This is a genomic window from Bacillus sp. PPSBB_2 (assembly GCF_045291115.1).
Taxonomy (GTDB): Bacteria; Bacillota; Bacilli; order Bacillales; family Bacillaceae_G; genus Bacillus_A; species Bacillus_A cereus.
Map to the genome: position 1 here is coordinate 3,530,800 of NZ_CP147983.1, position 52,556 is coordinate 3,583,355.

The window sequence follows — 52,556 nt, forward strand, 5'->3', positions numbered from 1 at the left end:
GAAACAAAGTGATAGTCGGCCTTTTGAGCTCAAACTCCTGAGAAAGAATAAAAGCGAAATCAATATTTTTGTATTTTAGAGATAATACCATATCACCATCAAGCTAATAAAAAGATACTCCTTCAAAATAAAAAACGCTATTCTCTCTGTAAAATCATAGAAAAGAATAGCGTTTTTTATTTTGAAATAGAAGGCATTATTTAAACTAAACATGCTAATATTGATTTTGTGCGATTGTCAGTTACCTCATAATAAATTTCTAATCCTTTCCGAGTACCTGTAACCATTTTAGCAGCTTTTAGTTTAGATAAATGTTGACTAATTGTACTTTGAGGCATTTGTAAATCCCCATACATTGTTGTTACATTAGTAGGACCTTTTGCAAGCATTATTTTTACTAAAGATAGACGAACTGGATGCGCCAATACCTTTAACACCTCAGCGATTTCTTGAAACATTTCTTTTTTTTCTTTCATCTTATTTCTCCCCTTTTATATACATATTTATGTTATCCATATATATAATTCGAAGGTATATGCGTTTTTGTGTCCGTCATTTTAAAAAAATATAAAAAAAATTTAATCCGAAACTAAAGGATTAGCTTAACATAATGTCTCACCATTAATGAGGAATAGGAATCTCATTATAGAAGCAGCAGTTTTTATGCTACAACTCTACATTCAACTAACTAAAATCAATGAAAAAAGAGCAAATAGTTGAAGTGACCCCTAAAAGTTAGACACGGTTATTTCATTAGGCAGCTTGATAAAAGTGAGTCCGGTATTGTACCGGGCTCATTTTTAATTTTGCCTTAATCCGTTTCGTATTATAATAATCTATATATTTTTCTAATTCTATTTTAAAGTGCTCTACATTTTCAAATTCTTTTATGTAGAGGAACTCCGACTTCATAATCCCAAAGAAATTTTCTATTACTGCGTTGTCGTAACAGTTGCCTTTTCGAGACATACTCTGGACGATAGCTCTTGATTCAAGTGTCCGGACGTACTGTCTCATTTGATAATGCCATCCTTGATCCGAATGCATCAGTAGCTGGTGGGTTTCAGGTAAACGTTCCAATGCTTTCTCTAACATGTCTGAAACAAGCGAATACGTCGGTCTAGAACCAATTGTATAGGTAATAATTTCACCATTATACAAATCTAATACAGGTGATACATACAGTTTTTCTCCAAACAATTTAAACTCTGTGATGTCTGTTACCCACTTTTGATTCGGTGCATCTGTATGAAAATTACGCTCTAAAATATTAGGTGCAATTCTACCGACTTTTCCTTTATAGGATTTATATTTCTTCATACGCACAACACACTTTAACCCAAGCTCTTTCATAATGCGCTGAACCTTCTTGTGGTTCACTTTCTGGCCACGATTCGTTAATTCATCACGAATGCGACGATAACCATAACGACCTTCATTTTCCTCATAAATCGCTTTAATCTCGGCTTTCAAATCGGCATCTACATCTGGACGATTCATTTTCTTTACTAAATCATAATACGTGCTTCGAGGAATAGTAGCTAGCTCCACGAGTGCCTTCACCGAATATTTATGCCTTAATTCATAGACTACTTGCGCTTTGTCTTGTTTTGTGATTTTTCCTTGTTTTGAACTAAGGCATTTAACTTTTTTAAGTACTCATTTTCCATCTCAAGCTGTTTAATGCGTGCTTCAAGTGCTTCGACTGATCCTTCAGCTAAAGGTTGTTTTACTTGTTTATTTGAATCTTTTTTCATGGATGGACGCCCCTTTTTCTTAGATTGAAGGGCATCAATTCCTTGTGTTTCGAGCTGTTTTTTCCAAACAGAAATCGTTGAAGGGGCAGGAATATTAAAGATAGCTGCCGTCTCAAATAAGGACATACCGTTTTCAATCATAAAGTTTAGTACGTCTAGTTTAAATTGTTGTGTGTAATTTGTACATCGTTTTAGAAAAGCTTCCAGACCATTCTGTTTATATTGGTTTACCCAATTCAAAATGATTGTGTCACTTATACCGAGCGATCTACCCATTTCTCGATAACTTTCATTTCCGTTCAAATAACGTAGAACGATTTGTATTTTTTCATCAGCTGTAAATTTAGCCATAGAAAAACTGCACCCCAATTGTTAGACTGTGTCTAACAATTGGGGTGCAGTTCAAGTCTGCTCTTTTATGATGCCTCCTTATGTTCCGTGGAATGTTTAACACTCCCCAGTCTCTTTAGTTTATTCCACCCTACCGCTACTCCTCGAAGCGATGAGAATATAGATTTAATGACAACATAAGTCATAAATTGACGATAAATAAAACGTTGTAAAATTAACCATGCCAATGGTTTTGGGTTCTCTTCCTCTAATTTAAATGCGAACAGAGAAGCGAGAAGATCCATTAAAAAGAATACAAGATAAAACCCTAAAACTTTTAGCGGATTACTACTAAATAGTCCTATAATCATTAATATATCTGCAAAAGGAGCAATGAATTGCAGAACATATTGGAATAACCACATGTTAGGCAATGCAATAAATCCTAACGTTTTATGCTTTGAATTACACAACGCTTTTCGATGTTTCCAAAGACATTGAAGTGTACCATATGACCAACGATATCGCTGTTTAATGAGACTTTTCACATCCTCAGGTGATTCCGTAAAAGCATGCGCTTTTTCTTCATATACAATTCTATGCCCTTGACGTAAAAATGTAATAGTAAGATCGGTATCTTCTGCTAATGTATCTTCGCTTAAATATCCAGATTCAACTACATTCTTCTTGCGCCACGCCCCAATAGCTCCTGGAACTACTGTAATACAATTTAACTCATCAAAAGCTCTACGTTCTAAATTAAACCCTGTAATATACTCAACATGTTGCCAAGTAGTTAACAAATTCCGTCTATTCCCCACTTTGACATTACCTGAAACTGCAGCTACATTCTGATCTTCAAAGTGTCTAACCATTAAAGAAATAGCATCTTGCGCAATAATAGTATCCGCATCTAAAGTGACAATGATTTCTCCTCGCGATTGTTGAAACCCTAGGTTCATTGCCGATGATTTCCCGCCGTTTTCTTTCTGAATGAAACGAACTTTAGGGTGTTTATAAAATGTTTCTTTCATTACTTTTGACGTACCATCTGTCGATCCGTCATCCACAACAATAACTTCAAATTCTCTATAATTACTATCCAAAATTGAGTGAATCGTCTTGGCTATCACCTTTTCTTCATTATATGCCGCTATGACAACACTAACAAAAGGTTGATAAGACGAATTAATATAGCGAGATAACGTTTTTCTTTTCTGCTTCCATGCAAAATAAATTAAGAATAAAAATCGAAAAATCCCTAATCCAATAGCAATATAAAAAATAGTTGTTAATATATGCTTAAAATATCCAGCTCCTGAAAAGACAGCTTTATTGTAAAGTAAATATTGCTTCCCCTCAGAAGAAACAGGAGGCATAATTTCATCTCGTTCTTTATTCATTAAATCTGAAATTGTTACAAAACTATATCCATGCTTTTTTAAGTCTTTAATAATGATTGGGAGCGCCTCTACTGTATGGGTACGATCCCCTCCCGCATCATGGAGAAGAATAATATTTCCCTCTCCCTTATAAATAGGATTAAGAGCACGTCTTACTAATTCATTTGTTGATGGTGTTGCCCAGTCTTCGGGATCAACTTTTTCCGCTACCATTGTATAGTTCATATTTTGTGCACGTAAAATAGGCAATATTTCATTTGATGAATCCGGGTTAGCATCCGCTTCATATGGCGGTCTAAATAAAACCGTAGAATGTCCAGTTACTTCCTGAATTAAACGTTGCGTCGTATTAAGTTCTACTTTCGTTCGTAGTAAAGACGTATCAGCTATGTTAGGATGCTTGAAAGTATGATTCCCAATTTCATGCCCTTCATCGTATATTCTTTTTACAATACTAGTATTTAGTTGTGCGTTTTCACCAAGTACAAAAAAAGCAGCTTTTATTTGATTCTCTTTTAATATATCTAAAATTTCTGGCGTATATTTCGGGTCTGGTCCATCATCAAATGTTAATACTACTTGTTTCCCATTTGGTTTTCCATATCGTTGCACTTCATATGCAGATGGTAAGGATTGATATACTTCATCTGTAATATAACCATCTTTGCCTACTTTAAAATCTCTCAATCCATTTTTTCTTTCATTCTCAATCTGTAAAATTTCACCTTGTCCAGAATAATTTACTTCATCTAAACTATTGATTTTATGTAATACATTAGGATTTTTTTGTGCCTCAATAGGATTTTTTAAAACTTTCCATATTGTAGGGTCTTCTGCTCCTAGTCTCCATAATGCAAAGCCCTTTGCATTGTTCTCCATTGCAATTTTCACTTGATTATAGAGAGTAACACTGTCTAAGAACCAAGCAGTATGTTCTTTCTCTCCTGTTTTATATCTAAAATAAGGATTTCCACTACTCTTATCCCATTGAATTTTCATATTTGAACCTTGAGCCATTGCCATAACTTCTGAAAAAGTTAATGATTTCGCAGCTTCTTTACTATTTACTTCCCAATCATATCCATAGTTACCGAAAGCAACTATAAGCTTATTAGACGGAATATTCAGTTCTTTCAATGTATGTTGGAACCATTTATTTGAAGCAATTGGTCCTGGTTCCCCGGCTCCATAGTGCTCATCGTACATCATTACAATCATTCGATCTATTATTTTTGCTAACGCACTATAATCAAAAGCCTTATCATTAGCTGGAACATCTTGTGTAACGAGCAAATCATGTTCATGAAATTCCGTAGTAAGTTCTTTCATAAAATTTGTTAAGTTTTCTCTATCACTTTCAGGTACAGCCTCAAAGTCAATATTAATTCCTGAAAAATGATTCTTTTTAACTTGGCTTACTAAATCATTAATAAACTTTGTCTTTACATCATTTGAGGAATTCAGTAACTTATGAATTAGCCCACTATCAGGACCAGAAGCTTCCTCAGTATAGTTAGTAAGCAAAGGCATAATCTTCACTTGATTTTTTTCTGCCAACTTTACTATCTCAGGTTTGATCTCACTTCTAATCGTTAAATCTGCTTTTAAATGATACCACTCTGGTACTAACGTAGTTAAGGAATCGATATTTTCTTTTAAAGAAGCGGTACTATTTTCATCCCAGTTTACGTAAAAACCATACACTTCTTTAGGTTGTTTACTATCCTTCGGCGGATTCACCAAATTTTTATTATCCTTCGTTTCGGTATTTGGGTTAAATTCTTCCTTCTTTAACTGCTGATCACTAAGTTTTTGATTAATTGGTACAAGTTTAGTATCTTGTTGTACAGCGGTATTCATATTTGGAATTTCTGGTGTTGAAAAAATACTTTGAAAGAAAAAATAGAATACAACACCTACACTAACTATTGAGATACATAGAAACGAAATAAAGGCTATGTTTCTCCTTCCTTTCGGATCATAAAAAACAGGTTTTTCTTTATCTTTGTCTTGTTGAATGTTTTTTTCCATTATATTTTTCACATACTCCTTCTTAATAGAACTATAAAATAATAAAGTGTAACTTTAATCAGCCCTCACCAATTGAGCATTTACAAGCAGCCCAACTCCCACCTAACTTCTTTGCCCAGCCAAATTTTGAGATGGGAGTTTTACTGCCCACAATAGCGAGAGAAATCCTTTTAGCTTTGAAATGAATCTCTCACTTCCATATTCTATTGATTCTTCTTTTCATTCCCTTGCTGGTGGCCTCTATTTTCTTGTTGAGACCCCCTACCATTGTTCCCTTGCTCGTTTCCACCATTTTCTTTCTGGGATCCTCTTCCATTGTTCCCTTGCCCATTTCCATTATTCCCTTGTTGAGACCCTCTTCCGTTGTTTCCTTGCTCGTTCCCATTATTTCCTTGTTGTGATTCTCTTCCGTTGTTCCCTTGTCCATTTCCATTATTTCCTTGTTGTGATTCTCTTCCGTTGTTCCCTTGCCCATTTCCATTATTCCCTTGTTGTGATCCTCTTCCGTTGCTCCCTTGCCCATTTCCATTATTTCCTTGTTGTGATCCTCTTCCGTTGTTCCCTTGCCCATTTCCATTATTCCCTTGTTGTGATCCTCTTCCATTGTTCCCTTGCTGATTCCCATTATTTCCTTGTTGTGATTCTCTACTTTTATTCTCCTGTTGATTCCCTCTATTTTCTTGCTGAGATCCTCTTCCATTGTTTTCTTTTATTTGCTTCGATGGCTGTTCCTCTGTTTTCTTTTGTTCTTTCTGCTCTTGCTTTTCATATTTTTTTTCGTCTACAGGAGATAAATCCATTGATGCATCAGGAGATGACTCCGGCTGTGATTGCACCTCTTCTTCATTTCCCACCGGATTAGGCGGCGTGGCAGGAGGAGTAAGCGATTTGTTTTTCTCATTCTCTTGCTTTATATAGACACCTGTGCCAATTCCAGCTTTTCTAGCATTCTCTCGTACTTGCATCGTGCTACTTTGATATTCAACTGTAATATGTTTTAACTCATATTCTTTCTTCAATTCTTTCATTGCCTTTTCTAACTGTGGTTCTAGCGCCTTGTCCTTTGCAACTGCTGTTAGCATAACTTGCTTATCATTCGTTAAATACTTATCCTCTTGACTTTGCTTTATAATAGTACGTATTACTTCTTGTAATTGTTTATTTTCCCATTGCTTCAATTCTTTTAAAATACGCCTTCCATCATCATTACAAGCCTGTAAATCTATAACACGAAAATCCTTCGTTACGCTCACCTCTAAACTTGGATTTATATCAACTGAGACGTAAGCAAATACTTTTTCTTCTGGTTGGTTGTAGAAAAACAGCACTGCAAATAGAAAACAAGCAACAAGTATTGATGCAGGTTTTAAAAAGGAAGGGATCGAAAAATGCGATGCTTTTTGTTCTTGCTCATCAAATGAGATTTCCTCCCCTATCATGCAAGAATCCCCTTTTCTTTTACACGTAATAAACTCTCCATTTGGTGTTAAAACAACTACGCTATGCTTTTTTATATCCATCACAATTCCTTTATTCATCATGCTTTTCCCCTCGTAGAATATAGTTTAGATCAGTATTTCTGCTTTCTAATTACCCTGATTTTAAAAAAAATAGATAACAAGATTCCTTACGGAATTTGTTTCGATATTATTGAATTTCCCAGATACAATGGATGTATGGAAAGGATCCATCGGGAATTTGCTCATTTCCCCTGTAGCTCTGTCTACGATAAAAAGTCTGTTACCCGAGCCATTGCTATCACTACCAACACACTAGCTGTTTCGATAACTGATTGGGCTTTTGGATAGTAGTTCAAAAGGTAGCCCCCAAAAGTTGTCATTGTATTCTCGTAGGCGAGGTTGTGGTTNTGAGGCTGCCAATTCAGTAAGAAGATATTTGCCTGAATATCAAGCATTTTATCAAAAGAAATACAAAGAAACACCCAAACATCAACACAAAAGAGCCATCGTCTTAACCGCAAGAAAATTTGTGCGTCTGGTGGATACGCTACTACGTAACCATCAACTCTACACGCCACCAAGGAGCGTGATAGAAAAATAACACTTTGTTATTGACGCAATCTTGGAAACGGCCCGAAAAAATTTCATTTTTGGTCGGGTCTATTTCCGTATGCTGAAAAAATCGCACCTAGAAAAAATCAGTCTTGTTTTACTCTTGACTTATTACCACTAGACTCTTATGTAATCCAGAATATATGTATAGTTGTTTGCAAAAATAATACACATTGCAATAATGTATTTTCTATGTCGTTCCAACGTTTTACGACTTACCCTAACACGCGGTTCAATATGTTTAAGCGGTAACTTTTTCTTTCGGAACAGCTCTTCCATCATTTCCTCTTCTTTTATAATAATTTTTACAATTTCTATTAAGTGCTCACGCGTATCACGATGCTTAGGAGATTCTTTAGCAAGCTCTGAGAATGTGATTTTAAACTCAGCTAGCACACTTTGAAAATGAAGAATTTCCTCCTTACGGTTACTATTTTCCATCTCTTTCATATACTCCGTAAGCGACACTTGCATTTCTAACATTTCCTCTTGCTCATCTTCTTTTAAAAAGACAAAGTTATGTTTAGACTCCTTACGTATATAGTCAATTACATCTCTTTTTATAAGAAGATCAGCAAACGCTAAAAAGGATTTTCCTTTTGTATAGGAATACTGTTCAATTGCTTCGTTAAATGCAAACAATCCAATGCTATATTCATCATCCTGTTCTGTAATATATCGGCGGCAGACAGATGAGATTGATTTTCTAATAAAAGGCTGATACTGTACGATAAACGCTTCTTTATCTTCTTCGTTGTTTTGTATGTTACATACGATATCTTCTATTTTCGGTTTTCTTAAGATCTTCATTACTAAACTCAACACTTGTAATCTCCCAGCCTCCTTCAAATAGCAAAATGGCCACTACACAAGTGACCATTTAACCAGATTTTCTTGGTACTTTTCTTCGGTCTTGTTTTCTTGCTGTTAGTTATATTTTTAGAGTCTAACGTTTTCTTAATGATTTTTCCTTTTCTCTCGGCACTAAAGTTAAGTTTGTATTTTTATCTACTTTCTTATTTTCTACCGTTCGTTTTGCTTATTCATTTTCTATTTTATCTGCAATCCTTGAATAACTCTTCTCTATATAATTGGTAATTTCATCCTTCCGTTTTGGATGCCACTTAATCTAGTAATTTTATTAATACTTCTATATTCTTTCATAGTCATTTTTCTTCTATTTATTTTTTTCACTATACATATTCGGAGGAGTACAAAGTTTTATGGGGGTCAAAAAATATTTTTATAAAAAAATACATATTTATTTCAAAAATAAAAACCATCAATTTGAAAAAGGGTAATCAAATTGATGGTTTTCTTATAATATCTATTAAATTAAGTTGGATTCTCATTATATCTAAAAAAGTACTAGCTCTCCCCTGCAGATTTTCTCCATTTTCATCTTTCTTGGTTATCATAATATGTCTTATCTGCGTATTTTCTATCATTTCCTTTTAGATAAGCTAAAATTACTTTTGGATTTTTAAGTAAAGTCCAGTCTCCATATGTATCAAATCTTCTGCATGAAGTTATCATTCCATTTTTAATAGTACCGAATTTCTTATTATTTTTCTTTCCCCACTCTTTTAAACGTTTAGCGAAATCTGCATCTTCTGCCATAAGCATGTTTTCATTAAATCCGTTGATTGCCATAAAATCTTTTCTATAGCACCAAAAAATCCCTACAGATATAGCTCCGTACTTAAAAAGTAAGGGGATTATGATTAACATTGCGGAGAGAAATATTCCTAAAGATATTCTTTCAAACTTCCCATTTACCCCACCACCAATGTATTTACCTGAAGCTAAATATTTATCTACATTAGACAACATAGACTCTGTCATTATGGTATCAGCGTCTATAGTGACGATTATTTCTCCATTAGCTATTTTAGCCCCTGCATTTCGAATTTTAGATAAGTTTTTATCGTTATTTTTCAATGTAACACAATTATAAGATTTTGCTATTTCCTCTGTTTGATCTGTGCAACGATTTAAAACAACTATAACTTCCGTTTGCTCTTTATATGCCTCTGATGCCTTTGCAATTGAATCTAAACATTTTCTAATGTACTTTTCTTCATTATGCGCAGGAATTATAATAGAAAACTTCACATCTTTTTTCAAATTAACTTCTAAAGATTCGTTTGTCTCAGTCATAATATTCCCCCCTTATTTTATAAGGTAAATATCTGTTATACATAACGTATATTAAAATTCAATAAATTATATGATAGGAACTGCAGGTAAACTATTACTTGAGTATTAAAAAACAAAAACGTTATTCTTTCTAAATAAGCAAAATTACTAGAAAGAATAACGTTTTTTATTAGTTACATTAATATTTTATTCGTTGCTTTATTTCTTCAAAACGAGCATGTATAATTTTTCTGATATCTGGATGATTCTTATATAAAGTAACAGTATACATGATGGAAGATGCAANTGAATTAGTTAATTTTTTAGATTTATATTCTCTATTTTTTATCAATCGCATTGTAGTAAATGTAGTTATGGATATAAAAAGTACTATACATAATAACATAATGTAAATATTATAATTCATTCTTCCGTACTTACAGTATAAGACCAACTCATAACAAAAAATCCCGTATACAATTATTAGTATTGGATTTGTTACTAATGACAAAAGTATCCTTTTTGTATTTTCTCTAAATATAGAAACCACTCCTAATTACATGAATTACTGATATTAAGTATACTTTATGAATATTCACCATTTTTATCATCGAATTTATACACATTCAAATAATATTTTCCTTGTTTCGCTACGAATTTTCCCTTTATAGTATTTCCTTCATCTTTACCACAAGCTACGTAATTTTACATGTCTGATTCATGATAAAGTACCCATGTCGTCCCAATATTTTGTTCATTTTTCACAGAAATATCTACTTCTTTCGGAACTGTAACATCAAACGTATAAACATCTGTCTGATCAGGAGTAATCAGATTCCCTTTTACAAGCCTATGGGGAGTCCTTCTCCTCTTCGAGGGATCCACCTGTTTGCGGATCTTGTTTTACAGTAACTTTTGTTTGTTCTTTACTATCCTCCACTGTTAGTTCCACAGTATATGCTCCTTTTTCTCCATATACGTGGGTAAGATTCGCATCTGTACTTGTTGTACCATCACTATGAAATTTAATTTCTTCATAAAAAAAGATTTTCAATTTTTTTAGATACTCTTACTGTCGACGTTCAAAAGCTAAACGTACCGCAAGACCTGTCAAGACGCTTGCCATAAGCCAACGCTGCACTCGCAGCCACATTGGATGTGTGCCAAACCATTTCGCAATTTTACTTGCTGTACATACAATTAGAAGGTTAACTATAAAGCTAACAGTGATTTGCGTAAGCCCCAAAACTGCACCTTGAAAAAGCAACGATCCCTTCTCTGGATCTTCAAATTGAGGTAAAAGTGATACATACAAAATAGCAATCTTTGGATTCAGAAGATTAGTCATGAGTCCCATTAAAAATAATTTCCGTGGTGGTTCATTAGAAATCGTACGAGGTTCCATAATAGATATAGCACCCGGTTTAATCGAATTCCAAGCTAGCCAGAGTAAGTAAGCAGCACCTGCCCACTTTACTACTTCATATACAGCGGGAACAGCAAGGAATAGAACTGTAAGTCCAAACATAGTTGCGATTATATAGATTACAAATCCGAGCATGATGCCCAATAAAGAAATAAATCCCGCCATACGTCCCTGCGTAATGGAACGGGAAATGAGATAAATCATATTAGGCCCAGGTGAACAAACCATGCTAAGCGAAACAATTGCAAAAGCTATCAAGGTACTCAAGCTGACCATAAACCTTCCCCCTTTATGTTACATAAAATTTCCTATTGTACATTTTATCATGATTGAGGAGAGAAAAGATTAATATAAACCGATGCAGCTAAGTAATATTATCGGATCGAATGTAGTGTAATCACATATTTCTCATTCTCTTAAGTAAGGACTAAAAATAACCTATCCATAGAGCTACTAAAACCACTACGAATAAAGCAAAGCAACATGTAATATTTCGAATCCACTTTTGTATATCACCAAAATACCTTTCNAAACATTTGCTAAACCAAGGGACAATTCTAATAAAAGGTGATGCCATCATTCAAAATAAAGGAGTATAGTTTTTGATTATAAAATAGAAATTGATTTATATTTCAATGAAAATATTGAATATTTTTAATATAATTATTGAGTTATGTATTTATAGAAACTTAAGGGGTATGATTATGGAGTTTATTACTTTTAAAGTAATTTGTATCTTTTTATTTTTAATGCTTATGACTTCTATAGAAGTTTTAGGATATGGAGTTCGACTTGTTGGGCGAAATTAGCTTTAGTTGCATCGACAAACTTAATATAGCTGAAGAATCATTACCTATCACAAACCGCACAAAACTTTGCTAAACTTTTAACGGCACACATGAATGATTGAGTCAGGTTTAAAAAAGTAAATTAGGGACAGTCATAACTGTCCCTAATTATTAAATGGGAAGAACCCTACTCGATATTTTTATTGACTATAAAGTTAGCCCACCATCCACAAGAACAATTGAACCGATCATATAACTTTCCTTATCTGATGCTAAGTAAGCAACCATTTCAGCGAGTTCTTCTGGATCAGCATAACGATCCATTCTCATATTGGGAAGATTCTTCTGGAGCGTACCCATCTTTCGCAAACTGAGCTTCAACACTTGTTGTTAATGCTATTTTCACACCACTAGGACAGAGTACATTAATACGAATTCTTTTTTTCGTATATTCTAATGCAGCACCCTTGGTTAAGCCAACAACCGCATGTAGTAAAGATAAGTTTTTAACCAATTTGAATCCCCTCCTTTAAATATAATAATACATGGGAATTTAACATGTTTTTTTCGTTTTGGAGGTGACCTCTTTTTTTAGCTTGATAGCGATGTGGCGATACTCGTTTAGAACGATATCTTTGCCCTAAAAAAAATCGAACCATAAATTTTCCAGCAAGCTTATGATTCGATTTAAATTATTTACTTTTAGTAACTATTCAACCCCTCTATGAAAAAAAGCCAGAAAAGCATCTTTTTAAATGGACGAGAGGAACTGGCCATGCATAGAAGCGGTCTGGGCCTTTTCCTGCCACACGCAAAGCTTTAAAACAAAGAAAGGCAGCGAGGTATAGGTCCATTTTTATCTTTATGGCTGGAATTATACCCCTTACCAAACTTCTAAATGAAATGTATAGCTCAGTAGTTATCTTATTTTTTTAAAAAACATTCTGATTATTTCTTTTTCACTTCTTCTACAAATTCCCATGTCTCTCCGTTATCTTTTGATTGATAAAGTGCACTACTATCGCCATTGTAGTCTCCATCTGCCCCTTGTCCAACTAACATATTAAAAACCCCATCTTTCTCATATGGCATACTAGGTGAATCAAAAGGAGTTATTGTGGACTGTGTATGATCTAATTTCACTTCATGCGGCGGATATTCTACCTTTTTGAAAGATACTCCCCCATCATCTGTGCGATATAACTCTCCTTCATTACCAGAAGGCCTAATTGCTCCTAAAAACCCAAGTTTATCATTTATAAAAGTGATTCCTGATACACTACCAATCCCCCCATTAAATGGGTCTGGATTGATAACCTCCCATGTTTTCCCTTCATCACTAGTCTTGCTTAATGAATAAAAGGCGCTCCCTAATGCTTTATCTGTCATATTTAGTTTATAACCAACTTCTTTCGATAGGAAAAACTGTTCTTTTTCATTCTTTAAATCTTGTTGTTCCTTCTCTTTAAGCCTATCTTCTTTTGGAGGCGTCTTTGATTTACTCCAACTTGCGTCACTTATTAAATTATATCTAGCAGGGACTAGCTCTTTCTCTTTTCCAGGGACAAATATAGATACAGTATATCCAATGATATCAGAAGTTGCTTCTTTAACACTCTGCCTCTTACCATCCTCAGTAATATTAATAATTCCCTCTGTATTGGATCCCCAATTTCTTTTTCCATAATAAATCAACCCATACTTACTTTCATTCCATTTTTTGACCGTTTGCTTAACTGGGATCGCCTTAACCGTTTTAATTAAAGGTTCTACTAATTTATCATCATTATAATCAGGCTTTGCATATCCATCTCGTATTATAGTAATATCTTCTGATTTCTTCTTATTATAAGAGATTAAATAAGTTTCTTCTTTCCCATCAACATTTTTCCCATAAACAAATGTATCAAACGCTGTGATTGTTCCATCTGAATGAAATGTAAGATCAAAATCAGTTGCCATATACAATTTCTTTGGCAAAGGATATTTTTTATTTATATCTTCAAAAATACCTTCTACTCCAGATTTATATATATTATTATGTTTAAGTTTAACTGACCTTTCATGTTTTAACTTTTCTATAAACCATGCCAATTTGCCATTGTAATTTATTGCACTTTTATAAATCTGCATCCCATAAAATGATGTAATTGCAACAATAATGATAATAGAAATGGATCTCCATGCTATTGAATTAGTTAATTTTTTAGATTTATATTCTCTATTTTTTATCAATCGCATTGTAGTAAATGTAGTTATGGATATAAAAAGTACTATACATAATAACATAATGTAAATATTATAATTCATTCTTCCGTACTTACAGTATAAGACCAACTCATAACAAAAAATCCCGTATACAATTATTAGTATTGGATTTGTTACTAATGACAAAAGTATCCTTTTTGTATTTTCTCTAAATATAGAAACCACTCCTAATTACATGAATTACTGATATTAAGTATACTTTATGAATATTCACCATTTTTATCATCGAATTTATACACATTCAAATAATATTTTCCTTGTTTCGCTACGAATTTTCCCTTTATAGTATTTCCTTCATCTTTACCACAAGCTACGTAATTTTACATGTCTGATTCATGATAAAGTACCCATGTCGTCCCAATATTTTGTTCATTTTTCACAGAAATATCTACTTCTTTCGGAACTGTAACATCAAACGTATAAACATCTGTCTGATCAGGAGTAATCAGATTCCCTTTTACAAGCCTATGGGGAGTCCTTCTCCTCTTCGAGGGATCCACCTGTTTGCGGATCTTGTTTTACAGTAACTTTTGTTTGTTCTTTACTATCCTCCACTGTTAGTTCCACAGTATATGCTCCTTTTTCTCCATATACGTGGGTAAGATTCGCATCTGTACTTGTTGTACCATCACTATGAAATTTAATTTCTTCATAAAAAAAGATTTTCAATTTTTTTAGATACTCTTACTGTCGACGTTCAAAAGCTAAACGTACCGCAAGACCTGTCAAGACGCTTGCCATAAGCCAACGCTGCACTCGCAGCCACATTGGATGTGTGCCAAACCATTTCGCAATTTTACTTGCTGTACATACAATTAGAAGGTTAACTATAAAGCTAACAGTGATTTGCGTAAGCCCCAAAACTGCACCTTGAAAAAGCAACGATCCCTTCTCTGGATCTTCAAATTGAGGTAAAAGTGATACATACAAAATAGCAATCTTTGGATTCAGAAGATTAGTCATGAGTCCCATTAAAAATAATTTCCGTGGTGGTTCATTAGAAATCGTACGAGGTTCCATAATAGATATAGCACCCGGTTTAATCGAATTCCAAGCTAGCCAGAGTAAGTAAGCAGCACCTGCCCACTTTACTACTTCATATACAGCGGGAACAGCAAGGAATAGAACTGTAAGTCCAAACATAGTTGCGATTATATAGATTACAAATCCGAGCATGATGCCCAATAAAGAAATAAATCCCGCCATACGTCCCTGCGTAATGGAACGGGAAATGAGATAAATCATATTAGGCCCAGGTGAACAAACCATGCTAAGCGAAACAATTGCAAAAGCTATCAAGGTACTCAAGCTGACCATAAACCTTCCCCCTTTATGTTACATAAAATTTCCTATTGTACATTTTATCATGATTGAGGAGAGAAAAGATTAATATAAACCGATGCAGCTAAGTAATATTATCGGATCGAATGTAGTGTAATCACATATTTCTCATTCTCTTAAGTAAGGACTAAAAATAACCTATCCATAGAGCTACTAAAACCACTACGAATAAAGCAAAGCAACATGTAATATTTCGAATCCACTTTTGTATATCACCAAAATACCTTTCTATAAATATAGCGTTGATAGTAAGCATAAGAAATAAAACAATGTAAGTAAAAGCACCCAATTTATCGTTAAACTTCTCATTTGTAAATGTACTTACATGAAGGAATAGAAAAACAAACGTTACTATAAATAGCTCAAATAGCCTTTTTTTATTCACCCCACCACCACCTTACAGTAATCCCCTTTTATTCCATTTTATCAGAACATACTATGGAGCAGCATATGAATATTATATTCATGTTAAAAAGGCCAACAATCCAAGATTGTTAGCCTCTACTTCCCATATTCGTACCTTTTATCACTTTACTTCCTAACAACTGGAATCCACATTTCACCAAACACTAAGCCGTTTCTTTTCCCCATCTCAACCGTCGTATTTGGTCCACCAACATAAGCAAACTCATTTGCATCTGGTAAAGCTTGACCGAAGGCGATACCAGTCAACTTATTACTTAGCTCTTCAGCCGTTTTGTCCTCCCCTTTCACTACTAAGTATTCTCCCCTCGGAAACTGGATTACTCTAGATTCTTCTTCTATTTGTGCTTCTGTCATGACACCCGCATAATACATCATTTTGTTATTCACCGCTTCGCTCACGGAAAAAATGTATTCATTTGTCGCTAAAGCTTTTAAAGTGTCCAGCCTTCCATCTTCTTTAACAGCCGACCAAAAGTCTTCCTTTTCTTTATTTATTCCAGCAAAGTCTGTGTATTCACTCTTAATTTCAGTTCCAATACCTAACACAATAAAGCTATCTTTTTCTTCTATAGTATAATTTTTCATATGCAAAACCTGCCTCTTTTTTTATTAATCAAACGATTTATCTTTTCATCTGATACGTTTATAATATCTTTAAACCCTGTCAAAAAGTGACACTGTTTAGGAGACCAAAATGAAAAAAGTTGAACGGATTAATACAATTATGCGGTATATCAACAACCGCTCCCACTTTACAATTTCAGAAATCATACGAGAATTCAACATATCACGATCGACAGCTGTTAGAGACATTAGAGAAATTGAAGCTATGGGGATGCCACTTGTGGCAGAAGTCGGAAGAGCTGGTGGATATTGTGTTATGCATAACTCTATCTTACCCGTTGTTCGCTTTACTGATAACGAAGTGAAAGCTCTATTTATTGCCTTTATGGCTACAAGAAATCAACAACTTCCCTACCTAAAGAGTCGTCAATCTTTAGCCGAAAAACTACTAGGACTCATCTCAGAAACCCAGCAAGATGACCTTGTTCTTTTAAATCAACTCTTGCTTTTCCAAGGGACTAACCCACATAACCCTGATCTACTTGAGCTTTCTGACCTCCCCCATCCGATGTTAGAAAAACTCATTCAAATCCTTCTTTTGAATAACCATTTATTGATTACCATTAAAGAAGATGAAGAAATCAAGTCTTATCCAATTTATCTATTACACCTTTATCAAGAAAAAAGCCATTGGATTATTGAAGGATTTGACTTAAAAGAAGAAAAGAAGTTGATGTTTCCTGTCGATGATCTCATCAATATCGAACCATACACGACGAATAAAAGACTCAATAAGAAAAAGATTTTAGAAAAACTAGGTAAGAAGGCTGAAGCAATTAACCTTGTACTTGAACTTGGTCCGACAGCAATTGCACAGTTCAAAAAATACCATCCTTTAAAAATTTCAATATCTTATACTAATCCTTACCAATCTACAGCTATTTTAAAAACTTTTATCAATGTTAACAATTCCGACGAAGTGACGGAAATAATAAATTGGCTGCTTTTTCTAGGGAAGGACATTAAAATCCAAGAAATACCCGATGAAGTATTAGCAGATTTACAAAAACGAGTGTGCTTATACATTCCATAAGCAGTGAGCCTCAAATATTAAGCTTTATCACTGGATAATTATCCTATTTTTAAATACCATTTCATTTACTACAATGAGAGCATGATAAATAATAAAAGCACGAAAAATCTCCCGTGCTTTTCTAAATATATATTATTCCTGAAGGTTTCGTTTATCACGTTTCTTACCCTAACTGACGTTTAAATGCTTTACTGGCGAAAAAGTAAGAGATGACCATTATACCTCCGCACCAAGCGAGCGCAATCCAAATATCGTTTCCAACAGTTCCTTCATATAAAAGAGCACGAATCGCATTCACGATTGAAGTTACAGGCTGATTCTCTGCAAACACACGAACAATTTTTGGCATCGTTTCGGTAGGCACAAAGGCCGAACTAATAAATGGAAGAAAAACTAGCGGGTACGAGTAAGCAGTCGCCCCTTCCATAGACCTCGCTTTCAATCCTGGAATGATAGCTAGCCATGTTAGCGCCAGCGTAAACATCCCAAGTATCCCAGCTACCGCGAGCCAATCTAGAATATTAGCACTGGAACGGAAACCCATTAAGAGTGCAACAAGAATAACCACCACGATAGTAAGTACATTAGCAACCAGAGAGGTTAGAACGTGAGCCCACAATATCGATGAGCGCTTAATAGGCATCGTAATGAAACGTGCCATCAGCCCACTCTTTACATCCGTAAATAGTCGAACGGAAGTGTAAGCTACACCGGATGCGATAGCCATTAGCAAAATTCCCGGCAATAAATAATTAACGTAGTTTTCCGTTCCAGTTTTTATTGCGCCGCCAAACACGTAGACAAATAATAGCATCATCATAATCGGTGTAATCGCCACTGTAATAATTGTATCCGGACTGCGCATAATGTTACGCATTAAACGACCTAGTAATACACCTGTTTTACTTTTCATTTACATCTCCTCCTTTTTTCCAATGATCGCAAGGAATATTTCTTCCAATGTCGGTTGCTTCTCGATATACTCCACTTTTGCTGGCGGGAACATCTCTTTTAGTTCAGCAAGAGTACCTGTCGTAATAATTTTTCCGCCATCCAAAATAGCGATACGGTCTGCCAGTTGTTCTGCTTCCTCCAAATACTGAGTCGTAAGCAAAATAGTTGTACCGCTACCAGCAAGTTCCTTGACTGTATCCCACACTTCGATTCGCGCTTCAGGATCAAGTCCAGTCGTTGGTTCGTCAAGAAAAATAACTGCTGGCGCCCCAATCAAACTCATCGCGATATCAAGCCGGCGCTTCATCCCGCCTGAATACTGATCTGCCCTTTGGTTTGCCGCATCAGTCAGGCTAAATCTTGCAAGTAGATTGTCAGCAACTTGAGCGGGATTGGAAACACCACGTAATTTGGCGATCATTATCAAGTTTTCCCTCCCAGTCAGCATACCGTCTAAAGCTGCGAACTGCCCTGTCAAACTGATACTTTGACGAACATGATCTGGTTGACTCTGTACATCAAATCCACAAATACTTACTTCACCGCTATCTTGCTTCATGAGTGTCGAAAGGATGTTGACCGTTGTCGTCTTTCCCGCTCCATTTGAGCCTAGCAGCGCGAAAATTTCTCCACGCTGCACCTCAAAATCTACCCCTTTTAAAACTTCCTTATCTTTAAAGGATTTTTTCAAGCCTTTTACAGAAATCGCTGCATGACTCATACTTTTTTCCTCCCTATAAAAATGTTTTGCGAAGACTATTTATTTACCTCTATCTATTTAGTATCACTGATATTCTGTATTACTTAGTACCGAGTTAAAAATATAACTGAATAGCTATGATGGCAATTCATATGTGTAACCAGCTAATCAGTCGGTACTACTTATTCCATTTATTTTTTTCTCAATTTCTTCATAATACTTTCATTCAAATCTTCACGATACTTGGAGACGTAAGTTTTAGCATTTGCCACTAGTTCGTCAGCAAAGGAAGCCACGTCATCCCCAGTAATGTCAAGCACTTGTCTTCCTTCCGCTGCACCCGCTTCGAACAAATCGATTAATTCATACTGTATGTGTAACATATCCATCCCGTTACCCGCTGAAAAATTCCACATGTAGTTTTGAATTTTCTTAAATACAAATTGGTAGTCCTCTGGCAGAGCCTCAACTCGTGCCATCATCATTTTGTACTCTTTTTTATCACCAATTAACTTTTTGAACATTTCTAACATCTTATTTTCCTCCTTTTTTATAAAACCGAACAAGAAATTCCCAAAGTATCGGCCGGAACATTTTATCTTATGAACCTATTTTGACTTCAAGACGTTAATTTTTGACGATACAAAATCCCATTTTTCCCAAAACAATTCAAGCTCCTGGCGGCCTTCTTCATTTAATGAATAAAACTTACGAGGCGGTCCCATATCTGATGGTTTCTTTTCAATATTCACAAGCTTTTTCTTCTCTAATCGTACGAGGATGGTATACACCGTACCTTCCACAACTTCGGTAAACCCAAGATCATTCAGGTGGCGGGTAATCTCATAGCCATACGTTTCACGGCGACTAATGATTTCCAGTACACACCCTTCCAGTGAACCTTTCAGCATTTCAGTTAAATTTTCCATGTCCTGATCCTCCTTTACCCCCTATTCTGTCTGACTTATATTCAGTATCACAGAGTACTAAGGCGAATTTTTTACTTAACAGTTTTTGTGAATCCGAACTATTCAGTATCACTTATTACATCTACATTGTATGACTAAGTAGTTATGGATGTCAACTTTATTTTCAAAAAAATTAAAAATCCGCTTTACCCTAATCGGATACAGCCTACTTTTTTGTTGTAAGGACCATCACACTAGCAAAACAGAACTGATTCAAAGTGTAATTTAAATCAGCTCTGTTTTATTGTTTTTATACCGATATATCTTGTTTTTTCACGATACAAATTGTTTCTCACTACCATTCCCATTGCATATAAAGCATAAAGGCAAGTGCGGTCAGAGAAAATTTCCAGAGATTATCCGTACATGATACGAGCCCCTAAAATACAATTCTGTTAGAAATCTGTTCTCTATATTCTCTTTTATTTTATTTCTGATAGTTGATTAGCAACACTATCTAAAAATTTTTCTACCTTTTCTTTTGATGTATCCGGCGCATGATAACCGATCGTAAATGTAAGCCTTCCATTATAAGAGCTTGCTCCCATTGAAAAGAATGGTGCATACATAATAGGTGATGCCATATACCCGTCCTCAGCTTGAATTTGACCAAACTGAATAGGTTCCTCAGCAATCACTCCCAAATTTGTCAGTAATGGCAACGCCATCCCCATCTGTACAGCCTGTTCATATTGCTGATTATACATTTCCTTCACTGTAGATAGCTTCATTTCTGCCAGTAACTCCATTCCTGCTGCTGAAGAAAGACCTGGATTTTGAGACTTTATTTTATCCATTGATTGTTTAACTCGAACAAGAGTCTGCTTAAATGTTTCATCGTCTTCCATTTTAATCACTGGCATTTCCATACCGGATAAGTTGCAAATAGCACCAGTTGTATTATTAGGCAGATATCGACGTAAATCAATTGTCAAACCAATCATTTTTTCTGCAGTGCGAGGTTCTGCATACACAGTGAAATGTGATAAAACTCGGAAGTAAGCAGTCATGATTACATCATTCAAGGTAACCTGTTGTGCTTTTGTCCATTGGGTTAAACGTAGAGTTTGCTTATGGCTCAATCGCCGTACGGACATTTGGGGAAATTTATTTTTGTTAGGTTGAGATGGAAAAGACCATAACGATGCCTGTTGTTCTTGGTTAGGACGATACGCACTTTTTATGTCCGATATTCCAGCGTATTTGAATACATGTGATTGATCTCGACAACTCTCATTTCCCTCATCAAATTCCTTTATAATTTGCTTCTTAGACCGTCCCAATGAAAGGTGAGTATATATTGTTCCAAGCAATTTTATATATTCCTTGACTCCTGCACCATCTGAACATAGATGAGACAATTTCACAACTAACATATCTATTGTAGTGCCCCGTAATAATTTCGTTTGAACCATAGGCCCCTGAATACGATCACCAGGTTCCTTAATAAAATCTATTGCCATTATTTCAAGTTCTTGATTATTTCCTTCTGCAAAAAAGCAAATAGATGAGTTAGTGTCAGATGAATGTTCCTCCCAGTAAGGAATATCATTTTCTACAAACCGGCTGTTCAAAACTGGTTGCAATTGCAACGTTATCCTTACTGATTCTTCAAGTATTTCCTTAGATATACCTACAGGAAAATAAAGAACTGCATTAATTTGTTGATCTGCAGAATAAAGACCTAATACATAATTCATTCGATCTTGTGGTGTTACTGAATACTTTCTTTTCTCCATAATTCCGTCCCCCTTTAGGACTTTTTGTATAACCCTATTTTCCATATGCTTGTAATTTTTCTAGTCATTTTTCTTCAAGAGCTAATAACGCTTATTTTTCGAATTTTTAACAAAATCATCTTCTCCGTATTGGTTTCATTCTTTTTACAGGTGATATATTCATTATTTTATTGTTATTAACACTGCCTAACCTCACAATAAAACCAAACAAAAATAAATTAAGTTTACATATACATAAACATTTTATTATAACGTCTACAAATTATCAATATAGCAAATAAATCATTTTTATGTCTGTCAATAAAAAACAATATATTCAAGGGCCACTTCATAATAAAAGATTGATGTGCATGTAAATGTACCCATATCACTTTCAAAATAAGAATGAGAATTTTTTCAACAAAAATAAGATGCAGTTATTGATTTTACAGTAAAAAAAGCCCCTCCATTTTGAAAATGCGCAATCAAAATGAGTAGGGCTATTTCCAATTTAAATTTTATAAAAGAATGATTATCATAAATAATATTTTACTTTTTAGTCTACCTTATTATTTTCAATCCATTTTCCTAATAAATGAATGGATTTTATTCCTATAATTTGAGGTGGTATCGTTGGTTTTTAAAAATAGAAAGCTTATTTTCAAATCAAATGAAAAAGAGGTAAAATTATAGATATTCATGTAGAAATTTCGTTTTGGGGATACTTAAAATCTTAAGGTGATGGGCATGTGGTGTTACACTTTAAAAGCTCTATAAAATTTATAGATATAGCGATTTTCTTTATTAATAATCATTTGTATGTGCGTTTACTCACACACATACAAATGATTTATAAAACCACAATTAAGTGAAAACATCTTTTCCGTTACGATAACATCATAGCCATGTCTTCTGCTGCATTTGTAACTAGTTTTAAACCAAATGTTTCTTGTAATACATCAAGCACGCCAGGTGAAATAAATTCAGGAGCCTTTGGACCAATGCGAATATCTTGAATCCCAAGACTAAATAGCCCGAGTAAAATGGCAACCGCTTTTTGTTCAAACCATGATAGTACAATACTTACTGGCAATTCATTCACTTCACATTGAAAAGCATCAGCTAAAGCAGCCGCTATTTTCACTGTAGAAATTGAATTATTGCACTGTCCTAAATCAATGTAACGCGGAATTTCCGTACCAGGTACAACACCGTAATCCACATCATTAAAGCGGAATTTCCCGCAAGAAGTTGTTAAAATAACCGTTTCTGGCGGAAGTGACGTTGCTAATTCACGATAATATTCTCCGCCTTTTCCCGGTGCATCACAACCGGCGATAACAAAGAAACGCTTTATCTTCCCCTCTTTTACTGCATCAATAATTTCTGGAGCTAATGATAATACTGTATTATGATGAAACCCTGTCACTAACTGTTCATCCGACTCCATATGTACTTCTGGAAGTTCTAGCGCTTTTTGAATCAATGGTGTAAAATCATCATTTTCAATTTTTTGTACACCTTCTAAACCTGCAATTTCATATGAAAAGAATCGATCAGAGTACGAGCCTTTAATTGGCATAACACAGTTCGTTGTAGCTAATATGGCACCAGTAAATTTTTCAAAAAGGCGTCTTTGATCATACCATGCCTTACCGATGTTTCCTTTTAAATGTTTATATTTTTTCAGCTGCGGGTATCCGTGTGCTGGTAGCATTTCAGAATGCGTATAAATATTAATGTCTTTTCCTTCTGTTTGCTTTAATAGTTCTTCTAATGCAAATAAATTATGGCCCGTAACTACAATTGCTTTACCTTCTACACGATTTTGTGTAATTTGTACAGGCTCTGGCACACCAAAATGATTCGTATGTGCCTCATCCAATAACTCCATCACCCGTAAAGCTGATTTCCCAACTTTCATAGCCATATCAATATGCTCTTGTTCGTTAAAGTTAGAATTTGTTAATGTCATATATAAAGCTTCTTGTGTTGTAGCATCTACAAATGCATCCGTATACCCTAGCTGAGCAGCATGTGTGCGATAAGCTGCAATTCCTTTTAGCCCAAACACAATCGTATCTTGTAAACTCGCAATCGTTTCATTCTTGCCACAAACACCCATTACTTTACATCCGCCTGTTGGCGTTTGTTCACATTGATAACAAAACATATCATCCCACCCTCTCCCAATCATTCATTACACCTTAAGCATAATACCCATTGAAAAAAAGTGATGTGATATCAATCACAATAATATATAAAGATTTGTGACAGTTCATATTGTTGACATAATACTTTTATTGACATCCAAAAAATATACATTAGTGTGCACACATCTTTCGATACTTTTAAATAGCTAAATAATTAATTTGGAGAAATATATACAACGAAAAAATTTTTTTGAATCCCTTATACAAATAATTGCAATTCATCTCATATGAAAATAGCGTATTTTTTATTTTAAGGAACTATCATTTTTTTATTAAAGCCTTCATTGTAAACCTCTTTATTTACAATACATTTACATTATCTTAACATTACTTACATTATTTATATGATATATTTATATAGAAGCTACTTAAGAAATTTCATATACATTTTATCTTTATGATCTCTTATCCAATCAATAAAAAGATCATGTTATATTTTTATAACAGGGGTGAATTACGATGACTGAAACTTTAAAAACACTTATAATGCTTGATGCTACTTACGTTGTTATTGCAATTATGACAGTACTAGTATTTGTATACTTGGAATTAAAATCTCAGTAATATATGCTGACGTAATCGACAGATTCAGCATTTAAATATAGTTAGAAGAAAGAGAGGAGAAAATTATTTCTCCTCTCTTTTGTATTTCTACAATTTCTTATTTTAATAAATCCAATGTATGTAAAAGTAATCCCTTGCCTCCTACTTCTCCATGACCAGGTACTACCGAATTTATATTTCCATATCGCTTCAGCACATTCTCAATCGATGTAGACCATTCATTTACATACGCATCCGCAACATTTCCTAAATCTTTAGCTTCCGCAGATTTTACTAAACAGCCTCCAGCTAAAATTTGATATTGTGGCAACCAAACAACAATATTATCTTCTGTATGTCCTTTCCCTGGATAGAACGTTTCTACTTTTGTATTGCCAAACTTCAAATTCGTAACTGTTTGTAAATCTCCAAGTGGCTCTTCATATCCACTTTTCTTTGCTAGTTCTGCGGTTAATGCTGTACTATGCGCTTTAATTCCTCTTTCTTTCAACGTTTTTATTCCGCCAATTCGATCGGCGTGCGCATGTGTAATAATGACATCCGTTACGCGCTTCTGAAATTTCTTTTCTACCATTTCTATTAATTCCTTCGTTAATTTGTCATCCCAAGAAGAATCAACAAGCACTAGTCCTTTAGCAGTATTAAGAACTAGACCGTTCGAAGGAACTGCTTCTCCATTAAAATAACCTAACTCCGTATGAACCCATACATTCTTGTTTAACTGAGATATTGAAATGGTTCCCGTCTCATTTTTTATTACTGTTTTCTCTACCTTTTGTGATGCTTGTACAGAAGAAATTGTGCTAACAAATTGAATTGTTCCTAGTAAACCTACACATACTCCTACTTTTAACAACGTATTCTTTTTCATGTCATCAACCCTTTCTTTCAAGCTAAATAGTTATTACCTATATTAGACAATTTATCTCAAATGTTTGTTCCATATAATTGGACACTTTATAATCGCGGCTTATGTAAATACACGCATGGTGCAGTGAAAAAGATCACCCAAATGGATGATCTTTTTTATAATTTATCAACATATTGCTTCGCTTCTAGTAAGGAAAAACCAAAAGCTTCTCTTACTCTCTTAACTGCTGTAACTTTTTTTCCTTCTTCTACAAGCTGGCGTAGTTCTTTATTAATTTCAGGTTCTCTTTCTACAATTCCCATTTCTTTCGTAATTAATTGTAATCTATCTTCAATTCTCTTTAAACGCGCATCATTTTTCTTTTCAATTGTAGCTAATTTTTCAGCGATATAAATGAAACCAAAGGCTAATATCAGTATAACCATCCAGAATTCCATAAATGTTCCCCTTTACTAACTTTCATTTGTTTTATTTCACTAACTTATGTAAATTTTACCACATGAAACATTTACTGTATAATGCCACTATATCAAACTGTTAATAAAACCTATTATTTTAGGGGGACACTTTATGAAAAGATTTTTAAATACGTTACTTCAATTTGTAGTTCTTTCAATCTTGCTACATTTATTATTTGATATAGTTGGTTGGCTTGTTTTCAATGCACCAATTAAAAACAAACAAATCATTATTTCTTTAATAACAATCTCATGGGTTATGTACATGTACCGAGACAAATTTTTTCAAAAGTTCACTTCAAACTAACAAAAAAAGAAAACACTTCATTGGTGAATGAAGAAGTGTTTTCTTTTTTTTACTACTGTATAATAAAAATAATATTCTGTCTTTAAAGAAAGGAGTCACCATGAACTTAAAAAGTAGCAATATATACGAGAAAATGAATCAATATTCCGTTGCAAGTTTAAGCCTCGCTGTTATACGTAATGGCAAACTAGATGAAGCGACTGCCTTTGGAACACTTGAAGATATTACAGGAAGATTATTTAGTCAGTTATTAGAAGAACACATCTTCCAGCCACTACAAATGAAAAACAGTACACTTTTCTCTCCACAAGACATAGATAAAACCGACGTTTTTGCTTGCGGACATAATAAAGATAGAACTGTAACAAATGAGAAGTATCCATTTTATCCATTTGCAGCTGCTTCAGGTATTTGGACAACACCAACTGACTTATCAGCTTTAGTTATTGAAATCATTCATTCCTTACAAGGAAAGGGCAAACTAAAACTTTCTCAAAAATTAGTAATAGACATGATTTCTTCTCAAGGTTGCTCAAAATGGACTGGATTAGGTGTTTTTCTAGATGATTCAAATGAAGACTTACAAATATATTCACTTGGATGGGGCGTTGGATTTCAATGTATGATGGTTTGTTATCCATACTGCGGGAATGGTGCTGTTATTATGACTAATTCCGATTTAGGTGTTCATCAAATGGAAGGGATCATTGGTGAGGTTGTAAAAACGTTATCCTTATAATGAAAATAAAGAAGCTGTTCCTTCCAGCTTCTTTATTTATATAACATTTTTCGCAACAATTTTTATATGTTCTGGTGCGATAATCTCCGTTATACTTTCTTGGAAATCTTCCCGCAACATTTCTTCCAAATGTTCTAACTGCACTTCAACATGTGTGCATTCTAAATTATGTATATTTAATAGTGCATAATGATCTTTTTTCTTAATTACTAAATATTGATTTTCCTCTGTTACAAGCACAGAACCTAATCGTACTCCTAGTAAGCGTTGATCATCAAACTTCATAATTACTTCTCCTTCCCTCATATAAACAAAACTACAATGAAAATAATTACATTTATGGAAAAACACGATTATTTAGACTATATCATAATTTACTAAAATAGAAATATCTTTTTCTGTTTTAATAAAAATCCCTATTTTTTCATATATTTCGATACAAAAAACTTTCTCAACATGAAATTTGAATTTTCAGTTTTTAATTCTATGAAAATCTATTATAATAAAGTTAATAAATGTTTGACCTCTCCTAATTCATGTACATATGGATGATCAGTAGTTATCGCTACTGATCTATTTTTTTGATTTCAGAAAGTACATACGCTGCATCCTTTCCTACACCACAAATAAGTGCGGAACCCCTTTGAGATTGCCACGGTAATCCGATATAATACAATCCTTTTACTGGACTGATTCCCTTTATATGATTAGGAAATCCTTTCTCATTCACTGCCTGTTTAATTTCAATCCAATTATAATTTTGAACAAAACCAGTTGACCATATAATGCTTTCTGCACTATAAGTATCACCATTCTGAAACATAATGTTATTTCCTGATGCACTTACTACTTTTTCTTGCAGTTTGATTGCTCCATTACGAATAAGTTTCTTACCTTCAAAACCGAAAATGGGGTCCTTTCTCTTCTGAAACCATCTTCCCCTCTTTGTATTTATTTCAGCGTACAATAAACCCACTTTTTCTAGCAGATTAAAAATACTTTTTCCCAAAAGTTGTAACGGTAAAAACGTTAAAGGATGACTAATAGACAACATAACTTCATGCGTTTTTGCAAGTTCTACTGCTATTTGCATTCCTGAATTTCCGCCACCTACTACAAGTACCTTTCCCTGTGGAATTTGCGATGATGATCTATATTGTGATGAATGTATTTGAAAAATATGTGATGATAGATTTGCTGAAACTGAGGGAATAAATGGTTGCTGAAAACCACCTGATGCGATAATAACTTTTTTCGTTTGTAAAATTTCTGTAGGAGTATATAATTCAAATATTTCTTTTTCTTTCTTTATTTTTAGAACTTCCGTTTGTAATTGTACCGGTAATTGAAAATGTCTTGCATATTTTTCTAAATAAGTTGCAATTTCATCTTTATATGGAAATTCATTTTTTTCACCTATTAACGCCATACCCGGCAAGCTACTGTAAGACCTTGGGGTAAAAAGCTGCAAAGAATCATATCGATTTCTCCATGAATCACCAACTCGTTTTCCTGCCTCAAGTAATAAAAAATTATACCCTTCTTGCTTCAAGTAATATCCCATTGTTAATCCAGCTTGACCCGCCCCAATAATAATTAGATCTTTCATTCTAATCCCTCCTCTTCTTAAACGTATGAATACTTGTTCATATATTCATACGTTTCCATAATCATAACATTTTCTTTTTATATGATTCAATATCTACTCAAAATAAAAAAGAGCAGTTCACTGCTCTATGAACTACTCTTCATTCCATTTCTACAATTTTTCCTCGTACAGTGTAATTCTATTTGAAAACGGATCAATTACAGTTAATTCAATTGTACCCCAAGGTGTTTTTTCTATATTCGGCTTCGAATAAGCATATTCTTTACTTAATAATACAGAATGATAATCCTTTACATCATCTATTTTGATCCGAATCGCACCACCTGGTGAGGCATCACCATGATGTTCTGATAAATGTATCACAGCATCCTGTAACGAAATTTGCAAATATAATGGCATATTTTCCTCATACCGATGTTCCCAATCCAGTTTAAATCCTAAAAAACCTAAGTAAAATAGTTTTGCTTTTTCAATATCAAAAATTCTAAATATAGGTGTTATCATTTATACTCTCCTCCTATTTATAAACATCTGCTGCCAATTCTCTCAAAACATCCACGTTTACTACTTCATAGCATCCATCGTTCTTCTTTATTATCTCTTTATCACAAAAAATATTTAATGTTCGCAACAAATGCCGATAGCTCGTTCCTAACAATTCCGCTATTTCCGTTAAATTCCCACTAAATACAATTCTATTTTCATGCTGAACTGCTCGTTCCCCTGCTGCTAACATGTAACTCGCAAGTCTATTTTCAAGCGGATACAATAAATTAATTGTACTATTTTTTGAAAGTCGATTTAACTTATGTGCTAACGATCCACAAATACATCTTAAAAATTTCGCATCATGAAATAGCTGATTTCTCACTTTTCCTAATGGTAAACCAACACAATATGAATCTGCCATTACTTGTACATTTGAAGTAATCCTTTGGGAATGAATTAACTCCACATCTCCAAGTAACTGCAAACTATCATAAAAACACAGTAATACGGATTTCCCGTTACTTAATGTGTTAAACGCTTTCGCTTTTCCTTCAACAAAGAAATATAAATAATCTATCTCTTCATTTTCTCTACAAATAAACTCATTCTTTTTAAAAAATATAAGTTCCATATATGGCTTCATATCATGACTAAAAAATGAATCAATATTATTTTTCTTCATATACTCTGCTAATTTAATAGAATTACATACTTTCTTCATAGTTCCCCACCTTTACAACTCATCCCCATTGTAATCAAAATTTTCTTCTTCCACTATGACATATGTCATAGTAATACACAATTTCAGCATGATACAGTCATTACAAATATGAAATACAAAGGGGATATTGCATTGTATAACTTTCTTTCTGTCTTTATTGGTGTGCTCATCGCCGTTATGCTTCCATTGAATGGGATTTTATCTGAGTTAATTGGCAAGTATACAGCAAGCGTGGTCATTCACCTTGTCGGTTTAATTGCAGTTATTTTCGTTTTAATCTTAAACAAACATAAAATTCATTTCGATAAAGGTATTCCGCTTTTTTTATATAGCGCTGGAGCGATTGGAGTATTCACTGTTCTTTTTAATAATATAAGTTTCTCCGTCCTTGGTGCCTCTATTACGATCGCATTAAGTTTACTCGGCCAATCCATTGCTTCCATCATTATCGATCATTTCGGCTTATTAGGAATGAAAGTTGCAAAGTTTGAAAAGAAAAAACTAGTTGGATTAGTATTTATCTCTTCTGGGATTATTATCATGACAATATATTAATGGGGGCAAAAATATGTTATATATTACTATCGCTATTTTAGCTGGTGTTTCTATCGTCGTTGCTAGAATTATTAACGCGAATTTAGCAAAGGAAATTGGAAACTGGGAAGGCACGTTTTTCAATTATATTACTGGATTATTTTTCTCTATGTTATTTTTAATTTTCAGTTCAGATTCATTGTATATCCCTATTCATAAATTGCAATCTATTCCTATCGCCGTATACTTAGGCGGATTAGTAGGCGTTATCGTTATTTCATTATCCAACTATATTACTCCTAAAATATCAGCCTTTTATTTAACATTACTCATCTTTATCGGACAATTATTTGCGGGGACTATTATTGATTTCTTCCTAACAAATGAACTCTCAATTGGTAAAGTTATCGGTGGCATTTTCGTATTAATTGGGCTCACTTACAATTTACTCATAGATCGCCCGATAAAAACTGTGAAGCATAACCAAGTTCAACTATAATACTTTACGCTTACCTATCATATATTAATAGAAAAGCTCTTCACATGAAGTAATAGAGAGGAGAAAATCCTATTAAAAAAATTATTTTATTGCTAGGTAGTGTATTGATTATTTGTGGAATTGTATGGTTTATAAACTCGGGAAAATCTATTCAAGATCTCTATACTGCAAATAAACCGAAAAAGAAAGCTACTATTATTTCAAGCTCGCGAGATCCAAATGAGCCTCCTGTTTTTTTAGGTAAACAGGAAATAAAAGATATACATGTCGAATCAATTAAAACAAAACAGGATATCTTTCTCACAAAAACAGATGAATTAAAAACATTTATTAACAGTATGAATACCGCAAAAAAAGGCAAATTAACATTGGATGAAGAAGGATCAGATTTAATAGATTGTGATATGTGGATTACTTTCGAGGATGGAACTTATAAAAAATATTTCATATGGATAGTTGATCATCACAGCAGCGAAGTGATGATTGCTCAGCAAGATACTCCTGATGATGTAAACCTTACGTACTATCAGTTAAACGAAGATAGTTCAAAAAAAGTTTATAATTTATTTAAAAAAATTATTTAAACGAAAAAGTCATGAGCACGCGAACTCATGACTTTTTGCACTATATATACTCAGGGAACACTCTACAACCCTTTTCCTGCTCTATATCATGACCAAAGAAAACAATTGGTTTCTCTTTCGCCACAACTCCTTTTAAACGTTTAATTGAAGATAAAGCTAATTCTGGATCAAATCCCGCGAACGGCACTTCATCTTCAAAATTCTCTTTCGTGTACGATGCATCAATCGTTAATAATACAGGACCGGATTTCTCCGTCTCAATGAATAGCGACTGATGGCCTGGAGAATGACCTGGCGTATACAATAATTGAACACCTGGTACCACTTCATAATCCCCTTCAATAATTTTATAGTTCAAATGCGGTAATATACATTCTTTCATATATTCTTCTCTATGAAGTGCTGCCTCATATTCCGTTCGTTGCACAATAATCGGTGTATTTGTAAAAGCACCGTTTCCTCCTGCATGATCGAAATGTAAGTGAGAACTAATAATATATAAAAGGTCGTCCGGCTCATACCCTACACGCTTTAATATATTCACGATTCTATCTTCTTCAGTCATTTTCGGTAAAATCTGTCCTTCAACAAATGTACCGTTAAAAAGCCCTTCATTATTAACTGCACTTTCTGGCATACCTGTATCTACTAAAATAGGACCTTCTTCTGTCTCCAAAAGATAACACCATACCGGCAAGTTTAATAATTTTCCCGGTGTTAACGTACTGTTAAGAGACGAATGATCCAACATACAACGACCTGCTGGGATGAAATAAAGTTTCTTTACTGTCATTATGTATCCACCTTTACATTTAGTTTGGGATAAAGTAATACAGTAAAAAATTCTTTTTTTTAGAAATAAACTCCTTCTAGACTATCAGTACAGCTTACATAAAAATGAAACATTAACACCGATTAACGCTGAAAACTTAATGAAAGTACATGCACTACTTGAAACCGGGCACACCATTGGGAAAATCGTATTAGAGAAATTTTAATCATGATAGTGACAGATAGTATGTAAAATTATATTAACGATTTTTCGAATATATCTATCATAACGTACAATATATCAACGATTTTTCAAATATATCTATCATAACGTACAATATNGCAAGATACTCCTGATGATGTAAACCTTACGTACTATCAGTTAAACGAAGATAGTTCAAAAAAAGTTTATAATTTATTTAAAAAAATTATTTAAACGAAAAAGTCATGAGCACGCGAACTCATGACTTTTTGCACTATATATACTCAGGGAACACTCTACAACCCTTTTCCTGCTCTATATCATGACCAAAGAAAACAATTGGTTTCTCTTTCGCCACAACTCCTTTTAAACGTTTAATTGAAGATAAAGCTAATTCTGGATCAAATCCCGCGAACGGCACTTCATCTTCAAAATTCTCTTTCGTGTACGATGCATCAATCGTTAATAATACAGGACCGGATTTCTCCGTCTCAATGAATAGCGACTGATGGCCTGGAGAATGACCTGGCGTATACAATAATTGAACACCTGGTACCACTTCATAATCCCCTTCAATAATTTTATAGTTCAAATGCGGTAATATACATTCTTTCATATATTCTTCTCTATGAAGTGCTGCCTCATATTCCGTTCGTTGCACAATAATCGGTGTATTTGTAAAAGCACCGTTTCCTCCTGCATGATCGAAATGTAAGTGAGAACTAATAATATATAAAAGGTCGTCCGGCTCATACCCTACACGCTTTAATATATTCACGATTCTATCTTCTTCAGTCATTTTCGGTAAAATCTGTCCTTCAACAAATGTACCGTTAAAAAGCCCTTCATTATTAACTGCACTTTCTGGCATACCTGTATCTACTAAAATAGGACCTTCTTCTGTCTCCAAAAGATAACACCATACCGGCAAGTTTAATAATTTTCCCGGTGTTAACGTACTGTTAAGAGACGAATGATCCAACATACAACGACCTGCTGGGATGAAATAAAGTTTCTTTACTGTCATTATGTATCCACCTTTACATTTAGTTTGGGATAAAGTAATACAGTAAAAAATTCTTTTTTTTAGAAATAAACTCCTTCTAGACTATCAGTACAGCTTACATAAAAATGAAACATTAACACCGATTAACGCTGAAAACTTAATGAAAGTACATGCACTACTTGAAACCGGGCACACCATTGGGAAAATCGTATTAGAGAAATTTTAATCATGATAGTGACAGATAGTATGTAAAATTATATTAACGATTTTTCGAATATATCTATCATAACGTACAATATATCAACGATTTTTCAAATATATCTATCATAACGTACAATATATCAACGATTTTTCAAATATATCTATCATAAATCAAATTATATCGATTTATCGACAAATAACAACAATAAGAAAAGGCTGTTCCAGATGAACAGCCTTTTCTTTATTTACTTGAAATCTCTTTATTATTTTGAACGTCTAACGGAGCTCGCTTTCCTATTCCGAAAGCATAGAAACTAATTGTAACGATAGCTAAGAAAATAATACCTACAACTAATGAAATACGAGTATCATCGTTAAACCACATTCCGATTAATACCATAATTAAAAAGGCAATCGTTAAATAGTTTGTTACAGGAGCAAATGGCATTTTGAACGGATGATTTTTCATCTCTGCTCCCTTTTCTTTTCTAAAATTAATTTGACTAATTAAAATGACAAACCATGGTACCATACCAGGAAGTACACTCGCACTATATACATATACGAATAAGTTTTTCGGTGCGATGTAACTTAAAACAACACCAACCGCCAGACCGATAATTACGCCAACTGTACCAAATAAAGGTACACCATTTCCAGAAAGTTTCGTAAAATATTTCGGTGCTTGTCCATTTACACCTAACGTATAAAGCATACGACCAGCACTATAAATACCACTATTACAACCAGACATTGCTGCTGTAATAACAACAAAGTTAATAAGTCCAGCTGCTGCCGTAATACCAACCTTCGCAAAAGTTGCTACGAACGGACTACCAATTGTACTTAATTGATCCCACGGATACACAGTTACAATAACGAAAATAGCACCAATATAGAAAATTAAAATACGCCAAATTGTACTTTGAATCGCTCTTGTAAGTGTCTTCTTCGGATCCTTCGCTTCACCAGCAGTAATACCGATTAATTCCACACCTTGATATGCACCAACTACAAGTGATAAAGCAAAGAAGAATCCTGAAAAACCACCTGTAAAGAAACCGCCATTTGACCAAAGATTTGATATACCAATCGCTTCTCCGCCGTTACCAATTCCAAAGAAAATAAGTCCAAATCCCGCAATAATCATTAATAGAATCGTAACGATTTTTATCATCGCAAACCAAAATTCAAATTCACCAAATGACTTAACAGAAATTAAGTTAGCTGCACCAAGAATAACCATTGCAATTATACCTGGTATCCAAGCTGGTAAATCTGGGAACCAATATTGCATATACGCTCCAACCGCGATAATTTCTGACATCCCAACGATAACCCACTGGAACCAGTTACTCCACGCTGTCATATAACCAGCTAGTGGATGAATATACTTATGACCGAATGTCGCAAATGAGCCTGTACTTGGCTCCATACACAACATTTCTCCCATGGCACGCATGATGAAGAAGATGAAAATACCTGCAATTGCATAAGCAAGCATTACTGACGGACCTGTCCATTTAATTGTGCTGGCTGACCCCATAAACAAACCAACACCAATCGTTCCGCCTAAAGCAATCATTTGAATATGACGTGCTTCTAAACCTCTTTTCAATTCTTTGTTTGCCACTTCACTTCCCCCTCTTAGATGATTCATAGCCGCATTTTAACACAAGATGCTTTCCCCTAATTCCTTTCGGCCCTGAAAATGATGAAGCAAACGTCATTTTACACTAGCTTTAAAGCTATCCTAAAATCGTTTTGTGCTCCTAATAAAATTCTCAAAACCTTTCATCTTCCAATATTCTATAAATCTTAAAATTACTTACCTTATATTAATTCATTAATCTGAAAAATTCAATTATTTTTTCAATAAATTATTATACATAAGTCTGATTAATTTTTAACTAAATTAACAATAAAATACATCTATTCAATATGATTCCGGCATGTATATTATTACAATATAAATAACAGAGGAGAGCATTTCTTTCTCGGTTTCATATGTCAAATACTTCAACCTTTATAGTTGATAACGTAATTTCCCACACATTCGATTTATATACCAATGAGAAATTTAATATATTAATAAACTACTAACTTCTTTACCCCAGCCAAAATATAAAAGAGTCTCATTAAAAATGAGACCCTTTTACCATTTCATATTTAAATCATTTTTGAAGTTTGTTTACCTAGAATAAATACTTTAGTAAACACCATCATGATAACTACTATAGCCAGAAAATAAAGTGGCATCACCAGTAACGAGCCCGTATGCAGCTGACTCATCCCCAAAATTGTCATCGTTACAATTACATAGTATCCTAAGCTAAACAATGCTCCGGCTGTACCAATAACATCTTGAAAATCTACTAACGCTAAACTTAAACAGTTAGGTAACGCTACTCCAATCCCTAATAACAATATAAACATTGCTATTAAAAATACAACCATATATATTACATTCGGATTTGATCCAATAAATGTAATAACAGATAAAAGGATAGCTCCCCCTGTCATCACGAGACAACCGATATATATAATTTTCTCTGGTTTATAAGTAGCAAGTAAACGTTTTGAAATTTTCGCTCCAACAATAGAAGCAGATGCAACAACAATTCCTAGAAATCCATACATACTAGGCGATAATTGAAAGTATTCAATAAAGATAAACGGCGCTTCTGCATAATAGCTAAATAAAACACCATTTGCTCCTCCAATTAATAGCCCATATGTTACCACTTTCGGATTTGTAATTAGCCTCTTCAAGACTGAAAACACATTTATTTTATTCGTTACTGATCCCGTCTTTGTTTCGGGAAGAGAAACAAACGTATACAGAAAAATTCCGACACTCATAACTACTAAACTTAAAAATACTATTTTAAAACCAAACATTTGATCAAGAAAGCCCCCAATTAACGGTCCTATCGCTGGTGTAAAAGCAATGACTGCCGAGATTTGAGCGAACATAACATGCCGCTTATGCCCTTCTACACTTTCACGAAGAATCGTTTGTGTAACCACGGATCCTGCACTTGCTCCAAACGCTTGAATAAAACGACTTACCAATAAAACTTCAATGGAATTTGCAATATAGCATAAGAAACTCCCAGCGCCATATATGACAATTCCAAGTAACATCGCTCGGCGACGACCAATTATATCTGATAACCACCCAATAAAAAATACACCTAACGCAAATCCAGCAAAATACACACTAAGTGTTAACTGCACCTCATTATTACTTACATGTAACGCCTTTGAAATGTCCGGTAAAGACGGTGTGTAAATCGTTTCACTAATTTGCGGAAATGCGACAAGAATAATCATTAACAAAAGTGATGGTACTGAGACTTTTTTCATTTTTCATACCCTCCTATAACTTTGAAAATCTCAGAAATAAAAAGACTTTCCTTAGCTACGGAACAGGAGGGGCCATTATAGAAATCCGGTCATAAAACAACAAAGAAAACACCTCAATTACGTATGTTAATACTTATAGGAGGGTAATATTAACATTGATTTTTAAATATACTTTTTCAATTATATTACATATTGCGTTTCTTTTACTAGCGCTCGGCCTTGGAGGATTGTTAAAAAGATAACTTGATGCAGCCACCTTTTTATGGAATAATTAGAAATAGTTTGAATTCGTAAGTTTAATTATTAAACGATAGACTAGCATATTTTAATGTCACAAGCTTACAAACAGGAGGACTTTCGTAATGATTGAAATTTTAAGGACAGTAGTAAACTTTCTAATTTCTCTATTCTCAGGAGAATTACCAATTGTATATTATGTATGGATTATTAGCCTATTCCTAATTCAAATAACCCAATCTACTCTAAACTATAAACTCTTTAACAAGAAAGACAATTTGAGCACTTATATATTGGAAGGATTACTTGCTTTTATTATTTTATTGTTTGGAGGAATATTAGTATCTAAGTTACTTGCTTACATAATAGACGACCCTACTATTAGTATGACGAATTTAACACATTATTTTGTTTCTCTTATCATATTAACTATATTTGTCATAATAACCTGTGTTAAAGACCTTATAGAGACATCTATAAAGAATAAAAATATATCTCTTTTGAGCTTTTTAGTAATTTCCTTAATAACAAGTATACTCTCATTCAAGTTTTTATCACCTTTAATTGAAGGTTCTTTTTCTCTTTCTAAATCTTTTATCACCACTTTAATCATTCTTGTAACTATATCAATCCCTCTATTAATTTCCTTAGAGGATAAGTATGCAGACGAAAAGGAAACGGAAAATTTATAGTTTCTCATTTACATAAAAGAAAGAGGGAGCTCCCCTCTTTCTTTTAAATCATCCCTTTTAATATCAATCCTAAAACTGACATTATTATCGCACTAATAATAATTCGCAAAATCCAAGTTGTGTTTGTACTTATTTTTTCTAATTGCTTATTGATTGTTGCTATGTCTTTCTCATTAATAGTGGTACGCGTTTCTAAATTACGAATGTCTCTCATAATTTCTTTTTGCTCCGCCTTGAGACTATCAATTTTAGCGTAAACATCTTCCATTTATTCACACCCTCTGTTCATCTTAATAGAAAAATCTATATATATTATGAGACAACCCTCTTACCTGTGAATACATTCCGTATATCCGCATACCAAATTTTTGTACAATCTAATTGAATTACTCACATGTTTCCATTCTTCTATTTATAAATTAGCGCTGAGATACATTAAAATTAGAAAAGGAATCCCTTGTTTATTTAACAACAAACAAGGTGCAATCCACTATTCGGGAGCACCTACGATAATTTCTATTGTTTTCATATTTACAACTCCATATAATCAGTATGATTTTCTGAAGAAGCCACTTTTTGAACTGCTTAAAGTATACTAATATGAATACGAAATAGCTGTATTGATAAACTCTCTAGAACAATAAATATACTGGCTGAAACGGATCTATATCCAATATTTTTTCCAGTAACATGAATGGTTATTTCTGATAAATACGTTTGTATATCATTGTTTTCAAAAATTCCATCCTCAACCTTTACAATATCTGCTTCACAATCTACTTCTTTAAAAGTTTTCAATAATTTTGTTTCCAATAAACTACAATCAAAGCTCTCATCTTTTATTACGGCAAATTTAACCTTCATATCGATTTCCCCATTTTTAACAAACTAAAATCACTAAATCAATATAAATATATATTATTCTATTAAATAATTCAAAATATATGTTTCTTATAAACCATTACTAAATCCCAGTTCTAAGGCTTTATATAAAAAAGAAAACAAATAAAGTGAAACTTTAATCAGCCCTCACCAATCGGACTTTTACAAGATTAAAAATTACTCTTTCAATTGCTAAACTAATTAATATATAATCCCTCTGTGCTCAGTAGTTCGAAATTTTTTTATTTTTAATTCATAGATTCTGAGAACTTTTTGCTTTAATATTAACAAGTCACTTCTTAAATTCTGTAATATTGGAAATAACTATATAGTGAAACAAATTAACTATTAGGAGTGCTATTGATGTTTGATATACTTCGTCTCTTAATTATTTTTTTCATTGCTATCTTTTTATTTTTCTCCATAATAATGGAGTTTAAAAAACCTCAAAAAAGTGTATTTTGGTTTTCAATTGAAGTCTTATCTCTTCTAGGGATTATAATGCTTTTTAAAGATTTTTTATCAAAAATATAACTTAATCCACGAATAATAACGTGTTTCAAATACAATACCTTTATCTTTTGAACGACCTTATCTCTTCTTAAAGATTCTTGTTTTTATCCTATTTCTTAACAAGATCTCTACCTTAAGTTGTCTTTTCTTTATAAAAAATAGCCCGCCTATTTCTGTAGGCGGACTATATCTTTATTACACCATACAAAAGTATAATTTCTTCTCCACTCAAACTTTATGTAATGATACAAATTCTAAATAAATTATTATCTTTTCTACATTCTTATTATTGATTTTTTGTTCATAAATTCGTAACACATATATATGAGTTATCATGCTAAAATTAGTTTATTCAATAGAAGTTATTCTTAATGAATCGATAATTTTTAATACCCTGTTTAAAGCCCCGCCCCCCTGCGAGGCTTTTTCCTATTTAACTAGAGTAATGGTTATCAACTGTTACTCCGCTGCTACGGATTCTACTTTTAGCTATTCAGCATCAGCACAAGTAAAATTCTTTCCCCCATCATTTGATTTACAAACTGTATTTATCGATTTTTCGGTTATTTTTTCACTTTCATTAGAAACTTGATCTAAATCCATTCGATATACTTGTTCCGGATTCTCTTTTGAATTCCCTTCAATCTGAATTGTCCGATCGAACATCTCAGCCGTGAAGCTACTAGATGTATTTATCATTTTCACTCCATTATTTTCACCTACATAGCGTTCAACTACTCTTTCGGCTTCTTTAAGTTGTTGAGATGTAGGATACGGTATAGATTCCGCTAAAATAACTACACCTACTAAATATGTAATATACAAACCACCTGCAATCAAGATAACTTTCTTTACTGTTTTATTAATCATGCTCTAACTCCCTTTTCTTATTTCGCTATTAAAATATATAATTTTCCTAATTTACATCAATTTCTTTTTAATACATAACATTCGTTTTACATTTTATAAAAAGCACCTCTCTTACTAATTTTCAATTTGATAATATCATTTTATTTATCGTTTTTCAATAAATAATTATTATTAAACGTTTTATTTTTACTGTTTTTATTTTTGATTCAATTTAAAAACAAGTGACTTATTTAAGTCCACTACATCATCAGCAAGTTTGAAAATTTGTTAATTACTAAAATAAAAAAGAGCAATTATATGTAAATCCCCCTCGTTATACCTATGTAGGTCAGTAGTTTAGCTTCAGCACTCACTCTATTCGAGAATACTTTACCAAATATTCAATCTAATGATAAAATTGACCAAATTAATATTTTCGCCCATCACTGTATCAAAAAGTACAATAAAGTGAGACTTTAATCAGTGGGGGTTCTGTTCCCCCCCACTGATTATTAGCCCTCACCTAATGTCTTTGCTTCCGCTGAATTTTGAGGTGAGGGTCTTACTGCCTGGCAAATAGCGGGATAAAGAAAAAATAGCACTCTCACGATTAAGTAAACGCGAGCTTTTTCTTCTATCTACTTACTATTTAAGGTTAATAGTTTAGTAACAAGATTTAAAAATTCGACTTAAATTCATTGATGAATGGAGAGGTTTATATGAAATTAAAAGACAAAGTGGCAATCATAACTGGTGGTGCAAGTGGAATTGGCGAATCTACTGTTCGTCTTTTTATCGAAGAAGGTGCAAAAGTAGTTATTGCTGACTTTTCTGAACGTGGAAAAGAACTATCAGATGAATTGAATGCACATGGATATAATACGTTATTTATTAAAACTGATGTAACAAAAGAGGCAGATATTAAACAGCTAATTCATGAGACAGTAAGTACATACGGTAAATTAGATATTATGTATGCCAATGCCGGCGTTGCTGATGATGCACCGGCAAACGAATTATCCTATGAAAAATGGAAAAGAACTATTGATATTAATTTGTCTGGGGTATTCCTTTCTGATAAATATTCGATTGAACAATTTCTTAAACAAGGTACAGGTGGTGTCATCGTTAACGCTGGTTCGATTCATAGTTTTGTTTCATTACCTACCCCAACAGCATACTCCTCTGCAAAAGGTGGTGTGAAACTATTAACTCAAAATTTATGTACTGCCTACGCTAAATATGGAATACGTATTAATGCGGTGTGCCCTGGTTATATTGACACCCCTTTACTGGGTAGTGTTAATCCTCAACAGAAAGAATATTTAGCTTCACTTCATCCGCAAGGCAGACTTGGAACACCAGAAGAAGTCGCTAAAGCTGTCTTATTTTTAGCAAGTGATGATGCTAGTTTTGTTAACGGCACAACACTTCTTGTTGATGGAGGCTATACTGCACGTTAATTTAAAAATTTTGAAGCACCCTAAAAAATGTATAGTCTTCAACAAGAAAAAGCGCCATCACAAGTGACGGCGCTTTTTCTATGTAAGAGCAACTAGAAGGTATCCTTCTAGCCTACTCCCATTTATAAGTCCAAAACTGTTCAAGTTGCAGCCATTTTAATGTTGCTGCATCTTTGTTTTTTATTTTTGCATGCGTGTCTTCAAGCATTGCTTCTGTTTGTGAACGGTGCGCACCTAATGCAGTTAATTTATGATCAAATACTTCACTAATGTTATTTACAACATCCGGTTCTCCTAATACTGCTTCACGATTTTTCGTAATCGCAACAGCATGAATAACTGGGCGCTCTTCTTTTGGCATACGTGATACAGCGCGAACGACAGCGCGGCCAAATGCATTATGATCTGGATGTACACCGTGCTCTGGATAAAATGTAATAATTCGAGATGGATTTACTTCTTGAATGATTGCTTCAATTTTGTCAGCAACGAAATCAACATCTTCAAATTCTAACGTTTTATCATGGAAGCCAAGCATTCTTAAATCTTTAATACCCATCGCTTCACAAGCATCTTTCAATTCTTTCTTACGGATATGTGGAATCGTTTCACGGTTAGCGAATACGTTCTTACCCATGTTACGTCCCATTTGTCCTAGAGTACCACATGCATATGTTACAGGTACTCCTTGATCTGTTAATAAGCGAATTGTTCCTCCCGCAGCATATGCTTCATCATCTGGATGCGGAAATACAACAAGTACATGTCTCTCCATAAGTTTCCCTCCTTCTTACTTAAATGGTGTTAAGCTTAACTCAAGTGCAACTGCTAGACGACCTAAATTATCATGTCCAGCTAATAATAAACGCTCTTGATCGTCTACTTCCCAGTGCGTAATACCTTCAGCATATACCCAACCGTGATCCATTTTCAGACCAACTCGGTATGGATTTGTTCCAGTTATCTTCCCGCGTTCAAAACGGATAATCGCATTTCGAATGAAAGCACCAACTGTCATCATCTTTTCATTTATGTGTGATGCATACGCTCCGTTTGTCGTTTCTAAATGAATATATACATCTTTATTTACAAAACGTTCAATTTCATTTTGAATAAGAGAACTATCTTTTACTATTTCCATCGGAATTCACCTCTTTAAACCATTTTACGCAAAAATAATGTAAATTGCTATCTCTATATTAGAGGACAACGCTCACTTTTCCTAATAATTTGCACTGTGTTTTTTATATTTTTTATATGATATGTAAAAAATACATTTTTCCCTTCACTTTGTTAAATAGTTTTCTTTCTTTTTTGAATTTGCTACAATATATTTTATCCCGTATTATTGCAGCGAGATACATTTCGACAATTGAATACATAATTTAAAGAAGGTGACATGATTGGAACAGTCAGCACATGAAGTAGCAAATTGGCAATATTATTTTGCAATTGCCGTATTTTTAATCACGTACGGATTTATTATTTCTGAGAAATTGAATCGTGCTGTAATCGCACTATTCGGTGCTGCTATTATGATTATTTTTGGAGTTGTAGATTTACATACTGCTTTCACATCACATATTCAATGGGAAACGATTACCCTTTTAATTGGGATGATGATTCTCGTACATATTACGAGTCAATCAGGCGTCTTTGAATTTGTGGCCATTAAAGCGGCAAAAGCAGCTGGCGGAAAACCGATTCGCATTTTATTATTACTATCCCTATTAACTGCCGTCGGATCAGCATTTTTGGACAATGTAACGACTGTTTTATTAATCGTTCCTGTTACATTATCCATTACACGTATTTTAAAAGTAAATCCTGTGCCTTATTTGATTTCAGAAGTGCTGTTTTCAAATATAGGCGGAACAGCAACATTAATCGGTGATCCACCTAATATTATGATTGGATCAGCAAACAAGCATTTAGACTTTAACGCCTTTTTAATTAACTTAGCTCCAATCGTAATTATTATTTCTATCGTGACACTTGGCATTATTTACTTCATGTATCGTAACAAACTAAAAACAACACCTGAACAAATCGAAAAACTAATGGCATTAAACGAAAAAGATTACATTAAAGATCAAAGCCTCCTTTTAAAATCTATTTCGATTTTAGGACTCACTATTTTAGGCTTCGTACTTCATTCGATTATTCATGTAGACGCTGCCGTTATAGCGATGACAGGCGCTACACTTCTTATGTTAATCGGCGTGAAAGAACATGATATTGAAGATGTATTTGCCCACGTTGAATGGGTAACCATTTTCTTCTTCGCCGGACTATTCGTTCTCGTTGGCGGGTTAATTGATATCGGACTTATCTCTTCACTTGCAAAAGAAGTAATCGGCGTAACAAACGGTGACATCGGATTCGCAGCTATACTTATTTTATGGGTATCTGGCATCGCATCTGCGACAATCGACAACATCCCATTTGTCGCTACGATGATTCCTCTTATTCAAGACTTAGCTACAGGACTCGGACTATCTGTCGATTCTCCGCAAATCGAAGTACTATGGTGGGCGTTATCTCTTGGAGCTTGCTTAGGAGGAAATGGAACGCTAATCGGAGCATCTGCAAACGTAGTCGTTGCTGGTATTGCAAAACGTGAAGGACATGCTTTCTCTTATATGGACTTCTTAAAAATTGGTTTACCATTAACTATTGTTGCACTCTTGTTATCACATGCTTATATATATTTACGTTATTTAATGTAAAAGTTGTATTGCATGACATTATATCGTCAAATACAAAAGGTTTGCAGCATCGTGCTGCAAACCTTTTTTCATCACCAAAATATACCGATAATTGCTAAACCACCTAAAATCATACCACCAATTTGTCCAATAATTGTTGGTGATAATTGAACACCTTTTCTCACTTCAACAACTGGTCTTTCGTGCCTTAGTTGCTGCACTTCACTTTGAAGTTGGTGCACACTTCCGTGTAACTCTTTAATAAGTTCTTTTAATTCGGCGACCTCTTCATTTACTGGTTTTTCCTTTTCTAAATTCATTTTGCATGACTCCTTATAAATTCAATCAGCACACTGTAAATTTTCGCCAATTACCATTATATCTCCTGCATACTACATATATAATTTCGAATGTACTTTCTAAACTTGCCGCTCTATCCATTCATCCCGCAATATCCCCATAATGATACGGTCAAAACACTTCCCATCTCTTTGAACCGCTTCTCTCATACAGCCTTCCATTTCAAAACCCATCTTTTTATACAATGCAATGGCAGGTTTATTATACGAAATAACATCGAGACCGATGCGGTGTAAATTCAATTCATAGAAAGCATACTTTAGAATAAGATGTATTGCTTCTTTCCCATATCCTTTTCCTCTATCATTCGCATCTCCTATACCAATGGCTAATAAACCTGTTCTGTTATTCCACTCTATACCATGAATCGCCACAAAACCAATTAAGCGATCTTCTTGAACTGTCCTTACCATGAAAGAAACACTATTCGATCTCCGTCCTTTTAATAACCCATCACTTGCTATTTCATTTAAAGATTGCGGGAATGCTACATCTGTATCAACATTTCTTAAATACTCACTATCTTCTTGCCACATAGCCATTACTTCAGCATCTGTTTCTCTCATAGCTGATAATTTAATCGTTTTATTTCGAAAAAGATTCATTGTCATTTCAAACTCCCCCTTTTAAATAACAGGGATACTTATTTTAGCCTATTTATCCCCTTGTTCCATAAACTGTTTCATAAACGGGATACTTACAATAAGCACTGACATTGGCACATCTCCTCCATATTGAATTAACTTCATTGTATAATTTTTTATTTATTCTAACAATAATAGAAAGGCCCTTCAAATTTAGAGGGCCTTTCCTAATAACAAAACTATATTATTTCGTAAACATTTTCTCCGCTTCATCCATTGCCATTTTGTTTCCTAAAGCAGAATAGTCAAGCCATGGTTGATCATTGATAATGTATACATGCTTGCCTTTAACTGCTTTTAAGTCTTTCCAAATTGGCGTTTCTTGAAGTTGTTTAAATGCTGCTTTTGCTTTATCATCTCTATTTACAACAACGAAAATCGCATCTGCATCAAAGTCAGGTAATACTTCTTGTGAAATGACTTCGAAAGGGCGGTTTCCATCAATTTTCTCTACACCATTTGCAGGCTGTAACTCTAAGTCTTGGAATAAAATTGGTCCCATCGGTCTTTTCGTACTAAATACACGCAATTCTTTTGCAGTAACGCGAATTGCCATTACTTTTTCGTTATTACCTAGCTCTTTATCTATTAAACCTTTTACTCGTTTTGATTGCTCTTCGTAATCTTGAATATATTTATCTGCTTCTTTCTCACGGTTTACAAGTTTACCAACTTGTTTTAAATGCTCTCTCCACGTACCTTCATCTAAATTGAAAGAATGTGTTTTTGCAATTTTTTCGTATTTCGCTACATCTTTACCAGCATATTTTTCATCAACATAAATGTCAGTTGGCTTTAATTGAAGTAACGCTTCCATATTCGGATCTGTTACAACACCAAGCTTCTTCGTATCTTTCAACTTCTCTTTAGCGTGCGGTAAGAAATCTTTTAAATCTCCACCAATAACAGAACCTACTGGTGTAATTCCTAATGCAAGTAAATCATTTGTTAAATGAATAGACATTGAAGCAATTTTTGGATCATTACTTTTTTCCGTTTTTTTCGTTGCCTCTTCATTAGCTTTCGTTTGACCACATGCTGCTAATACTAAAATACACATCATGCTAAATAAAATAGTAAGTTTCTTTTTCATATGTTCTCCTCTTTGAAGTATTTATTTTGTTTTTGTAAGTAAATAAAGAAAATACGGTGCTCCTAAAGCTGCCACTACTACACCAGCCGGAATATTGGCTCAAATATAGAACGACCTATCGTATCTGCTAGCACTAAAATAATCATTCCGATAATGCCAGCTAAAGGAAGAAAGTGTTGATATGTAGTACCTACTAACTTCCTTGCGATATGCGGAGCAACTAAACCGATAAAACCAATTCCTCCTGCCATCGATACACTTGTGCAAGATAATCCAACCGCTGTAGCTAAAAGTAATAACCGTTCTTTTTGAACAGAAACACCAAGTCCTGCTGCTACACTATCACCTAGTGACAATGCATTTAACGTTTTAGATTTTAGCCACGCATAAGGGGTTAGTATGAAAATCCAAGGTAATAATGCAAAGACATGAATCCAATCCCTTCCCCACACGTTACCAACTAGCCATCTAGAAGCGAATGTATACGTCTCATCATTTAACTTGAGAGAGAAAAATAACGAAATTGCACTAAAGCCAGCTGAAACTGCAATACCAACGAGAATAAGTCTAATGGGAAGTAAACCTTTTGACCGATCACTCGCAAGTAAAATAATAAGAAATGCAGCTAATACTCCTCCGCCAAATGTAAATAACGGTATTAAAATGGATGCACTCTCATTAATAGAATGAAAGAGAGTAACAAATACGATAAGACCGAAAGATGCACCTGAATGCAACCCTAAAATCCCAGGATCTGCAAGTGTATTACGTGATAACCCTTGCAAAATCGCACCGGAAATACCAAGACCAATACCGGCTAACATCGTGATTATTATTCTTGGCATACGATAATCATATAGCACGGTTGCACTCTCAAAATCACCATAACCCAAAAGTGTTTCAATTACTCTAAGTGGTGCTATACTCAGTGTCCCTGTATTTAAACTAATTAAAATTACAGCGAGACTTATACATCCGAAGATTGTAGTTACAGTAATAGCTCTCTTTTTATCCGTGTTAAAAAGATCTTTCACTTATAACTCCCTCCCAACTTTACGTGCTATATAGAGGAAGAACGGAACTCCAACAAGAGCTACCATAATCCCTATCGCAAGTTCCTTAGGAGGATTTACTGTTCTTGCCCCTAAATCAGCTACAACTAATAACATAGCTCCTAATAATGCTGCCATAGGAATAATGAGTCTATAATTAACACCAACTAATTTTCTAGCAATGTGTGGGATAACTAGTCCCACAAATCCAATAGAACCAACAGCTGAAACAGAAACACCTGCCAGAATAACTACTATAATCATCCCTAGTATTCTCGTTCGGTTCGTTTTCACTCCTAAATTTGTAGCAACATCATCCCCCATTGATATGAGTGAAATAGATTTCCCTAACACTATTGCAAAAATAATCGTTATAAGAATAATAGGGACTAAAAATTTCAAGTGTTCCCACTTAACCCCTGCAACACCACCAGCATACCAAAACGCTAAATCTTGGCTTAAATCATAATAAATCGCAACACCTGAACTTAATGAATGTAAAAGCGCTGCCATAACAGCTCCAGCAATCGTTAACCTCATTGGTGTTAACCCACCTGATGTTGCTGCTCCAATAACAAAAATAAGTACTGTACTTAAGACTGCTCCAATAAAGGAAACAATCATTAAATAGGAATACGGCATATGCGGAAAAAAAGCAAAACTAAGTGCTACTACAAACATCGCACCTGCATTTATTCCGAGTACACCTGCATCAGCTAAAGGGTTTCGTGTTACACCTTGCATAACAGCACCAGCAACCGCAAAAGCTGCCCCTACAACTGCTGCTCCAATTACTCTCGGGAGCCTTAATTCATAAATAATTTGGTGCTGTGTTAATTTCGGATCGTAATTCAAAACCGCTGCCCACACCGTTTGTAAATGAATATCCTTTGCACCAAATGAAATGGCTAAAAATATAGATCCAATTAAACATAAAATTGTTAAGCTCATGAAACATATGAACTTAATATGTATCCAGCGGTTACTACCAGCATGTACAGTAGACTTATGTAACATGTTTCATTTCATCCTTTATATTCAGTTGTTTTTTATAATTATTTTTTATTTGTAATTATTATTGATAATAATTATCATTTTCATTTAGATATTATATCCCCACTTTTTTTAAATAGCAAACTATTTTTTCACTTCGCTAAATATTAAAATACTCATTACAATTCCCTTCCAAGACTTACAAATACACGCAAAATAGACTACTGAATTATTTTTTAAATTGTAGTATACTTATTAATTATTTTGATTTTTCTAATAAAAACCCCAAAGGTGACACAATGTTCTATATAAAACAACTACTACACTTCACTTACGAGCAAGCATTATCTTGCTTATTCCCAGTCGTTATTTTCTTAACACTAGCCCTTTCAAAAATCGTTTCTATTCCAGGGTTATATCGCTATGATTTCATACTCATCGCATGTCTTCTTATGCAGTGGATTATGTACAAGACTGGACTTGAGACGAAAGACGAATTAAAAGTAATTACTGTCTTTCACCTCATCGGCCTTTTACTAGAAATATATAAAGTTCATTTCGGTTCATGGAGTTATCCTGAAGAGGCGTATTCAAAGATTTTTGGAGTTCCGCTTTACAGCGGCTTTATGTACGCAAGTGTCGCAAGTTACATATGTCAAGCGTGGAGAAGGTTGCATTTACAAATGCATTATTGGCCGAAAGCTATTTTTACCGTGCCATTAGGAGCAATGATTTACTTCAATTTTTTTACGCATCATTTTCTATACGATTTTAGATGGTTCTTAACTTTACTTCTATTCATCGTTTTCTTTCAGACATTTGTGGAATTTTCATTACGAGGCGTTACATATAAAATACCACTCGTTCTCTCCTTTTTCCTTATCGGATTTTTCATTTGGATTGCAGAGAACATCGCAACATTTTTCGGTGCATGGCAATATCCAAATCAACGGGAAGCATGGAACCTCGTTCACTTAAGCAAAATTAGCTCATGGTTTTTATTAGTTGTTATTAGCATTATGATTGTCACGCAGCTCAAACATTTGAAGGAATCAAAAAGATAATGCTGATTATGTAAAATCAATTAGCCCATCACTCATTAGAGAGTGATGGGCTTTTTTTAGTAATATTTTTTAAACCGACCTTATCAAAGGAGTTATAATTTACAAGAGCATAAGCAGTTGCACATTATGAACCACTACTAGCAGAAGATGTTGCTGCAGATGAAGCAGCAATCGTTGCCATCATGGCTGCCTGTTGTGCTTGTATGAGGACTTCTATCATTGTTTGTAAACCTGTGTTGGTAGCTTTACTTTCCTCACCTTTCTGACTTACGAACAGTTGAATAGCAATAAGAATATTTGTATCTGTATGCCAACGGAACAATTTATCCCCCTGCAATTTTTCAATAAATGCTCGAATAGAATGAATCTCTTTTTCTCCGTCCTCGAGTAACGCTAGTAGCCCAATAGCTGGGTAATGCATCTGTTTTACTTTTACCTTTTCTTGCTTTAACAAATTCCATATGTTTGTGCATTTTGCAACTAATAGTTCTTCCCTGACCTCCTTCTTTAATGAAAGAATATGACTCAAGAATTGAAGATCATTCCCTTTACGCAAACCAGCTGTCGCTAGTTTCTGATAAAGACGTTCCACTCGGTCCATAAGTGTTTCTACATGCTCTGATTGTCCTGCTAATAAAACTGCGAGCGGATAATCATTTGTACTTGTAAGAAAGAGATGATCCTTTTTCATGCGTTTATATACTTGCATCGAACGCTGAATGTGCGCGCCATGCTGTTCATCTTCTTCTGTCAAAAGCACAGCTGCTGCGAGATAAGTAAATATACTCCGGCTAAAGCCACCAGTGACCAATTGTTCATATAAATCTAAAAACGTCCGAAAAGCTTTCTTGTAATCTGTAAAGTGAATATCTAATGTTGCGGCCACTACAAAACGATGATAAGACTTTAAGTATGAAAACATCCCTACCTGATTCTTAATATAACTACTAATTTCTAAAAAACGTCCGAGATCAAACAATTTATCACTACCTGCATACATAGCAGCAATCATCATTCCTGTTCGAGAATCACTCGTTTTCCATTTTAGTTCTCCCTTTAACTGTACATATGTATGTTTATATTGCTCCAACTTTTTCTCTAATGTAATCATAGTATTCACCCCTATTTCTAGTTCTTCTCTATCATTATACGTATATTCCATATTTAGGAATACTATAATTAATAATCACCACATAAAAAATTATAAAATTCTCTAATCCTTCAAGAAGTTATACAAAAAAGGTAGATAATAATTTATCTACCTTTTTTGTATATATTATTTAACATTACAACTGTATTGCTTGTTATATGCAATTAAGACTAAAGAGCTTTAATAATACGTTCCATCGCCTTCATTTGCCCAATATGATCAGCTTCATGATAAAGCATCATACCGTAAAGCTCCCCTACTGTTTCCAATCCTAGGAATGGCTCTGGCAGTTTATTTTCAAATGCTTCTGCTGGAATTTCGTTAATACGTTTTGCTTGTTCTTTTAATTGAGCCGTTAACACTTCTAACGATGGTCCTTCTGTCGTCCATTTAGATGGTCTTGATCCATATCCAAACATACCTGGATATTCAGTTGGCAATTGTTTAAATTCTCTTCCGAACATGAAAGTCTCTGCTGCTGTTAACACGTGTCCAATATGCCAACGAATTGTATTGTTAAAACCCTCTGGCTGCGTATCCACAGTTTTATCATCTAACGTTTCCATAAATTTAAGTAACGCCCCGCGCGTTATTTTAAATTGTTTTAAACCCACTAGTCTATTCATTTTATCGTTCCCCTTCTTGATGTACAATTTATTATGAACTAAGAATGTTCAACTTATTAAAGTTTCACCTTGTTTAATCTATCAGAAACAAATAAGAAATACATCTAATATGCTTATTAAAAATGAGGGTGTTGCAAAACTCATAAATATCCAAAAATGAATGCATAAAGAAACCCGTTTTCCTGGAAGAATGATAGTATCCTAAAACTATCTCCAGAAAGGACGGATTTACTAGTATGATAACCAATTTTGATCAAAATCAATCCATTTTACAAATTTTATTTGCCTACGTAGACAGTTTAACCATTGGAGGCGTTCCGCCTATGACAGGCCGCCCACCCATCTGTAGAAAAGCTTTACTCAAATGTTTTTTTATAAAAACGGTATTCCAGATCAATTCATTACGTAAGTTAACTCGTTTTTTACATCAATATCCTTCATTTCGTGTATCTTGTGGCCTTTCGCTTGTTCCTCATATATCTACTTTTTCACGTGTAGGCACTTGGTTTCGCAACGAAGAAATTCCGTTGCTTCATAAACAAATTCTTCAAGAAAAGAATTTAGGGTTAATTCCGTGCGTTTTAATTGATAGTACAGCCTTACGGAGTAGTTTATATGATTCTCAAGCGAAATGGGGAAAATCTACTCGCTATGGTTGGTATAAGGGATATAAAACTCATGTCTGTTCTACACCAGAAGGTGTTATATTGTCGTATGCATTTACAACCGCAAATGTACATGATAGTAAAATAGCTCCTGCATTGCTTCGGGATATACAAAACCAAAATGTGTTATTTTCCGTTGCAGATGCCGCTTATGATAGTCAGCACATTCATGAAATTGCCGGAGCATGTGATATCTTTGCGATCAATCCAATTAACCCGCGTAATAGCGGACCAATCAAAAGTACACATCGTCGTGTAGTGTCTCATTTTCTACAAACTACCTTTGGCAAACAGTTGATGAAAGAGCGTGGAAAAATTGAACAACAGTTTAGTCATCTCAAAGATAAAGGGCTGGAACAGCCACGTTGGTATGGTCAAAATCGCTATCTATTGCATGTTCAGCTAGTTTTTCTGATTCATAACATTGCATATTTATTTTAGTTTTGCAAC

At 34.1% G+C, this 52,556-nt stretch carries 49 protein-coding genes and 7 pseudogenes; 12 read left to right on the plus strand and 44 right to left on the minus strand.

The window, feature by feature from the left end; translation table 11 throughout:
• Window positions 1-200 precede the first annotated feature (200 nt).
• The 4 genes from V6946_RS17495 to V6946_RS17510 form a co-directional block, all read right to left on the minus strand.
• The gene (locus V6946_RS17495) at window positions 201-476 is read right to left on the minus strand and encodes a helix-turn-helix transcriptional regulator (protein ID WP_000660066.1); all 276 of its coding nucleotides are present in this window, start codon (window positions 474-476) and stop codon (window positions 201-203) included.
• Between the two features lie 277 nt (window positions 477-753).
• Window positions 754-2,108 (minus strand): IS3 family transposase gene (locus tag V6946_RS17500; RefSeq protein ID WP_085961003.1). Its coding sequence is split into 2 segments (ribosomal slippage): window positions 754-1,655 and window positions 1,655-2,108, totalling 1,356 coding nucleotides; the frame shifts between segments, so codons are not numbered across the junction.
• A gap of 65 nt (window positions 2,109-2,173) precedes the next feature.
• The gene (locus tag V6946_RS17505) at window positions 2,174-5,521 is read right to left on the minus strand and encodes a glycosyltransferase (RefSeq protein WP_006929418.1); all 3,348 of its coding nucleotides are present in this window, start codon (window positions 5,519-5,521) and stop codon (window positions 2,174-2,176) included.
• A 203-nt stretch (window positions 5,522-5,724) separates the two neighbouring features.
• Window positions 5,725-7,062 carry an anti-sigma factor domain-containing protein gene (locus V6946_RS17510; protein ID WP_033692966.1) on the minus strand — a complete coding sequence of 446 codons (1,338 nt, stop codon included), beginning with the start codon at window positions 7,060-7,062 and terminating at the stop codon, window positions 5,725-5,727.
• A 328-nt stretch (window positions 7,063-7,390) separates the two neighbouring features.
• On the opposite strand from V6946_RS17510, the pseudogene V6946_RS17515 reads away from it, so the two are divergent.
• Window positions 7,391-7,582: pseudogene (locus tag V6946_RS17515) on the plus strand (IS110 family transposase); the annotation flags it as partial.
• 128 nt (window positions 7,583-7,710) lie between these two features.
• Here V6946_RS17515 and sigI read toward each other — a convergent pair.
• The 12 genes and pseudogenes from sigI to V6946_RS17575 all read right to left on the minus strand — a co-directional run bounded on the left by sigI (window position 7,711) and on the right by V6946_RS17575 (window position 16,566).
• Window positions 7,711-8,418: an RNA polymerase sigma factor SigI gene (gene sigI, locus V6946_RS17520; protein ID WP_366982368.1), complete on the minus strand. Its 708-nt coding sequence runs from the start codon at window positions 8,416-8,418 to the stop codon at window positions 7,711-7,713.
• Between the two features lie 573 nt (window positions 8,419-8,991).
• Entirely contained in the window at window positions 8,992-9,753 is a 762-nt protein-coding gene (locus tag V6946_RS17525) for a glycosyltransferase family 2 protein (protein ID WP_000140997.1), read from the minus strand.
• A gap of 280 nt (window positions 9,754-10,033) precedes the next feature.
• Window positions 10,034-10,282: pseudogene (locus V6946_RS17530) on the minus strand (glycosyl hydrolase); the annotation flags it as partial.
• Between the two features lie 35 nt (window positions 10,283-10,317).
• A pseudogene (locus tag V6946_RS17535) lies at window positions 10,318-10,768 on the minus strand (pre-peptidase C-terminal domain-containing protein); the annotation flags it as partial.
• A gap of 33 nt (window positions 10,769-10,801) precedes the next feature.
• On the minus strand, window positions 10,802-11,434 hold the full coding sequence (locus V6946_RS17540) for a LysE family translocator (RefSeq protein ID WP_000254106.1): 633 nt from the start codon (window positions 11,432-11,434) through the stop codon (window positions 10,802-10,804).
• A gap of 151 nt (window positions 11,435-11,585) precedes the next feature.
• Window positions 11,586-11,687 (minus strand): annotated as a pseudogene (locus V6946_RS17545) (DUF3963 domain-containing protein); the annotation flags it as partial.
• A 466-nt stretch (window positions 11,688-12,153) separates the two neighbouring features.
• Window positions 12,154-12,436: pseudogene (locus V6946_RS17550) on the minus strand (SDR family oxidoreductase); the annotation flags it as partial.
• A 458-nt stretch (window positions 12,437-12,894) separates the two neighbouring features.
• Window positions 12,895-14,379 carry a glycosyl hydrolase gene (locus tag V6946_RS17555; protein ID WP_366982370.1) on the minus strand — a complete coding sequence of 495 codons (1,485 nt, stop codon included), beginning with the start codon at window positions 14,377-14,379 and terminating at the stop codon, window positions 12,895-12,897.
• 35 nt (window positions 14,380-14,414) lie between these two features.
• A pseudogene (locus V6946_RS17560) lies at window positions 14,415-14,865 on the minus strand (pre-peptidase C-terminal domain-containing protein); the annotation flags it as partial.
• 33 nt (window positions 14,866-14,898) lie between these two features.
• Window positions 14,899-15,531 carry a LysE family translocator gene (locus V6946_RS17565; protein WP_000254106.1) on the minus strand — a complete coding sequence of 211 codons (633 nt, stop codon included), beginning with the start codon at window positions 15,529-15,531 and terminating at the stop codon, window positions 14,899-14,901.
• A 151-nt stretch (window positions 15,532-15,682) separates the two neighbouring features.
• Window positions 15,683-15,940, minus strand: a complete 258-nt coding sequence (locus V6946_RS17570; protein WP_001036206.1) for a DUF3963 domain-containing protein — start codon at window positions 15,938-15,940, stop codon at window positions 15,683-15,685.
• A gap of 146 nt (window positions 15,941-16,086) precedes the next feature.
• Window positions 16,087-16,566, minus strand: coding sequence for a GyrI-like domain-containing protein (locus V6946_RS17575; RefSeq protein WP_000801038.1), 480 nt, complete (start codon window positions 16,564-16,566; stop codon window positions 16,087-16,089).
• Window positions 16,567-16,675: 109 nt separating this feature from the next.
• Between V6946_RS17575 and V6946_RS17580 the strand changes: the two genes are divergently transcribed.
• A complete protein-coding gene (locus tag V6946_RS17580) occupies window positions 16,676-17,638 on the plus strand; it encodes an HTH domain-containing protein (RefSeq protein ID WP_366982007.1) in 963 nt (320 codons plus the stop codon).
• 163 nt (window positions 17,639-17,801) lie between these two features.
• On the opposite strand, the gene V6946_RS17585 is transcribed toward V6946_RS17580, so the two are convergent.
• The 8 genes from V6946_RS17585 to V6946_RS17620 form a co-directional block, all read right to left on the minus strand.
• On the minus strand, window positions 17,802-18,551 hold the full coding sequence (locus V6946_RS17585; RefSeq protein WP_006929445.1) for an ABC transporter permease: 750 nt from the start codon (window positions 18,549-18,551) through the stop codon (window positions 17,802-17,804).
• Window positions 18,552-19,313 (minus strand): ATP-binding cassette domain-containing protein, encoded by a 762-nt coding sequence (locus V6946_RS17590; RefSeq protein ID WP_366982006.1) that lies wholly within the window; start codon window positions 19,311-19,313, stop codon window positions 18,552-18,554.
• A gap of 170 nt (window positions 19,314-19,483) precedes the next feature.
• Window positions 19,484-19,825, minus strand: coding sequence for a DUF1048 domain-containing protein (locus tag V6946_RS17595; protein ID WP_000891986.1), 342 nt, complete (start codon window positions 19,823-19,825; stop codon window positions 19,484-19,486).
• Between the two features lie 75 nt (window positions 19,826-19,900).
• Window positions 19,901-20,221, minus strand: a complete 321-nt coding sequence (locus tag V6946_RS17600; protein ID WP_000429487.1) for a PadR family transcriptional regulator — start codon at window positions 20,219-20,221, stop codon at window positions 19,901-19,903.
• A gap of 461 nt (window positions 20,222-20,682) precedes the next feature.
• On the minus strand, window positions 20,683-21,999 hold the full coding sequence (locus V6946_RS17605; RefSeq protein ID WP_000415478.1) for a condensation domain-containing protein: 1,317 nt from the start codon (window positions 21,997-21,999) through the stop codon (window positions 20,683-20,685).
• An 865-nt stretch (window positions 22,000-22,864) separates the two neighbouring features.
• The gene (hcp, locus tag V6946_RS17610; RefSeq protein ID WP_002183800.1) at window positions 22,865-24,151 is read right to left on the minus strand and encodes a hydroxylamine reductase; all 1,287 of its coding nucleotides are present in this window, start codon (window positions 24,149-24,151) and stop codon (window positions 22,865-22,867) included.
• Window positions 24,152-24,852: 701 nt separating this feature from the next.
• A complete protein-coding gene (gene bla2 / locus V6946_RS17615; protein ID WP_006929470.1) occupies window positions 24,853-25,626 on the minus strand; it encodes a BcII family subclass B1 metallo-beta-lactamase in 774 nt (257 codons plus the stop codon).
• 155 nt (window positions 25,627-25,781) lie between these two features.
• Window positions 25,782-26,063, minus strand: a complete 282-nt coding sequence (locus V6946_RS17620; protein WP_006929472.1) for a hypothetical protein — start codon at window positions 26,061-26,063, stop codon at window positions 25,782-25,784.
• Window positions 26,064-26,196: 133 nt separating this feature from the next.
• Between V6946_RS17620 and V6946_RS17625 the strand changes: the two genes are divergently transcribed.
• Both V6946_RS17625 and V6946_RS17630 read left to right on the plus strand, forming a co-directional pair.
• Window positions 26,197-26,391, plus strand: coding sequence for a hypothetical protein (locus V6946_RS17625; RefSeq protein ID WP_006929474.1), 195 nt, complete (start codon window positions 26,197-26,199; stop codon window positions 26,389-26,391).
• Window positions 26,392-26,491: 100 nt separating this feature from the next.
• On the plus strand, window positions 26,492-27,130 hold the full coding sequence (locus V6946_RS17630; RefSeq protein ID WP_366982004.1) for a serine hydrolase domain-containing protein: 639 nt from the start codon (window positions 26,492-26,494) through the stop codon (window positions 27,128-27,130).
• 36 nt (window positions 27,131-27,166) lie between these two features.
• Here the strand turns inward: V6946_RS17630 and V6946_RS17635 are convergent, their stop codons facing one another.
• The 4 genes from V6946_RS17635 to yeiL all read right to left on the minus strand — a co-directional run bounded on the left by V6946_RS17635 (window position 27,167) and on the right by yeiL (window position 29,949).
• Window positions 27,167-27,415 (minus strand): hypothetical protein, encoded by a 249-nt coding sequence (locus tag V6946_RS17635; RefSeq protein WP_000666948.1) that lies wholly within the window; start codon window positions 27,413-27,415, stop codon window positions 27,167-27,169.
• A 280-nt stretch (window positions 27,416-27,695) separates the two neighbouring features.
• Window positions 27,696-28,739: an NAD(P)/FAD-dependent oxidoreductase gene (locus V6946_RS17640; protein WP_006929478.1), complete on the minus strand. Its 1,044-nt coding sequence runs from the start codon at window positions 28,737-28,739 to the stop codon at window positions 27,696-27,698.
• 150 nt (window positions 28,740-28,889) lie between these two features.
• On the minus strand, window positions 28,890-29,243 hold the full coding sequence (locus V6946_RS17645; protein WP_000632403.1) for a glyoxalase superfamily protein: 354 nt from the start codon (window positions 29,241-29,243) through the stop codon (window positions 28,890-28,892).
• A 13-nt stretch (window positions 29,244-29,256) separates the two neighbouring features.
• Entirely contained in the window at window positions 29,257-29,949 is a 693-nt protein-coding gene (gene yeiL, locus V6946_RS17650; protein WP_000754830.1) for a transcriptional regulator YeiL, read from the minus strand.
• 108 nt (window positions 29,950-30,057) lie between these two features.
• On the opposite strand from yeiL, the gene V6946_RS17655 reads away from it, so the two are divergent.
• The 3 genes from V6946_RS17655 to V6946_RS17665 all read left to right on the plus strand — a co-directional run bounded on the left by V6946_RS17655 (window position 30,058) and on the right by V6946_RS17665 (window position 31,566).
• Window positions 30,058-30,504: a DMT family transporter gene (locus V6946_RS17655; RefSeq protein ID WP_002024519.1), complete on the plus strand. Its 447-nt coding sequence runs from the start codon at window positions 30,058-30,060 to the stop codon at window positions 30,502-30,504.
• 13 nt (window positions 30,505-30,517) lie between these two features.
• On the plus strand, window positions 30,518-30,982 hold the full coding sequence (locus V6946_RS17660; RefSeq protein WP_000965811.1) for a DMT family transporter: 465 nt from the start codon (window positions 30,518-30,520) through the stop codon (window positions 30,980-30,982).
• 89 nt (window positions 30,983-31,071) lie between these two features.
• Window positions 31,072-31,566, plus strand: coding sequence for a hypothetical protein (locus tag V6946_RS17665; protein WP_000901692.1), 495 nt, complete (start codon window positions 31,072-31,074; stop codon window positions 31,564-31,566).
• A gap of 40 nt (window positions 31,567-31,606) precedes the next feature.
• Here V6946_RS17665 and aiiA (V6946_RS17670) read toward each other — a convergent pair whose 3' ends face one another.
• The 4 genes from aiiA (V6946_RS17670) to V6946_RS17685 all read right to left on the minus strand — a co-directional run bounded on the left by aiiA (V6946_RS17670) (window position 31,607) and on the right by V6946_RS17685 (window position 37,115).
• Window positions 31,607-32,359: an N-acyl homoserine lactonase AiiA gene (gene aiiA / locus V6946_RS17670; protein ID WP_000216572.1), complete on the minus strand. Its 753-nt coding sequence runs from the start codon at window positions 32,357-32,359 to the stop codon at window positions 31,607-31,609.
• Window positions 32,360-32,813: 454 nt separating this feature from the next.
• The gene (aiiA, locus tag V6946_RS17675) at window positions 32,814-33,566 is read right to left on the minus strand and encodes an N-acyl homoserine lactonase AiiA (RefSeq protein WP_000216572.1); all 753 of its coding nucleotides are present in this window, start codon (window positions 33,564-33,566) and stop codon (window positions 32,814-32,816) included.
• 421 nt (window positions 33,567-33,987) lie between these two features.
• On the minus strand, window positions 33,988-35,379 hold the full coding sequence (locus V6946_RS17680) for an amino acid permease (RefSeq protein WP_366982001.1): 1,392 nt from the start codon (window positions 35,377-35,379) through the stop codon (window positions 33,988-33,990).
• A gap of 536 nt (window positions 35,380-35,915) precedes the next feature.
• Complete coding sequence (locus V6946_RS17685; protein ID WP_006916449.1) at window positions 35,916-37,115, minus strand: multidrug effflux MFS transporter; 1,200 nt, start codon at window positions 37,113-37,115, stop codon at window positions 35,916-35,918.
• Window positions 37,116-37,477: 362 nt separating this feature from the next.
• Between V6946_RS17685 and V6946_RS17690 the strand changes: the two genes are divergently transcribed.
• Entirely contained in the window at window positions 37,478-38,044 is a 567-nt protein-coding gene (locus tag V6946_RS17690; RefSeq protein ID WP_006916450.1) for a DUF5823 family protein, read from the plus strand.
• A 43-nt stretch (window positions 38,045-38,087) separates the two neighbouring features.
• Here V6946_RS17690 and V6946_RS17695 read toward each other — a convergent pair whose 3' ends face one another.
• The 3 genes from V6946_RS17695 to V6946_RS17705 all read right to left on the minus strand — a co-directional run bounded on the left by V6946_RS17695 (window position 38,088) and on the right by V6946_RS17705 (window position 40,309).
• Window positions 38,088-38,312: a hemolysin XhlA family protein gene (locus tag V6946_RS17695; RefSeq protein ID WP_000390462.1), complete on the minus strand. Its 225-nt coding sequence runs from the start codon at window positions 38,310-38,312 to the stop codon at window positions 38,088-38,090.
• A 317-nt stretch (window positions 38,313-38,629) separates the two neighbouring features.
• A complete protein-coding gene (locus V6946_RS17700; protein ID WP_000865019.1) occupies window positions 38,630-38,908 on the minus strand; it encodes a hypothetical protein in 279 nt (92 codons plus the stop codon).
• Between the two features lie 1,020 nt (window positions 38,909-39,928).
• Window positions 39,929-40,309 (minus strand): hypothetical protein, encoded by a 381-nt coding sequence (locus V6946_RS17705; RefSeq protein ID WP_006925339.1) that lies wholly within the window; start codon window positions 40,307-40,309, stop codon window positions 39,929-39,931.
• Window positions 40,310-41,007: 698 nt separating this feature from the next.
• On the opposite strand from V6946_RS17705, the gene V6946_RS17710 reads away from it, so the two are divergent.
• Window positions 41,008-41,751, plus strand: coding sequence for an SDR family NAD(P)-dependent oxidoreductase (locus tag V6946_RS17710; RefSeq protein WP_000768018.1), 744 nt, complete (start codon window positions 41,008-41,010; stop codon window positions 41,749-41,751).
• 112 nt (window positions 41,752-41,863) lie between these two features.
• On the opposite strand, the gene bshB2 is transcribed toward V6946_RS17710, so the two are convergent.
• Window positions 41,864-42,526 carry a bacillithiol biosynthesis deacetylase BshB2 gene (gene bshB2, locus V6946_RS17715; RefSeq protein ID WP_000439483.1) on the minus strand — a complete coding sequence of 221 codons (663 nt, stop codon included), beginning with the start codon at window positions 42,524-42,526 and terminating at the stop codon, window positions 41,864-41,866.
• Between the two features lie 15 nt (window positions 42,527-42,541).
• Complete coding sequence (locus V6946_RS17720) at window positions 42,542-42,892, minus strand: YojF family protein (protein ID WP_000407045.1); 351 nt, start codon at window positions 42,890-42,892, stop codon at window positions 42,542-42,544.
• 262 nt (window positions 42,893-43,154) lie between these two features.
• On the opposite strand from V6946_RS17720, the gene V6946_RS17725 reads away from it, so the two are divergent.
• Window positions 43,155-44,480: an ArsB/NhaD family transporter gene (locus V6946_RS17725; RefSeq protein WP_000437981.1), complete on the plus strand. Its 1,326-nt coding sequence runs from the start codon at window positions 43,155-43,157 to the stop codon at window positions 44,478-44,480.
• Window positions 44,481-44,551: 71 nt separating this feature from the next.
• Here the strand turns inward: V6946_RS17725 and V6946_RS17730 are convergent, their stop codons facing one another.
• From V6946_RS17730 to V6946_RS17750, 5 genes and pseudogenes are all read right to left on the minus strand, one after another.
• On the minus strand, window positions 44,552-44,779 hold the full coding sequence (locus tag V6946_RS17730) for a hypothetical protein (protein WP_001047311.1): 228 nt from the start codon (window positions 44,777-44,779) through the stop codon (window positions 44,552-44,554).
• 99 nt (window positions 44,780-44,878) lie between these two features.
• Window positions 44,879-45,430, minus strand: coding sequence for a GNAT family N-acetyltransferase (locus tag V6946_RS17735; RefSeq protein ID WP_000178508.1), 552 nt, complete (start codon window positions 45,428-45,430; stop codon window positions 44,879-44,881).
• A 217-nt stretch (window positions 45,431-45,647) separates the two neighbouring features.
• The gene (locus tag V6946_RS17740) at window positions 45,648-46,556 is read right to left on the minus strand and encodes an iron-hydroxamate ABC transporter substrate-binding protein (protein WP_000728217.1); all 909 of its coding nucleotides are present in this window, start codon (window positions 46,554-46,556) and stop codon (window positions 45,648-45,650) included.
• A 21-nt stretch (window positions 46,557-46,577) separates the two neighbouring features.
• Window positions 46,578-47,590, minus strand: a pseudogene (locus tag V6946_RS17745) (FecCD family ABC transporter permease).
• A complete protein-coding gene (locus V6946_RS17750) occupies window positions 47,591-48,625 on the minus strand; it encodes an iron ABC transporter permease (RefSeq protein ID WP_006925355.1) in 1,035 nt (344 codons plus the stop codon).
• 275 nt (window positions 48,626-48,900) lie between these two features.
• On the opposite strand from V6946_RS17750, the gene V6946_RS17755 reads away from it, so the two are divergent.
• Window positions 48,901-49,665 (plus strand): DUF817 domain-containing protein, encoded by a 765-nt coding sequence (locus V6946_RS17755; protein WP_000499387.1) that lies wholly within the window; start codon window positions 48,901-48,903, stop codon window positions 49,663-49,665.
• Between the two features lie 124 nt (window positions 49,666-49,789).
• On the opposite strand, the gene V6946_RS17760 is transcribed toward V6946_RS17755, so the two are convergent.
• Both V6946_RS17760 and V6946_RS17765 read right to left on the minus strand, forming a co-directional pair.
• Window positions 49,790-50,827, minus strand: a complete 1,038-nt coding sequence (locus V6946_RS17760) for a DUF4003 domain-containing protein (RefSeq protein WP_069604011.1) — start codon at window positions 50,825-50,827, stop codon at window positions 49,790-49,792.
• A gap of 158 nt (window positions 50,828-50,985) precedes the next feature.
• Entirely contained in the window at window positions 50,986-51,441 is a 456-nt protein-coding gene (locus V6946_RS17765) for a DinB family protein (RefSeq protein ID WP_006925358.1), read from the minus strand.
• Window positions 51,442-51,677: 236 nt separating this feature from the next.
• On the opposite strand from V6946_RS17765, the gene V6946_RS17770 reads away from it, so the two are divergent.
• The gene (locus V6946_RS17770; RefSeq protein WP_023520903.1) at window positions 51,678-52,547 is read left to right on the plus strand and encodes an ISNCY family transposase; all 870 of its coding nucleotides are present in this window, start codon (window positions 51,678-51,680) and stop codon (window positions 52,545-52,547) included.
• Window positions 52,548-52,556: the final 9 nt, after the last annotated feature.

Excerpts from the sequence above, each read along its gene's own strand:
- V6946_RS17495 (WP_000660066.1), bottom strand. The coding sequence starts at position 476 with ATGAAAGAAAAAAAAGAAATGTTTCAAGAAATCGCTGAGGTGTTAAAG.
- V6946_RS17505 (WP_006929418.1), bottom strand. The coding sequence starts at position 5,521 with ATGGAAAAAAACATTCAACAAGACAAAGATAAAGAAAAACCTGTTTTT.
- V6946_RS17510 (WP_033692966.1), bottom strand. The coding sequence starts at position 7,062 with ATGATGAATAAAGGAATTGTGATGGATATAAAAAAGCATAGCGTAGTT.
- V6946_RS17525 (WP_000140997.1), bottom strand. The coding sequence starts at position 9,753 with ATGACTGAGACAAACGAATCTTTAGAAGTTAATTTGAAAAAAGATGTG.
- V6946_RS17540 (WP_000254106.1), bottom strand. The coding sequence starts at position 11,434 with ATGGTCAGCTTGAGTACCTTGATAGCTTTTGCAATTGTTTCGCTTAGC.
- V6946_RS17565 (WP_000254106.1), bottom strand. The coding sequence starts at position 15,531 with ATGGTCAGCTTGAGTACCTTGATAGCTTTTGCAATTGTTTCGCTTAGC.
- V6946_RS17575 (WP_000801038.1), bottom strand. The coding sequence starts at position 16,566 with ATGAAAAATTATACTATAGAAGAAAAAGATAGCTTTATTGTGTTAGGT.
- V6946_RS17580 (WP_366982007.1), top strand. The coding sequence starts at position 16,676 with ATGAAAAAAGTTGAACGGATTAATACAATTATGCGGTATATCAACAAC.
- V6946_RS17585 (WP_006929445.1), bottom strand. The coding sequence starts at position 18,551 with ATGAAAAGTAAAACAGGTGTATTACTAGGTCGTTTAATGCGTAACATT.
- V6946_RS17590 (WP_366982006.1), bottom strand. The coding sequence starts at position 19,313 with ATGAGTCATGCAGCGATTTCTGTAAAAGGCTTGAAAAAATCCTTTAAA.
- V6946_RS17595 (WP_000891986.1), bottom strand. The coding sequence starts at position 19,825 with ATGTTAGAAATGTTCAAAAAGTTAATTGGTGATAAAAAAGAGTACAAA.
- V6946_RS17600 (WP_000429487.1), bottom strand. The coding sequence starts at position 20,221 with ATGGAAAATTTAACTGAAATGCTGAAAGGTTCACTGGAAGGGTGTGTA.
- V6946_RS17605 (WP_000415478.1), bottom strand. The coding sequence starts at position 21,999 with ATGGAGAAAAGAAAGTATTCAGTAACACCACAAGATCGAATGAATTAT.
- hcp (WP_002183800.1), bottom strand. The coding sequence starts at position 24,151 with ATGTTTTGTTATCAATGTGAACAAACGCCAACAGGCGGATGTAAAGTA.
- bla2 (WP_006929470.1), bottom strand. The coding sequence starts at position 25,626 with ATGAAAAAGAATACGTTGTTAAAAGTAGGAGTATGTGTAGGTTTACTA.
- V6946_RS17620 (WP_006929472.1), bottom strand. The coding sequence starts at position 26,063 with ATGGAATTCTGGATGGTTATACTGATATTAGCCTTTGGTTTCATTTAT.
- V6946_RS17625 (WP_006929474.1), top strand. The coding sequence starts at position 26,197 with ATGAAAAGATTTTTAAATACGTTACTTCAATTTGTAGTTCTTTCAATC.
- V6946_RS17630 (WP_366982004.1), top strand. The coding sequence starts at position 26,492 with ATGAACTTAAAAAGTAGCAATATATACGAGAAAATGAATCAATATTCC.
- V6946_RS17635 (WP_000666948.1), bottom strand. The coding sequence starts at position 27,415 with ATGAAGTTTGATGATCAACGCTTACTAGGAGTACGATTAGGTTCTGTG.
- V6946_RS17640 (WP_006929478.1), bottom strand. The coding sequence starts at position 28,739 with ATGAAAGATCTAATTATTATTGGGGCGGGTCAAGCTGGATTAACAATG.
- V6946_RS17645 (WP_000632403.1), bottom strand. The coding sequence starts at position 29,243 with ATGATAACACCTATATTTAGAATTTTTGATATTGAAAAAGCAAAACTA.
- yeiL (WP_000754830.1), bottom strand. The coding sequence starts at position 29,949 with ATGAAGAAAGTATGTAATTCTATTAAATTAGCAGAGTATATGAAGAAA.
- V6946_RS17655 (WP_002024519.1), top strand. The coding sequence starts at position 30,058 with ATGAAATACAAAGGGGATATTGCATTGTATAACTTTCTTTCTGTCTTT.
- V6946_RS17660 (WP_000965811.1), top strand. The coding sequence starts at position 30,518 with ATGTTATATATTACTATCGCTATTTTAGCTGGTGTTTCTATCGTCGTT.
- aiiA (WP_000216572.1), bottom strand. The coding sequence starts at position 32,359 with ATGACAGTAAAGAAACTTTATTTCATCCCAGCAGGTCGTTGTATGTTG.
- aiiA (WP_000216572.1), bottom strand. The coding sequence starts at position 33,566 with ATGACAGTAAAGAAACTTTATTTCATCCCAGCAGGTCGTTGTATGTTG.
- V6946_RS17685 (WP_006916449.1), bottom strand. The coding sequence starts at position 37,115 with ATGAAAAAAGTCTCAGTACCATCACTTTTGTTAATGATTATTCTTGTC.
- V6946_RS17690 (WP_006916450.1), top strand. The coding sequence starts at position 37,478 with ATGATTGAAATTTTAAGGACAGTAGTAAACTTTCTAATTTCTCTATTC.
- V6946_RS17695 (WP_000390462.1), bottom strand. The coding sequence starts at position 38,312 with ATGGAAGATGTTTACGCTAAAATTGATAGTCTCAAGGCGGAGCAAAAA.
- V6946_RS17700 (WP_000865019.1), bottom strand. The coding sequence starts at position 38,908 with ATGAAGGTTAAATTTGCCGTAATAAAAGATGAGAGCTTTGATTGTAGT.
- V6946_RS17705 (WP_006925339.1), bottom strand. The coding sequence starts at position 40,309 with ATGATTAATAAAACAGTAAAGAAAGTTATCTTGATTGCAGGTGGTTTG.
- V6946_RS17710 (WP_000768018.1), top strand. The coding sequence starts at position 41,008 with ATGAAATTAAAAGACAAAGTGGCAATCATAACTGGTGGTGCAAGTGGA.
- bshB2 (WP_000439483.1), bottom strand. The coding sequence starts at position 42,526 with ATGGAGAGACATGTACTTGTTGTATTTCCGCATCCAGATGATGAAGCA.
- V6946_RS17720 (WP_000407045.1), bottom strand. The coding sequence starts at position 42,892 with ATGGAAATAGTAAAAGATAGTTCTCTTATTCAAAATGAAATTGAACGT.
- V6946_RS17730 (WP_001047311.1), bottom strand. The coding sequence starts at position 44,779 with ATGAATTTAGAAAAGGAAAAACCAGTAAATGAAGAGGTCGCCGAATTA.
- V6946_RS17735 (WP_000178508.1), bottom strand. The coding sequence starts at position 45,430 with ATGACAATGAATCTTTTTCGAAATAAAACGATTAAATTATCAGCTATG.
- V6946_RS17740 (WP_000728217.1), bottom strand. The coding sequence starts at position 46,556 with ATGAAAAAGAAACTTACTATTTTATTTAGCATGATGTGTATTTTAGTA.
- V6946_RS17750 (WP_006925355.1), bottom strand. The coding sequence starts at position 48,625 with ATGTTACATAAGTCTACTGTACATGCTGGTAGTAACCGCTGGATACAT.
- V6946_RS17755 (WP_000499387.1), top strand. The coding sequence starts at position 48,901 with ATGTTCTATATAAAACAACTACTACACTTCACTTACGAGCAAGCATTA.
- V6946_RS17760 (WP_069604011.1), bottom strand. The coding sequence starts at position 50,827 with ATGGAATATACGTATAATGATAGAGAAGAACTAGAAATAGGGGTGAAT.
- V6946_RS17765 (WP_006925358.1), bottom strand. The coding sequence starts at position 51,441 with ATGAATAGACTAGTGGGTTTAAAACAATTTAAAATAACGCGCGGGGCG.
- V6946_RS17770 (WP_023520903.1), top strand. The coding sequence starts at position 51,678 with ATGATAACCAATTTTGATCAAAATCAATCCATTTTACAAATTTTATTT.